At 32.1% G+C, this 56735-nt stretch carries 67 protein-coding genes and 2 tRNA genes (1 of these 69 running past the window's edge); 29 read left to right on the plus strand and 40 right to left on the minus strand.

Annotation, left to right across the window (positions count from 1 at the left end):
* From LY08_RS02635 to LY08_RS02665, 7 genes are all read left to right on the plus strand, one after another.
* Positions 1-1013: gliding motility-associated C-terminal domain-containing protein (locus LY08_RS02635; protein WP_146603192.1), on the plus strand; the 1013-nt coding region annotated here is incomplete at its 5' end.
* Positions 1014-1083: 70 nt separating this feature from the next.
* Complete coding sequence (locus LY08_RS02640) at positions 1084-2016, plus strand: PorP/SprF family type IX secretion system membrane protein (protein WP_111658896.1); 933 nt, start codon at positions 1084-1086, stop codon at positions 2014-2016.
* A gap of 18 nt (positions 2017-2034) precedes the next feature.
* The gene (locus tag LY08_RS02645) at positions 2035-3948 is read left to right on the plus strand and encodes an OmpA family protein (RefSeq protein ID WP_111658897.1); all 1914 of its coding nucleotides are present in this window, start codon (positions 2035-2037) and stop codon (positions 3946-3948) included.
* A gap of 118 nt (positions 3949-4066) precedes the next feature.
* A complete protein-coding gene (idi, locus tag LY08_RS02650) occupies positions 4067-4603 on the plus strand; it encodes an isopentenyl-diphosphate Delta-isomerase (protein WP_111658898.1) in 537 nt (178 codons plus the stop codon).
* Entirely contained in the window at positions 4587-4997 is a 411-nt protein-coding gene (locus tag LY08_RS02655; RefSeq protein ID WP_111658899.1) for a 6-pyruvoyl trahydropterin synthase family protein, read from the plus strand. Before idi ends, LY08_RS02655 begins: the two co-directional genes overlap by 17 nt.
* Positions 4998-5091: 94 nt before the next feature.
* Positions 5092-5361 carry a hypothetical protein gene (locus tag LY08_RS02660; RefSeq protein WP_111658900.1) on the plus strand — a complete coding sequence of 90 codons (270 nt, stop codon included), beginning with the start codon at positions 5092-5094 and terminating at the stop codon, positions 5359-5361.
* A gap of 58 nt (positions 5362-5419) precedes the next feature.
* A tRNA-Thr gene (locus LY08_RS02665) sits at positions 5420-5493 on the plus strand.
* Positions 5494-5823: 330 nt separating this feature from the next.
* On the opposite strand, the gene LY08_RS02670 is transcribed toward LY08_RS02665, so the two are convergent.
* From LY08_RS02670 to LY08_RS02685, 4 genes are all read right to left on the minus strand, one after another.
* Positions 5824-6522, minus strand: coding sequence for a DUF4369 domain-containing protein (locus tag LY08_RS02670; protein ID WP_111658901.1), 699 nt, complete (start codon positions 6520-6522; stop codon positions 5824-5826).
* 52 nt (positions 6523-6574) lie between these two features.
* The gene (locus tag LY08_RS02675; protein ID WP_111658902.1) at positions 6575-7882 is read right to left on the minus strand and encodes a DUF819 family protein; all 1308 of its coding nucleotides are present in this window, start codon (positions 7880-7882) and stop codon (positions 6575-6577) included.
* Positions 7883-8304: 422 nt separating this feature from the next.
* The gene (locus LY08_RS02680) at positions 8305-9231 is read right to left on the minus strand and encodes an alpha/beta hydrolase (RefSeq protein WP_111658903.1); all 927 of its coding nucleotides are present in this window, start codon (positions 9229-9231) and stop codon (positions 8305-8307) included.
* A 493-nt stretch (positions 9232-9724) separates the two neighbouring features.
* Positions 9725-10315 carry an alpha-ketoglutarate-dependent dioxygenase AlkB family protein gene (locus LY08_RS02685; protein WP_111658904.1) on the minus strand — a complete coding sequence of 197 codons (591 nt, stop codon included), beginning with the start codon at positions 10313-10315 and terminating at the stop codon, positions 9725-9727.
* 53 nt (positions 10316-10368) lie between these two features.
* Between LY08_RS02685 and LY08_RS02690 the strand changes: the two genes are divergently transcribed.
* A complete protein-coding gene (locus tag LY08_RS02690) occupies positions 10369-11034 on the plus strand; it encodes a M15 family metallopeptidase (RefSeq protein WP_111658905.1) in 666 nt (221 codons plus the stop codon).
* A 55-nt stretch (positions 11035-11089) separates the two neighbouring features.
* Here LY08_RS02690 and LY08_RS02695 read toward each other — a convergent pair whose 3' ends face one another.
* The 4 genes from LY08_RS02695 to LY08_RS02710 form a co-directional block, all read right to left on the minus strand.
* Positions 11090-11461, minus strand: a complete 372-nt coding sequence (locus LY08_RS02695) for a VOC family protein (protein ID WP_111658906.1) — start codon at positions 11459-11461, stop codon at positions 11090-11092.
* Positions 11462-11659: 198 nt separating this feature from the next.
* On the minus strand, positions 11660-12856 hold the full coding sequence (locus LY08_RS02700) for a peptidylprolyl isomerase (protein ID WP_170120595.1): 1197 nt from the start codon (positions 12854-12856) through the stop codon (positions 11660-11662).
* A 42-nt stretch (positions 12857-12898) separates the two neighbouring features.
* The gene (gene gldI / locus LY08_RS02705; protein ID WP_111658908.1) at positions 12899-13441 is read right to left on the minus strand and encodes a gliding motility-associated peptidyl-prolyl isomerase GldI; all 543 of its coding nucleotides are present in this window, start codon (positions 13439-13441) and stop codon (positions 12899-12901) included.
* Entirely contained in the window at positions 13431-14450 is a 1020-nt protein-coding gene (locus LY08_RS02710; protein ID WP_111658909.1) for a DHH family phosphoesterase, read from the minus strand. Before LY08_RS02710 ends, gldI begins: the two co-directional genes overlap by 11 nt.
* A gap of 144 nt (positions 14451-14594) precedes the next feature.
* Between LY08_RS02710 and LY08_RS02715 the strand changes: the two genes are divergently transcribed.
* Positions 14595-15014 carry a nucleoside-diphosphate kinase gene (locus LY08_RS02715; protein WP_111658910.1) on the plus strand — a complete coding sequence of 140 codons (420 nt, stop codon included), beginning with the start codon at positions 14595-14597 and terminating at the stop codon, positions 15012-15014.
* Positions 15015-15140: 126 nt separating this feature from the next.
* Here the strand turns inward: LY08_RS02715 and LY08_RS02720 are convergent, their stop codons facing one another.
* The 5 genes from LY08_RS02720 to recF form a co-directional block, all read right to left on the minus strand.
* Complete coding sequence (locus tag LY08_RS02720; protein ID WP_111658911.1) at positions 15141-15332, minus strand: cold-shock protein; 192 nt, start codon at positions 15330-15332, stop codon at positions 15141-15143.
* 167 nt (positions 15333-15499) lie between these two features.
* Positions 15500-15691 (minus strand): cold-shock protein, encoded by a 192-nt coding sequence (locus tag LY08_RS02725; protein ID WP_111658912.1) that lies wholly within the window; start codon positions 15689-15691, stop codon positions 15500-15502.
* Positions 15692-15803: 112 nt separating this feature from the next.
* The gene (locus tag LY08_RS02730) at positions 15804-16100 is read right to left on the minus strand and encodes a DUF721 domain-containing protein (protein WP_111658913.1); all 297 of its coding nucleotides are present in this window, start codon (positions 16098-16100) and stop codon (positions 15804-15806) included.
* Positions 16100-16510 (minus strand): lipocalin family protein, encoded by a 411-nt coding sequence (locus LY08_RS02735; RefSeq protein ID WP_111658914.1) that lies wholly within the window; start codon positions 16508-16510, stop codon positions 16100-16102. The genes LY08_RS02730 and LY08_RS02735 overlap by 1 nt, the downstream gene beginning before the upstream one ends.
* Before the next feature lie 147 nt (positions 16511-16657).
* Positions 16658-17737 carry a DNA replication/repair protein RecF gene (gene recF, locus LY08_RS02740; protein ID WP_111658915.1) on the minus strand — a complete coding sequence of 360 codons (1080 nt, stop codon included), beginning with the start codon at positions 17735-17737 and terminating at the stop codon, positions 16658-16660.
* Positions 17738-17870: 133 nt separating this feature from the next.
* Between recF and LY08_RS02745 the strand changes: the two genes are divergently transcribed.
* The 8 genes from LY08_RS02745 to LY08_RS02780 all read left to right on the plus strand — a co-directional run bounded on the left by LY08_RS02745 (position 17871) and on the right by LY08_RS02780 (position 24353).
* The gene (locus LY08_RS02745) at positions 17871-18641 is read left to right on the plus strand and encodes a tetratricopeptide repeat protein (RefSeq protein ID WP_111658916.1); all 771 of its coding nucleotides are present in this window, start codon (positions 17871-17873) and stop codon (positions 18639-18641) included.
* Between the two features lie 3 nt (positions 18642-18644).
* Positions 18645-19124: a 6,7-dimethyl-8-ribityllumazine synthase gene (gene ribH, locus LY08_RS02750; RefSeq protein ID WP_111658917.1), complete on the plus strand. Its 480-nt coding sequence runs from the start codon at positions 18645-18647 to the stop codon at positions 19122-19124.
* A 167-nt stretch (positions 19125-19291) separates the two neighbouring features.
* The gene (locus tag LY08_RS02755; RefSeq protein WP_111658918.1) at positions 19292-19510 is read left to right on the plus strand and encodes a hypothetical protein; all 219 of its coding nucleotides are present in this window, start codon (positions 19292-19294) and stop codon (positions 19508-19510) included.
* A 10-nt stretch (positions 19511-19520) separates the two neighbouring features.
* On the plus strand, positions 19521-19802 hold the full coding sequence (locus LY08_RS02760; RefSeq protein WP_111658919.1) for a riboflavin synthase subunit beta: 282 nt from the start codon (positions 19521-19523) through the stop codon (positions 19800-19802).
* Positions 19803-19806: 4 nt separating this feature from the next.
* The gene (gene mutL, locus LY08_RS02765; protein ID WP_111658920.1) at positions 19807-21648 is read left to right on the plus strand and encodes a DNA mismatch repair endonuclease MutL; all 1842 of its coding nucleotides are present in this window, start codon (positions 19807-19809) and stop codon (positions 21646-21648) included.
* Positions 21649-21651: 3 nt separating this feature from the next.
* Positions 21652-22479, plus strand: a complete 828-nt coding sequence (locus tag LY08_RS02770) for a rhomboid family intramembrane serine protease (RefSeq protein ID WP_111658921.1) — start codon at positions 21652-21654, stop codon at positions 22477-22479.
* Entirely contained in the window at positions 22480-23340 is an 861-nt protein-coding gene (locus tag LY08_RS02775) for a rhomboid family intramembrane serine protease (RefSeq protein WP_111658922.1), read from the plus strand.
* Complete coding sequence (locus LY08_RS02780; RefSeq protein WP_111658923.1) at positions 23337-24353, plus strand: endonuclease/exonuclease/phosphatase family protein; 1017 nt, start codon at positions 23337-23339, stop codon at positions 24351-24353. The genes LY08_RS02775 and LY08_RS02780 overlap by 4 nt, the downstream gene beginning before the upstream one ends.
* Here LY08_RS02780 and LY08_RS02785 read toward each other — a convergent pair.
* The 7 genes from LY08_RS02785 to LY08_RS02815 all read right to left on the minus strand — a co-directional run bounded on the left by LY08_RS02785 (position 24350) and on the right by LY08_RS02815 (position 30233).
* Entirely contained in the window at positions 24350-24664 is a 315-nt protein-coding gene (locus tag LY08_RS02785) for a DUF6122 family protein (protein ID WP_111658924.1), read from the minus strand. The two genes, LY08_RS02780 and LY08_RS02785, sit on opposite strands and share 4 nt — an antisense overlap.
* Positions 24657-25283, minus strand: a complete 627-nt coding sequence (locus LY08_RS02790; RefSeq protein WP_111658925.1) for a WbqC family protein — start codon at positions 25281-25283, stop codon at positions 24657-24659. The genes LY08_RS02785 and LY08_RS02790 overlap by 8 nt, the downstream gene beginning before the upstream one ends.
* 120 nt (positions 25284-25403) lie before the next feature.
* A complete protein-coding gene (gene lepB / locus LY08_RS02795; protein ID WP_111658926.1) occupies positions 25404-27092 on the minus strand; it encodes a signal peptidase I in 1689 nt (562 codons plus the stop codon).
* 121 nt (positions 27093-27213) lie between these two features.
* Positions 27214-27915 (minus strand): 4-hydroxy-tetrahydrodipicolinate reductase, encoded by a 702-nt coding sequence (dapB, locus tag LY08_RS02800; RefSeq protein ID WP_111658927.1) that lies wholly within the window; start codon positions 27913-27915, stop codon positions 27214-27216.
* Between the two features lie 10 nt (positions 27916-27925).
* On the minus strand, positions 27926-28567 hold the full coding sequence (locus LY08_RS02805; protein ID WP_111658928.1) for a DUF5683 domain-containing protein: 642 nt from the start codon (positions 28565-28567) through the stop codon (positions 27926-27928).
* A complete protein-coding gene (locus LY08_RS02810) occupies positions 28557-29465 on the minus strand; it encodes a ParB/RepB/Spo0J family partition protein (protein WP_111658929.1) in 909 nt (302 codons plus the stop codon). The genes LY08_RS02805 and LY08_RS02810 overlap by 11 nt, the downstream gene beginning before the upstream one ends.
* Positions 29466-29468: 3 nt before the next feature.
* Positions 29469-30233 (minus strand): ParA family protein, encoded by a 765-nt coding sequence (locus LY08_RS02815; RefSeq protein WP_111658930.1) that lies wholly within the window; start codon positions 30231-30233, stop codon positions 29469-29471.
* Between the two features lie 198 nt (positions 30234-30431).
* On the opposite strand from LY08_RS02815, the gene LY08_RS02820 reads away from it, so the two are divergent.
* On the plus strand, positions 30432-31871 hold the full coding sequence (locus tag LY08_RS02820; protein WP_111658931.1) for a CotH kinase family protein: 1440 nt from the start codon (positions 30432-30434) through the stop codon (positions 31869-31871).
* A gap of 3 nt (positions 31872-31874) precedes the next feature.
* Here LY08_RS02820 and LY08_RS02825 read toward each other — a convergent pair whose 3' ends face one another.
* From LY08_RS02825 to LY08_RS02875, 11 genes are all read right to left on the minus strand, one after another.
* The gene (locus tag LY08_RS02825; protein WP_111658932.1) at positions 31875-33047 is read right to left on the minus strand and encodes a metallophosphoesterase; all 1173 of its coding nucleotides are present in this window, start codon (positions 33045-33047) and stop codon (positions 31875-31877) included.
* Between the two features lie 263 nt (positions 33048-33310).
* On the minus strand, positions 33311-33823 hold the full coding sequence (locus tag LY08_RS02830) for a hypothetical protein (protein ID WP_146603193.1): 513 nt from the start codon (positions 33821-33823) through the stop codon (positions 33311-33313).
* A 115-nt stretch (positions 33824-33938) separates the two neighbouring features.
* Positions 33939-34997, minus strand: a complete 1059-nt coding sequence (locus LY08_RS02835; RefSeq protein ID WP_111658934.1) for a DUF262 domain-containing protein — start codon at positions 34995-34997, stop codon at positions 33939-33941.
* Between the two features lie 299 nt (positions 34998-35296).
* On the minus strand, positions 35297-37420 hold the full coding sequence (gene scpA, locus LY08_RS02840; RefSeq protein WP_111658935.1) for a methylmalonyl-CoA mutase: 2124 nt from the start codon (positions 37418-37420) through the stop codon (positions 35297-35299).
* Positions 37420-38037, minus strand: coding sequence for a hypothetical protein (locus tag LY08_RS02845; RefSeq protein WP_111658936.1), 618 nt, complete (start codon positions 38035-38037; stop codon positions 37420-37422). The genes scpA and LY08_RS02845 overlap by 1 nt, the downstream gene beginning before the upstream one ends.
* A gap of 13 nt (positions 38038-38050) precedes the next feature.
* Positions 38051-38746 carry a hypothetical protein gene (locus LY08_RS02850; RefSeq protein WP_111658937.1) on the minus strand — a complete coding sequence of 232 codons (696 nt, stop codon included), beginning with the start codon at positions 38744-38746 and terminating at the stop codon, positions 38051-38053.
* A gap of 14 nt (positions 38747-38760) precedes the next feature.
* Positions 38761-40077, minus strand: a complete 1317-nt coding sequence (locus tag LY08_RS02855; protein ID WP_111658938.1) for a methylmalonyl-CoA mutase subunit beta — start codon at positions 40075-40077, stop codon at positions 38761-38763.
* Positions 40070-40375, minus strand: a complete 306-nt coding sequence (locus LY08_RS02860; RefSeq protein ID WP_111658939.1) for an FtsB family cell division protein — start codon at positions 40373-40375, stop codon at positions 40070-40072. Before LY08_RS02860 ends, LY08_RS02855 begins: the two co-directional genes overlap by 8 nt.
* Positions 40375-40983: a uridine kinase gene (udk, locus tag LY08_RS02865; RefSeq protein ID WP_111658940.1), complete on the minus strand. Its 609-nt coding sequence runs from the start codon at positions 40981-40983 to the stop codon at positions 40375-40377. Before udk ends, LY08_RS02860 begins: the two co-directional genes overlap by 1 nt.
* A gap of 45 nt (positions 40984-41028) precedes the next feature.
* The gene (locus tag LY08_RS02870; RefSeq protein ID WP_111658941.1) at positions 41029-41445 is read right to left on the minus strand and encodes a c-type cytochrome; all 417 of its coding nucleotides are present in this window, start codon (positions 41443-41445) and stop codon (positions 41029-41031) included.
* The gene (locus LY08_RS02875) at positions 41435-42550 is read right to left on the minus strand and encodes a PQQ-dependent sugar dehydrogenase (protein ID WP_111658942.1); all 1116 of its coding nucleotides are present in this window, start codon (positions 42548-42550) and stop codon (positions 41435-41437) included. Before LY08_RS02875 ends, LY08_RS02870 begins: the two co-directional genes overlap by 11 nt.
* Positions 42551-42664: 114 nt before the next feature.
* On the opposite strand from LY08_RS02875, the gene LY08_RS02880 reads away from it, so the two are divergent.
* Positions 42665-42739, plus strand: a tRNA-Pro gene (locus tag LY08_RS02880).
* A gap of 33 nt (positions 42740-42772) precedes the next feature.
* On the opposite strand, the gene LY08_RS02885 is transcribed toward LY08_RS02880, so the two are convergent.
* The 3 genes from LY08_RS02885 to LY08_RS02890 form a co-directional block, all read right to left on the minus strand.
* Entirely contained in the window at positions 42773-43255 is a 483-nt protein-coding gene (locus tag LY08_RS02885) for a hypothetical protein (RefSeq protein WP_111658943.1), read from the minus strand.
* A gap of 63 nt (positions 43256-43318) precedes the next feature.
* Complete coding sequence (locus LY08_RS13545) at positions 43319-43471, minus strand: hypothetical protein (RefSeq protein WP_170120596.1); 153 nt, start codon at positions 43469-43471, stop codon at positions 43319-43321.
* 23 nt (positions 43472-43494) lie between these two features.
* Positions 43495-44859: an NAD-dependent succinate-semialdehyde dehydrogenase gene (locus LY08_RS02890; RefSeq protein WP_111658944.1), complete on the minus strand. Its 1365-nt coding sequence runs from the start codon at positions 44857-44859 to the stop codon at positions 43495-43497.
* 208 nt (positions 44860-45067) lie between these two features.
* Here LY08_RS02890 and LY08_RS02895 point away from each other — a divergent pair, with 208 nt between their 5' ends.
* The 6 genes from LY08_RS02895 to trxB all read left to right on the plus strand — a co-directional run bounded on the left by LY08_RS02895 (position 45068) and on the right by trxB (position 48609).
* The gene (locus tag LY08_RS02895) at positions 45068-45394 is read left to right on the plus strand and encodes a YtxH domain-containing protein (RefSeq protein ID WP_111658945.1); all 327 of its coding nucleotides are present in this window, start codon (positions 45068-45070) and stop codon (positions 45392-45394) included.
* 2 nt (positions 45395-45396) lie between these two features.
* Positions 45397-45744 (plus strand): hypothetical protein, encoded by a 348-nt coding sequence (locus LY08_RS02900; protein ID WP_111658946.1) that lies wholly within the window; start codon positions 45397-45399, stop codon positions 45742-45744.
* Between the two features lie 2 nt (positions 45745-45746).
* Positions 45747-45947, plus strand: a complete 201-nt coding sequence (locus LY08_RS02905) for a hypothetical protein (RefSeq protein ID WP_111658947.1) — start codon at positions 45747-45749, stop codon at positions 45945-45947.
* A gap of 25 nt (positions 45948-45972) precedes the next feature.
* Complete coding sequence (locus LY08_RS02910; protein ID WP_111658948.1) at positions 45973-46407, plus strand: hemerythrin domain-containing protein; 435 nt, start codon at positions 45973-45975, stop codon at positions 46405-46407.
* 2 nt (positions 46408-46409) lie between these two features.
* A complete protein-coding gene (locus LY08_RS02915; protein ID WP_245907541.1) occupies positions 46410-47486 on the plus strand; it encodes a DNA topoisomerase IB in 1077 nt (358 codons plus the stop codon).
* Positions 47487-47625: 139 nt separating this feature from the next.
* Positions 47626-48609 (plus strand): thioredoxin-disulfide reductase, encoded by a 984-nt coding sequence (gene trxB, locus LY08_RS02920; protein ID WP_111658949.1) that lies wholly within the window; start codon positions 47626-47628, stop codon positions 48607-48609.
* Between the two features lie 69 nt (positions 48610-48678).
* Here trxB and LY08_RS02925 read toward each other — a convergent pair whose 3' ends face one another.
* From LY08_RS02925 to LY08_RS02940, 4 genes are all read right to left on the minus strand, one after another.
* Entirely contained in the window at positions 48679-49503 is an 825-nt protein-coding gene (locus LY08_RS02925) for a GIN domain-containing protein (RefSeq protein WP_111658950.1), read from the minus strand.
* 197 nt (positions 49504-49700) lie between these two features.
* The gene (locus LY08_RS02930) at positions 49701-51548 is read right to left on the minus strand and encodes a PspC domain-containing protein (RefSeq protein WP_111658951.1); all 1848 of its coding nucleotides are present in this window, start codon (positions 51546-51548) and stop codon (positions 49701-49703) included.
* The gene (locus LY08_RS02935) at positions 51545-51886 is read right to left on the minus strand and encodes a PadR family transcriptional regulator (protein ID WP_111658952.1); all 342 of its coding nucleotides are present in this window, start codon (positions 51884-51886) and stop codon (positions 51545-51547) included. Before LY08_RS02935 ends, LY08_RS02930 begins: the two co-directional genes overlap by 4 nt.
* Before the next feature lie 62 nt (positions 51887-51948).
* Positions 51949-52395: a DUF4870 domain-containing protein gene (locus LY08_RS02940; RefSeq protein ID WP_111658953.1), complete on the minus strand. Its 447-nt coding sequence runs from the start codon at positions 52393-52395 to the stop codon at positions 51949-51951.
* 144 nt (positions 52396-52539) lie between these two features.
* Here LY08_RS02940 and LY08_RS02945 point away from each other — a divergent pair, with 144 nt between their 5' ends.
* The 3 genes from LY08_RS02945 (at position 52540) to LY08_RS02955 (ending at position 54230) form a co-directional block, all read left to right on the plus strand.
* Positions 52540-52995: a DUF4442 domain-containing protein gene (locus LY08_RS02945; protein ID WP_111658954.1), complete on the plus strand. Its 456-nt coding sequence runs from the start codon at positions 52540-52542 to the stop codon at positions 52993-52995.
* 61 nt (positions 52996-53056) lie between these two features.
* Positions 53057-53887 (plus strand): TIGR00266 family protein, encoded by an 831-nt coding sequence (locus tag LY08_RS02950; protein ID WP_111658955.1) that lies wholly within the window; start codon positions 53057-53059, stop codon positions 53885-53887.
* 145 nt (positions 53888-54032) lie between these two features.
* A complete protein-coding gene (locus tag LY08_RS02955) occupies positions 54033-54230 on the plus strand; it encodes a hypothetical protein (protein WP_111658956.1) in 198 nt (65 codons plus the stop codon).
* Between the two features lie 37 nt (positions 54231-54267).
* On the opposite strand, the gene LY08_RS02960 is transcribed toward LY08_RS02955, so the two are convergent.
* Positions 54268-55206, minus strand: a complete 939-nt coding sequence (locus tag LY08_RS02960) for a LysR family transcriptional regulator (RefSeq protein WP_111658957.1) — start codon at positions 55204-55206, stop codon at positions 54268-54270.
* 105 nt (positions 55207-55311) lie between these two features.
* On the opposite strand from LY08_RS02960, the gene LY08_RS02965 reads away from it, so the two are divergent.
* Positions 55312-55791 carry a Dps family protein gene (locus tag LY08_RS02965; RefSeq protein WP_111658958.1) on the plus strand — a complete coding sequence of 160 codons (480 nt, stop codon included), beginning with the start codon at positions 55312-55314 and terminating at the stop codon, positions 55789-55791.
* Between the two features lie 196 nt (positions 55792-55987).
* On the opposite strand, the gene LY08_RS02970 is transcribed toward LY08_RS02965, so the two are convergent.
* On the minus strand, positions 55988-56735 hold the 3' portion of the coding sequence (locus LY08_RS02970; RefSeq protein ID WP_111658959.1) for a T9SS type A sorting domain-containing protein. Its footprint extends 701 nt past the window's final position; the window shows 748 of its 1449 coding nt (coding positions 702-1449); the start codon falls outside the window, past its right edge; its stop codon occupies positions 55988-55990.

A 56735-nucleotide genomic window follows, 5' to 3' on the forward strand; every position in this document is an offset into this window, starting at 1 on the left:
TAGCAAATGGAACAGATCCTAACGATCCATGTGATTTTAACGTAGCAGATATTACAGAGCCATTTGGTAATGACTATTTAATAGAAGATTGTGATGGAGATGGTGTTACTAATGGACAAGAAATAACTGATGGTACAGATCCTAACGATCCTTGTGATTACTTATCATCAAGTCAAGATATTAATGCAGTATCATTAGAATGGGAAGCATTAGATTGTGATGGAGATGGAGTAATTAATGGAACTGAGTTAACAGATGGTACAGACCCATTAGATCCTTGTGATTTTATCACTTCAAGTACAACAGTACCTCAATCTGCTGAATGGTTAGCTGGAGATTGTGATTTTGATAACGTACCAAATGGAGTAGAATTCCCATTCGGAGATACAGATGGAGATGGTAATCCTAACTGGTTGGATCCTGATGATGATGGGGATGGTGTAGATACAATTAATGAAGATTATGGTGATGTTGATGTGTCTGATGGTGAAGTAGATCCAACAGGAGATGACGATCCGACAAATGATGACACAGATGGGGATGGTATTCCAGACTACTTAGATACAGACGATGATAATGATGGTATTTTAACTGAAAACGAGTTTCCTGATCCAAATAATAATGGAATAGGTTTTGGTGACGATGCAGTGGATAGTGATGGTGATGGTTTACCTGATTATTTAGATGTAAATAATGCTTCTCCTTCGGAAGATGATTTAGAAATATTCAATGCGGTAACCCCTAATGGAGATGGTGATAATGATGTTTTTGTGATAAGAAATATAGAATTATATCCAGAAAACACTGTTAAGATTTATAACAGATGGGGAGTAATAGTTTTTGAAACTAAAGGTTATGCTCAAAATGGTAATTTCTTTACAGGAGAATCCAATGGAAGAGTAAACGTTGAAGTTGAAAAACAATTACCAGTAGGTACTTACTTCTATATTGTTGAATACAATAAAAATGGAGAAACTAAATCAAGAGCTGGATATCTATATATTCAACGTTAATAATAATTAAGAAAGAGATAGCCTGAATAGGCTATCTCTAATTAAAAATATAATTTTACCTTTATTTATAATGAGAAATAAAATTTTAATTTTAGTCGTTCTAATAAGTTCTATAAGCTTAGTAGATGTGTCTGCTCAACAAGATGCACAATACACTCAGTACATGTATAATACAATGAGTGTTAACCCAGCTTATGCAGGTCAAAGAGATGGTTTAAGTGCATTACTTTTGTACCGTACACAATGGGTTGGTTTAGATGGTGCACCAGATACAGGTACTTTTAATATTCATTCTCCTTTAGGAGGAGACAATAAAGTAGGTTTAGGCTTATCTGTAATAAATGATAGAATAGGACCAACACAAGAGACTTATGTAGATATTGATTTTTCTTATACAATCCATACGTCTGATGAAGGTAGATTATCATTAGGTTTAAAAGGTGGTGGACATTTATTAGATGTAAGATATTCTGAGCTTAGTCAATACAACAATGGAGACGTATTACTACAATCAGACATAGAAAATAAATTTTCTCCTAATGTTGGAGCTGGTATTTATTATCGTCAGGCTGACAGATGGTATTTAGGGTTATCTGTTCCAAACTTATTAGAAACCACTCATTTTGATGAAGCTTCTTTATCTCAAGCTAAAGAAAGAATGAATGCTTATTTAATGGGAGGTTATGTATTTGATATAAATACTGATGTAAAGCTTAAGCCAGCCTTTTTAGTTAAAGCTGTTTCTGGAGCACCATTACAAGCAGATTTAACATTAAATGCCTTATTTAGTGAAAAATTCACTTTTGGATTAGCTTATCGTTGGGATGCAGCAGTAAGTGGTTTGTTCGGTTATCAAATTTCAGATAGTTTCCTTTTAGGACTTGCTTATGATAGAGAAGTTACAGATTTAGGTCAAACAAAATTTGATGCAGGGTCTTTTGAAGTTTTTCTAAGGTTTGAACCAAGAGATGTTACAAAAATTTTATCACCAAGATTCTTCTAATAATTGACAATAATAATTATGAAAAAAAGACTTTTACTTTCTACTTTAATTACTATACTAACATTTAACGTTTCTTTCTCACAAAAAGATGGTATAAGTAGTAGTGCTGAAAAAAAATATGATAACTTATCGTATGTTGCTACAACCAAAGAATTATTAAAATTGGTTGAAAATGGCAATAAAACACCTGAAGTTTATAAAAAACTGGCTAATGCGTATTATTTTAATACACAGATGGAAGAAGCTTCAAAGTGGTATGGAGAGCTATTTAAGCTAGATGCTGTAGTTGAATATGAATATTACTACAGATATGCTATGAGTTTAAAAGCAATTGGTGATTATGAAAGAGCCAATGCTAATATGAAAAAGTTTGCAGTTTTAAAGCCAGACGATTCTAGAGCAATTTTATTTTCAAAATCGCCAAATTACCTGGAAACTATTGAAGCTCTGTCCGGAGATTTTGAATTAGAAAATTTAGATTTCAACTCACGTTTTTCAGATTTTGGTACTTCTTTTTATAAAGGAGGAATTGTATTTGCTTCATCTAGAGGAGATGGTAAAATTTACAAATGGAACGATCAACCATTCTTAGATTTATATTATATTGGTAGAGATGATAATTCAGCTAAACCTTTTTCATCTACATTAAATACTAAGTATCACGAATCTTCAACAACGTTTACTCAAGATGGTAACACAATATACTTTACCAGAAATAATTATTATAAAGGTAAAGTAAGAAAAAGTGATGAAAAGGTAAACGGACTAAAGATTTTTAGAGCAGAATTTATAGACGGAGAATGGGCAAATATTACTAGTATGCCTTTTAATAATGATGATTATAATGTAGCTCATCCTGCTTTAAGTTTAGATGAATCTAGATTGTACTTTGCTAGTGATATGCCAGGTACACAAGGTAAATCGGATATTTACTATGTAGATATTTTAGAAGACGGAACTTATGGAGATCCAGTTAATTTAGGAAGTAAAATAAACACAGAAGGAAGAGAAAACTTTCCATATATTAGTAATAATGGGACATTGTACTTCTCTTCAGATGGACATGTAGGATTAGGAGGTTTAGATATTTTTATGACTAAATTAGATGATCCAACGCAAACGGTTACAAATCTTGGTAAACCAATTAACAGTTCTAGAGATGATTTTGAATTTATCATTGACGAATTCTCAAATGAAGGATATCTAACATCAAATAGATATAACGGTAAAGGAGATGATGATATTTACAGATTTTCAAGATCATTCTGTACACAGTTAGTTTCTGGTACAACTGTAAATAAAGAAACTAATGCAATAATACCTTATGCAAGTGTTGTTGTGATTAATGAAAAAGGTATCGAAGTACAAAATTTAACTTCAGATCAAAATGGATCATTTAGCTATGAAGGTCCTTGTAACAAACAAAAATATAATATAATTGCATCAAAGGACGGTTATATACAATCGGATCAGACATTTATTGTAGATCCTACTAAGAAAGAAGATGTAGTTTTAAAGTTAAATTTAACTCCAGAAACGACCAAACCAGCAGATGTTGGAAGGGACTTAGTAGAAGTATTAGATTTAAAACCAATTTATTTTGATTTTGATAAGTCTAATATCAGACCGGATGCAGAAGTAGAGTTGTGGAAAGTAATTAATTACATGAAAAAGTACCCAACTTTAAGAATTGAAGTACAATCACATACAGACTCTAGAGCATCTGACGATTACAACATGGCGTTATCTAACAGAAGAAATGTAGCAACTAAGCAATATATAATTAAAAAAGGAGGTATATCTCCAGATAGATTAGAAGGTAGAGGATATGGTGAAACTATGTTAGTAAATAGATGTAGTAATAGTGTAGAATGTACAGAAGACGAACATGACTGGAATAGAAGAAGTAACTTTATAGTTATTAATAGATAATTATAATTAATTCAATAAAAAAAAGCATCTCTGTTAGAGATGCTTTTTTTATTAAAATTAACTTAAAACAAAAATTTCCAAAGGTCTAATCCTTAACTTTGTATATCAATTAAAATTAATGGAAGAAGAAAAAGTAATATTAGTCAATCAATTTGACGAGCAAATCGGGCTAATGCCAAAGATGGAAGCACATGAAAAAGCAGTCTTACACCGTGCTTTTTCTGTGTTTATTTTTAATGACAAAAATGAGTTGATGCTTCAACAAAGAGCATTAAGTAAATATCATTCACCGGGTTTATGGACTAACACTTGTTGTAGTCACCAACGTGATGGAGAATCTAACATAGAAGCTGGTACCAGAAGATTACAAGAAGAAATGGGTTTTGTCACAGAATTAGAAGAGAAGACTTCGTTTATTTACAAAGCCCCTTTTGATAATGGCTTAACAGAGCACGAATTAGATCACATTATGGTTGGTAATTACCAAGAAGACCCAATAATTAATAAAGACGAAGTAGAAGCTTGGAAATGGATGTCTTTAGAGGATGTTAAAAAAGATATAGAAGTTAAACCAGAATTATATACAGCTTGGTTTAAAATTATATTTGATAAATTTTACAATTTTATAAATATCAATCATGAAAGTAACAGTTAGTAGAAAAGCACACTTTAATGCAGCACATAGACTGTACAGAAAAGATTGGTCTTTTGAAAAAAATGATGAAATCTTCGGAAAATGTAATAATCCAAATTATCATGGACATAATTATGAGTTAATTGCAAGTGTTACTGGTGATATAGATAAAGAAACAGGATATGTTATAGATGTTAAGATTTTAAAAGATATTATTAAAACTGAAGTTGAAGACGCTTTTGACCATAAAAACCTAAATGTAGAAGTTGAAGAGTTTAAAAACCTAAATCCTACAGCAGAAAATATTGTAGTTGTTATCTACAACAAAATTAAAGCTAAGTTAAAACCTAACTTAGACCTTGAAGTAACACTTTACGAGACACCTAGAAACTTTGTAAGTTATTCTGGTAAATAACCTCAATCAATTAAATAAAGGCTTTAAAATACGTATAAATAGTTCTAATTTGGAACTTTATATGTAGCTTTGCAGCTAAATAAATTTTAAAATTATGGCAAATAAAAGAGACCTAAAAAAAGACATTAATTACGTTTTAGGAGATATTATTGAAGCAGTATACATTTGGGAGTACTCAAACACAAATAAAGACACTAAAAAAAGTGAAGCTATTATTGATGATGCAATAGATACCTTTGACGATTTGATAGCTAAAACTAATGCTAAAGATGTAGAGAATAAAAAAGCTCATTTTAATGCAATTAAAAAAGAGCTTGAAGATAAAGGTCGTGCATTAATTGACAGAATTAATAAGTTAGGATAATCCAATGAAAAAAAGTTTGCATATTTAATTTTCAGAATTATATTTGCCAACTCTTTTTGCCGATGTAGCTCAGCTGGCTAGAGCAGCTGATTTGTAATCAGCAGGTCGTGGGTTCGAGTCCCTCCATCGGCTCTTTGAAGCTTCTCCATGTTGAGAGGCTTTTTTATTTAAAAAAATTATCATCGATCAAAAATTGAGGGACGAGAAGTTTATACTGAGCGTAGTCGAAGTAAGTCCCTCCATCGACTCTTTGAAGCTTCTCCATGTTGAGAGGCTTATTTTATTTCAAAAAATTAACATTGATCAAAAAATTGAGGGACGAGAAGTTTGTGCTGAGCGTAGTCGAAGTAAGTCCCTCCATCGTCTCATAGTTTATTATCTAAGTAAAGAAAAATATAACAACTAAAAAAAGCCATTTAAAATTTAAATGGCTTTTTTGTTGTTATTGGAATAGTAAATCTACTATTGTTCTTGTTCTTTAATTTTTGAAATATAGGTCTCTAAAGCTTTTCCGTATTTTGAAGCTTTTATTTTTGGTGTCAAAACAGAATTAATAGTATCTAAATATTTAATATTAGCATCATATATTTCTGAAAGTGCTAAATAAGGAGACACCTCACTATCTTTATGGTTAACTGCAAAATTGGCAGTAAATAAATATTTTCGTTTTGTAAAATTGTTTAAGACAGTTTCTGTTTGTTTTAATTTTAAACTATCCTTGTCTCTAGCTGCTTCTAACATTTGTTTAGTAAGTTCTAGGTGTTTATTGTTAAACTTACCTATCATGGCTAAATATTCTTCTAAGGTTTCGTGCTGTTTAGATCCTTTAATTTTAGCATCGTAAGCAAAGTTTTTAAGAGTCGTATTAATTTCTGTTAACCCTTTGTCAGCAAAAAATGAAATACGATCATCCTCTTTAGTGTTTTTGTTTAAATACAAATAAAACATCTCAGGTTCTTCAATGTCAGATTGTAAAGTAAAATCTGGAGAACCGTTAATACTAATAGAATCTACTGTAACTAATAAAGTGTCTTCAATTTTTTTAAGATAAATAGTACCTTTTTTTAATCCTTTAACTGTACCTTTTACTGTCAGTTTATCAGCATCAGTTCCACAAGAGAATAGAGAAACTAAGATTAATAATGCAATAATTTTTTTCATTTAAAACTTGTTTTTAAGCGTGCGCAAATATCAAATAAAATTTACAGAAATACTAACCACCAGAAGCTAATTGCATTAAAATTGTGCAACCTATTGCAGCTAAAGTTCCTACAGCATATCCAACAACTGCTAACAGGACACCAACCGTAGCTAAAGAAGGATGAAATGCAGATGCTACAATTGGCGCAGATGCTGCTCCACCTACATTGGCTTGACTACCTACTGCTAAAAAGAAATAAGGCGCTTTAATAAGTTTAGCAACACCAATAAGCAATAAAGCATGAATAGTCATCCAAACTAAGCCAACAGCTATTAAACCTAAATTGTCAAAAATGGAAGCGATATCAATTTTCATTCCGATAGTTGCAACTAAAATGTATATAAAAACACTGCCAAATTTACTGGCTCCAGCACCTTCATAGTTTCTTGCTTTGGTAAAGGATAGCACTATAGCTAAAACAGTAGCAATACTAATCATCCAGAAAAAAGTACTATCTAGAAAAGTAAGTGTGTTTTTCCAGGTTGGTGACTCAATATTAGAGACAACTTCTCCAAAAAATGGTGCTAAAAAATTAGCACCTAAGTGTGCAATACTCACAGTTCCAAAACCTATTGCACCTAATATCATTAAATCTGTTAGTGACGGATTTCGTTTTACACTTTCAGAAAAAGTAGATACTTTTTCTTTTAGTTCTTCTATAGAAGATGTATCTGCTTTTAACCATTTGTTTATTCTAGCGCGTTTACCAATTCCTATTAATAACAAAGCCATCCAAATGTTAGCTACGACTATGTCTACAAAAACCATTTTTCCGTATTCTGCTTGGTTGTATTCAAATATTTCAAGCATAGCAGTTTGATTGGCACCACCACCAATCCAACTTCCTGCTAGTGTAGATAAACCTCTCCAAACAGCATCTGGACCAGCACCACCAACTGTTTCTGGTGAGAAAATAGAAATTAATAATATAGCAATTGGACCACCAATAACAATACCTATAGTACCTGTAAAAAACATGACTAATGCACGCCAACCTAAATTAAAAACAGCCTTTAGGTCAATACTTAGAGTCATTAATACTAATGCAGCAGGTAGTAAATAACGACTTGCAACATAATATAAATTGGTTTTGTGTTTAATAACATCTCCAGCATCACTTGTGGTTTCCCATTCTGGAGCAATTAATCCGATGGTTGTTAATACTGCAGGTAGCATATATGCCATAAAAAGACCTGGTACAATCTTGTAAAATTTTTCCCAAAAGCCACCTTTTAAAGATTCGGTATAAAAAATCAAACCTAAAGCTAGCATCAATACGCCAAAAATAACGGTGTCGTTGGTAAATAGTGGTTCACTCATAATGTTAGTTTATTTATCGCAAAATAATCAAATAAAATGGTTAACAAAAGGTTTAAAATTAAAGTTTGGCACAACAATTGATTTATATAGAGTGTAATCAATTATGATGACTTTTTATTACAAGGTGTGGTTACCTTAACAAAAACGAGTAATGATTACATTTGGTTGGTTAGTATGGAAAAGCACCCTTTTTAGGGTGCTTTTTCTATTTATAACTTTAGATTTTTTTTAACACTTAAGCGTGTAATTATCTGTGATTTGGCACGACAATTGTAATATAGAAAGTGTAATTACTTATGATGACTTTCTTTCTAGGTGTGGTTACCTAATTGAAACGAGTAGTAATTATCATATTTTTGGTTGGTTAGTATGAAAAAGCATCCTTTTAGGATGCTTTTTCTGTTTTATTAAGTGTAGTTTGATTATTTGTTGATAAACAAAACTATGCTATCAATAAGCTCTGGTGCTAAAGGTCTTTGTGATTCGTTATAAGATTTAGAATTGTCTAAATCGCCACCAATAATTGTTACTAGCACATGATTCATGTTTTCAATAATCTTTAATTCTGCTTTTGGTGATGCTTCTTTTAAAAGCAAAGCTTCAGCTTCACTTACTTGTAAATCTTTGGTTCCGTTAATGATTAATGAAGGCATGTCTAAAGTCTTCATTATTTCAGTTGGATTATAGGTCATCCAATTCATTATAAATTTCTGAACATCTAGATTAAAGATTGAAGATAGTGCCAATGGGTAATCTGTAGTTGTTTTTCCTTCCTTTAAAATTTTAAACACACGTTTAGTGTCTTCTGTAAATTGCGGAGCAGTTTTTTCTACTTGTTCTAAAATAACATTATCTATAGTTTGACCAGCTCCTGCTAAGGATACAAAACCATCTGCTTTACCTTTTGCAGCAAGCATACCAACCAAACTACCTTGACTATGTCCTACGACAAATATTTTATTATACTTGTTTTGCTGTTTAAAGTAGTCAATAACAGAGGACGCATCTGTAACAAAGTCGTCAAACATAATGTCTTTATCCACCTTGTTTTCTCGTATTTGTTTTACAACGCGTTTATCATATCTAAAGGTTGCAATATTATTAGTAGTTAAACCAATTGCTAGTTTTTTTAGGGTATTACTTTTTAAAAAATTCTGATTTCCGTTTCTATCTGTCGGTCCAGATCCAGCAATTATAATAGCTAGATTAGGCTTGTCAGTATTATTTGGAAGTAATAATGTACCTTCTATATGCTTATTTATAACTAGGTCTTGAGAAGAATAATCCTGTTCTTGAGCAATTACTGAAACAGAAAACAAGGTAATAAATACTAGAAAATAGGTTTTCATATAATAAATGTTTTAAATGTTTATTCAAATAAAATGCCAATATGGATTTAATGCTAATCAAATTTACATTAAATTTTTAAGCGAATGGATTAAATTACATTGAATAAAAATGTGTTTTTAAACGATTTTAAGTACAATTTAATCGGTAAATGTTAAAATTTTATGCATTTCATCGATTTTTAATGTTTTTTATCGCAACCAATGAGAATAAGTTTTATGTTTGATATGTACTAAGAATTACATACTTTTTAGTTCAATGGATTAATTAATTAATATTTGCATCCGTTAAGTTGATATAGAGACCCTAAATCTAACCTAATACAAAAGATGCCAAATAGCAAAAAGCCAAGGTTGAGGGACCTTGGCTTTTATGTTTTTAAAACCCAAACTTTTAAAGCACGCAGTGCGCATAAAAGTTTGTTGGTTTTTAAAATCTCGTTTTTGTTTCGGGATTTCATCCACACATTTATGGTTAAAACCTAATGTTTTATTCTTATTTAATGACTCTAAACGTTAAATTAATTCTAGGCTTCACTACCTTTTTTGTTTTTGCAATTTGATGCAACCAATGGTGTTGGGTTTCGCCTTTCATTAACAGTAGACTGCCATGTTCTAGTAATAGTTTATGTTTTAAGTTTTTATTTCTGTGTTTTAAATTAAAGTATCTGGCTTCACCAAAGCTTACCGAAGCGATTGTTGGATTTTTACCCAATTCTTTTTCGTTATCTGCATGCCAACCGTTACTATCTTGTCCATCTCTGTATAAATTTGCAAGACAGGTGGTAAAAGTTTTCTCAACGTGTTGTTCAACTCGTTGTTTAATTTCGCTTAAAGCGGAATTAAATACGTGTGGATGCATTGTTATATTAGAATAGCTATAGGGTTTGTTGTTATCTGCAAACAAAGCAGTTAGTCTAGGCTGTGCGTAGGTTTTTCCAAAAATTGTTATATCATCTTGTTGCCAAGGGATGTCATTTAATAACACTTTATAAAACTGATTTGCTTCTTCTTGATTAAAAAAGTTAGGAAAGTAGCTTATTTCTGCATCTGGTAAATTCAGCTTTATTTCTTCATTAAATAGCATGACAATCTTTAGTTGATTTTTATTTTTTAAATTTAGCCTATAAATAATTAATCATGAAGTTTAGCCTAGCACTTTTACTAACATTTTTTACTACTATTTGTTTTGCACAATTACGTGAAGGATTTGTTTATGCTCAGGATATTATTGAAGATTTAGCAGTAGAATTAAGGTATTGTAACGACAATAATTTTGTTGGACAACAAATAGATGGTTATCATAAAGAAGTGGTTATAATGACCTCTCAAGCAGCTTCTGCTTTACAAAAGGTACAAGACACTTTAAAAAAACAAGGGTTAGGGCTTAAAATTTTTGACGCGTATAGACCGCAACGTGCAGTTAACCACTTTGTGCGATGGGCAAAACAGGTTAATGATACCCTTAAAAAACAAGAGTATTATCCAAATGTAGATAAGCGACATCTGTTTAAAAAGGGCTATATCGCTTCAAAATCTAGACATAGTAGTGGTAGTACTTTAGATATAACTATTATCAATCTTGAAACAGGAGAAGAGTTAGATATGGGCACACCTTATGACTTTTTTGGTCCAGAATCGTGGGTTGAAAATAAAAACTTAACTAAGCAACAACAAGCTAACAGACAATTATTGCAAAAAGTGATGTTGTCTAATGGTTTTAGAAATTATCCGCAAGAATGGTGGCACTTTACATTAAGAGGAGAGCCTTATCGTAATCAATATTTTGATTTTCCAGTAGAGTAGGCTAAAGGCTAATTTGCTACAAAGTAGTACTAAAAGCCAAGAGCTAACAGCTTAACTAGACGTGTTGATCTATTAAAATAGCATTTCCATCTGGATCCAAAACCACAAAACTAGCTGGACCAGAAGTGTTTTCATCAGCTTCTGTAACAAAAGGGACGTTGTGTTGCTTTAAATGTTTTTGGATGCTTCTAACATCGTCAAAATCTTCTAATTTATTAGCACTTTCATCCCAACCAGGATTAAAGGTTAAAATGTTATTGTCAAACATTCCTTGAAATAATCCAACTAAAGCGTTGCCATTTTTCATGATTAAATAATTTTTTTCGGGTTGTCCTGCAAACACACTAAATCCTAAATTTTCGTAAAAAGCTTTAGAGGTATTTAAATCTTTAACTGCAAGACTTATTGAGAAGGCTCCTAATTTCATAAGGTTGTAAATTTTAAGTTAGTTGTCTGGAAAGTTATGAAATTTTTTGGAGTGTACTTTTTAAGTTTTAATAATTTAAACTATAGTGAATGAATTAATTATATAACATACTTTACATATTAGAAATTAAAATTCAGAGTATTTAAATCAAAAAAGCACTCCGAAGAGTGCTTTTCAAAAATTTATATTTTAAGAAATTTATTTTTTCTCTAATCCTACAATTTCTAAATCAAAAATGATATTAGCATTAGGTGGTATTGGTCCATTTCCTGAAGCGCCATAGCCTAAATAACTTGGTACAAATATTCTGGCTTTGTCACCAATATCCATATTTAACATAGCTTCTCTAAATCCTGGGACCAAAGTTGCAGACTCATTATAAGGCATACCAAATGGTTTGTAAGCGCCTTGTTTGTCTGCATCTTCATTATATTGGTTAGCTTTTTTAGCGTCCTCAGCTCTGGTAGTCCAGAAAAAAGTTCCGTTTTCTAAGTAACCTGTACAATCTATCAATACTCTGTCTGATGCTTTTGGTGTCACACCATTAGGTTTAGCATCTAAAATCATCACTAATCCAGTTGAAAACTCTTTAACTTCTCCTTTTTTATCAGCATTGTCTTTAATAAACTTATCTGCTGCTTCTTTAGCTTGAGCTTTCATTTTTTCTTGCATTTCTGCTTTTAGGTCTTCTAATTTTTGTGGTAGTAATGGTTCTTGCTCTGTAAATACTTTTGCTGCATCAAAAGCTTTAGCGTCTTTTCCTTTACGGATAATATTAACTTGTTGCATCACAACGTCGTCAACAGGTGTGGTCCCTCTAGGTCCAGCAACTGGTACATTAGAAATAGTGTCTTGTACATCTAGTCCTAAAACTAATTCTCCAAACACAGGATGACAACTAGTTCTTGGTGCATTACAATTTTTTAAACTTCCATCTGCTAAAAAGGCGTCCAAGTTTGTTCTTGGGACTTCTGTTATAAAAAACTGACTTCCATTAGTATTAACTCCACCTGAATTAGCCATAGATAAAATTCCTGCTTTATTGTGACTTAATGATGGGTCAAACTCGCTATAAAACTTAAATCCTGCGCTTCCCATTCCTGTTCCAGTTGGGTCACCACCTTGTATCATAAATTTGTCCATTACACGATGAAAAATTACTCCATTGTAAAATGGTTTTCCTTTTAATGTGTCTGCTAACTTTGGGTGTGTCCCTTCGGCTAAACCAACAAAATTGGCTACGGTTACTGGTACTTTATCGTAATATAATTTGGCTACCATAGTTCCGTAATTGGTTACAATTTCGGCATATAATCCTTCCTCTAAATCTGGGTATTTATCTTGGCAAGACGTGCTAGATAGGCTTACCATAAGTGCAATAATTATTAATTTCATTGTGTTAAATAAATTATTCATTGTATTAAATTGGGTTTAATTCTAATCTTTTTGGGTTATCGAATGTACAGAAACTTCACAAATTATTGGAATGTTGGTTCCTATTTTATTTTCATCTCCATAATAACCATAAGCTTTTTGAGATGGGAAAATAAACGTAGCAGTTTCACCAGCTTGCATTAATTTTAAACCTTCACGAAGTCCACTAAACAACTCTTGTTGGTCCATTGCATAGTGTTGTGTTTGAAGTTCTTCTTTAGTGTAAATAGTGTTTCCGTTTAGGTCTTTAACGTTGTAGTCAAACTTTACAAGGTCGCCAAACTCTGGAGTAGCTGTACTATCTTCAACTTTAGTATTATAATAATACCAAAATCCGTTACCTGATGTTTGATAATTATTTTCTGGTTGCTTAGCCATAATAGCTTCAATAACCTCTGTTTCTTTTTGGTTTAATGCTTTGTTGCGTTCAACAGATTCATTAATAAAAGACCCGGAATTTACAGAAACAGGTTTACGGGCTTCAGGTGTTTTACAACCTAAAACTGTGCTTAATAATACTATTAAAATAACTAGGTTACGCTTCATGTAATGCAATGTTGTATTGTGGTAATATACTAATAAATTTTTCAACGGTTTTATCTAGAGTCGTGTCACTTTTTCCCCCTGCAGCATTGGTATGTCCTCCTCCTTCAAAGTGCGCTCTAGACATTTCATTTACAGAAAAATCACCTTTAGATCGTAATGAAATTTTAATAATGCCTTGCTGCAAATCTTCAATAAAAATAGCTGCTAAAACAACGTTGTTTAATGATAAGGCGTAATTTACAAATCCTTCTGTATCTCCTTTTTTATAATCAAACTGCTGTAATTCTTGTTGTGATAAAGTAATATATGCAGCTCTAGATTCTGGTACAACTTTTAGATTACTTAGCGCACAACCTAACAGTTGCATACGGTTATAGCTATTAGTGTCATACACTTGATTATGTATCATTGTATTATCTGCACCTTTATCTATTAAACTAGCAATTATCCTATGGGTTGCACTGGTTGTTGATCTAAATCTGAAAGATCCAGTATCTGTCATAATACCAACGTAAATGGCAGTTGCAATATTGCTATCAATGATTTTTAAACCATCTAAATAGTCAATAAAATTATAAATCATCTCACACGTAGAGCTCATACTAACATCACTATAAGTGTATTTGGCAAACCCATCGGGTTGTTGATGGTGATCAATCATTACTTTTAATGCTGTATTATTGGTTAAAACAGTTTCCATGTTTCCCGTTCTGTGAAACGCATTAAAGTCTAAAGCAAAAATAAGATCTGCTTCATCTAATTTTTGATTGCAATCTTCCTGCTGAGATTCATATTTTAATATTAAATCCTGACCTGGTATCCATTTTAGAAAATCTGGATAGTCATTTGGTACAATAACAGTAGCTAAATGGTTAGTTTTTGTTAGGTAATGAAACAACGCTAAACTAGAGCCAATAGCATCTCCATCTGGATTTTTATGACTAACTATTACAATTTTTTTAGGCGAATTAAGTAGCGATTTTAATTCTGAAATTTCTTGTGTATTCATAGCAGACGAATATACAAATTTTTAATAATGGATAATATTGTTTTTCTTAATAAATACCTTACTTTTGCACAAAATTAACAAGCACGTTTTTAAATAGTAATTGGGCTTGTTTTTTAAATGAATTAGATAACATAAAATTAAAAAATGGCAACTAACAGAACATTTACAATGCTTAAGCCTGACTCTGTTGAAAAAGGGCATATTGGCGCAATCTTAGAAAAAATTAACGCTTCAGGTTTTAGAATCGTTGCAATGAAATTAACACAAATGACAAAGCAAGATGCCGAAGCATTTTATGCAATACATAACGAAAGACCATTTTTTGGTGAGTTGGTAGAGTATATGACACGTGGTCCTATTGTTGCAGCAATTTTAGAAAAAGAAAACGCAGTTGAGGATTTTAGAACCTTAATTGGTGCCACTAATCCTGCAGATGCAGCAGAAGGGACTATCCGTAAGTTGTATGCAGCTTCTATCGGAGAAAATGCAGTACACGGAAGTGATAGCGATGAGAATGCAGCTATTGAAGGTGCTTTCCATTTTTCTGGACGCGAGATGTTTTAAGCTTAAAACGATATAGAATTAAAAAATCCAGCGTTTAGCTGGATTTTTTTTGTTTACAAGTGTTATTAAACAATAAAAGCCTCTCCAATTGGAGAGGCTTTTACTTTTAAAGATATATACTAGTCGTTAAACAACTTTAACGTTAACTGCGTTTAATCCTTTTTTACCTTCTTGTAAGTCGAATTCTACATCGTCACCCTCACGGACTTCGTCGATTAATCCTGAAATGTGTACAAAATGGTCTTTGTCTACACCTTCTTCTGTTATGAAACCAAAACCTTTAGCGTCATTGAAGAATTTTACTGTGCCTTTACTCATTGTAATAAAATTTAATATTAATTATTTAATTGGTTGCAAAGATGGTGCCATTAAATTTAATAATCGCTATTTATTTGGTTTATTTTCAATTATTTACGTTTTGACACAAAAAAAGCCTTTCCATATGGAAAGGCTTTTGTGTAAAGATTGAAATAGAAAATATATAATTATACTACTTTTACATTTACTGCGTTCATACCTTTTCTTCCTTCTTGTAAGTCGAATTCTACAGTATCTCCTTCACGAACTTCGTCGATAAGTCCAGAGATGTGTACGAAATGGTCTTTGTCTGATCCTTCTTCAGTTATAAAACCGAATCCTTTTGAATCATTGAAAAATTTTACTGTGCCTTGAGCCATTGTAATAAAAAAATTTGTTAATAATAGTTTCAAAGATAGAATATATAATGTTAATTGAACATTATTTTTAAAATATTTCAAAAAAATATTTGCATTCTTGAATTTTTTTCAATTACCTTAAAACCAGTTTTTTAATAATCTCTTTACCTAACTCTTCATTTAATAATGTTATAATTTTTTGGTTACCATAACTTAACTCTTCCCGTAAAGCGCTAGAACTTAGTTGTATGTAAAGCGTATCTCGTTTTAATTCTATTGCTGTAGTATAGTTATTTATACCATTTCCCATAAGTTTAGCCCAAGCCTCTCTAACATTGACTTTGTCTAATCCTTTCTCTAAATTATTTTCGGTTACAAAATCTTTTAAAGCATCAGAAATATTTAATATGGTGTTATTGCGTTTTGGCATTATTCAAGTGTAATAGGTGTGTAGCGTTGATATAAATATAAGTCTTTATTCTTGTTTATGACTTGTAATTGATTGTTATTAGCATGTAAAATGGTTTCTTTCCAATTAGAAAAAGGTGTTTTATAATACAAGTTTAGACTATCCTTTTCAACTTTTACAGTAAAGCGTTCTAAATTATTTGAGGTTTGAAATGTTCCATCTAAATTAGGTTTCATTTTTTTTCTAAACCCAGTTGTATCATTAATTTCAATATAATCTACAGTATTATTGAAATTGTATTGTTTTTTTGTTCCATCATTTAGTGTCACTTCTTTAATTTCCCAATACCCTGTAACGTGTTGCTTAATATCATCTGGATTTTTAGTACAACTTACTATTAAGATTAGTAGTATGTAGTATAGTTTTTTCATCTTCTGTTTACGTATTTCGACTGCGCTCAATATAAACTCCAGTGATTTTTTTTTAATTATTAATTCTATTTTTAAACAGATTGCTTCGTTTTACTAACAATAACAAGTCCGAGTAAGCAACTTTATAAACTTTAAATACTTTCAACTTTATAATTTAAAAATTTCATAAGATTGATGCACTTGTTTTACTGCATTTTCAGTTCGTTCTGCATGTGTATCACTAATAAAAATTTGTCCAAAATTTTCATCATTTACTAATTTTATAATTTGTGCCACACGGGTTTCGTCTAACTTATCAAAAATATCATCTAAAAGTAAAATAGGATTATCTCCACTAATTGCTTTAATACTGTCAAATTGAGCCAATTTTAAAGCAATTAAAAATGATTTTTGCTGTCCTTGACTTCCAAATTTTTTAATAGGATAATCACCAATATTAAACTCTAAATCGTCTTTATGTATCCCAACACTTGTATACTGTAGGGCTTTGTCCTTATTAATGGATTGATTTAAAAGCGTGTCTAAATTATCTTCAAATAAATCGCTTTTATAATTTAAAAACACATCCTCATTATTATTGCTTATTGCTTTGTAACGTGCTTTAAATAAAGGAATAAAACTGTCTAAAAAGGCTTTGCGTTTTTCAAAAATTTCTGATCCGTATTGTTGTAATTGCTGATTGTATACTTCAATAGTATCCTTATTGTAGGTGTGATTAACAGCGAAATATTTTAATAACGAGTTGCGCTGAGACAGTATTTTGTTGTAATTAATCAAACTGCTTAAGTAGCTTTTGTCACTTTGGCTAATAACACCATCTATAAATTTACGTCTAGTGTCACTACCTTCTGTAATTAAATCTCTATCTGCTGGACTAATAATAACTAATGGTAAAAACCCAATGTGGTCGCTAAATTTATCATAAACCTTACTATTGCGTTTGATAATTTTTTTCTGTCCTTTTTTTAAACTAACTACTATGTTTTCTGTCTTTTGGTCTTTGTCATACTCTCCATTGATAACAAAAAAATCTTGATCGTATTTTATATTTTGTTTAGCTACAGGATTAAAGTAGCTTTTACCAAAGGATAAATGATAAATAGCATCCAGCACATTAGTTTTACCAACACCATTATTACCTACCAAACAATTTATAGTCTCGTTAAACGAAAAGGTTTTGGAGTCAAAATTTTTATAGTTTAAAAGCGATAAAGACTTTAAAATCATAGAATTAGTACTAAAAGAATGTGCTTTATTAAGAATAGCCTGATAAGGATGTGCAAATTATTGAAAATTATCAAATAATAACCTTTTATTTATAAAGAAAAATTATATTTTTGTGCGCATTAATAAAACTAACATGGCGACTTACAAGAAAAGAGGATACAAACCAAAAACAAAAGTAGAAAAGGAAATTGAAGTAGAAGAAAACTCGGCAACTGCAGAAGTTTTTAATACTTTAGATGAATCTGCTAACAAAGCAGAAGAGTTTGTAGAGAAAAATCAAAAAAACATCTTTATAGTTATTGGTGTCGTAGCTGGATTAGCTTTAGCATACTTAGGATATCAACAATTTATAGCGAAGCCTAAACAAAGTGAAGCTATGAATGAAATGTACCAAGCTCAACAATTTTTCAACGAAGCTGTAACTGCAGCTACTGGTCAAGATTCTTTATATAATTTAGCTTTAACAGGAGGTGAAGGTAAATTAGGGATGACAGATATCGCTGATCAATATAGTGGGACTCAAGCTGGAAACCTTGCTAATTACTATGCAGGAATGGCTTACTTAAATATTAAAAATTACGAGCAAGCTATTGCTTATTTAGATAAATTTAAAAGTGATGACGAAGCTTTAGCACCTATGGCTAAAGGCGCAATTGGAGATGCATTTATGCAATTAAACCAAACTGAAGATGCTTTAAAGTATTACACAGAAGCTGCTAACTTACGTCAAAACGACTTTACAGCACCAACCTACTTATTTAAAGCTGGTGTTACCGCTTTAAATTTAGGTCAAGCATCAAAAGCACTAGACTTATTTAATAAAATAAAAGATAACTATCCAAAATCACCAGAAGCTACACAAGTAGAGGTGTTTATTGGAAAAGCACAAGCAATGTCAAACTAGACTATGGCAACAACAAATTTATCTGCATACGATAAAGCATCAATCCCAAACGGAAAGCAATTTCGGTTTGGGATTGTTGTTTCAGAATGGAACGATACTATTACTCAGGGCTTATTAGAAGGCGCAAAAAACACCCTTTTAGAACATGGTGTAAAACCAGAAAATATAGTGGTTTGGGATGTGCCAGGAAGTTACGAGTTGATTTATGGTTGTAAAAAAATGCAGGAGCAAATGGTTAACGCTGTTATTGCAATTGGTAGCGTAATACAGGGCGAAACTAAGCATTTTGATTTTGTTTGTGAGGCTGTAGCACAGGGTATAAAAGATCTAAATATTACTCGTGAAACTCCAGTCATTTTCTGTGTATTAACAGATAACACTATGCAACAAGCAATTGACCGTTCTGGTGGAAAACACGGTAACAAAGGTGTGGAAGCAGCTGTTGCAGCTTTAAAAATGGCTGAGCTACGTAGAAACGCTTAAAAATTAGTGTTCTTTAATTAGTTTATCGTTTTATTCTGCTACTTGTTATTTCAAAACAATAACTTATGGGTCGATACAACTTGTTAACAATTTTTAGCATTCAGAATCTGTGGTTCTGTAGTATTTTCAGTATTTTTGAGTAGATTATACATTAAAACTATTCTAGTTTGTTTACTCAGAAAAAAAATAAAAAGTTTAATTACCAAACACGCTTTTCTAAAGACAACGATTCTGCTACTAAGCTTAAAGAAAGCATGAACTCTAGTTGGAATGATGCCAGAAGAACAAGCTCTAGCAACAGAAAAAATTATACTTTATTTCTGCTTTTAGGCGTGTTAGCATTACTAGCCATTTTAATGTATTACTTAGAAACAAAAATTAAATAGACCATAAGTTATGGGTTTTCTATCTAGAAGAAAAAATAAAAGATTTGATTACACACCTCGTTTTTATAAAGGTGAAGGTAATCCGTTTGAAATCAAGCATAAATTTGATGAACACAGAACCACTGTAGGTGAAAATCCTGGCTTAAAAGGTAAATTTAATAATGCTTTAAACGAACTAAAAAGTAATCCAGATAGAGAGGCCAATCGACGTATTTTATTGATTGTTGCTATATTGGTTTTTTTGTTTTTTTTACTAATAGGTTTCGATTTATCCATATTCTTCCCTAACTAAACGTATGGCAGATATCATTCAATTGTTACCAGATCACGTTGCTAACCAGATTGCTGCAGGAGAGGTCGTGCAACGTCCAGCCTCAGTTGTAAAAGAGCTGTTAGAAAATGCTATTGATGCTGAAGCAACTACTATAAAACTTATAATTAAAGATGCTGGAAAAACCTTAATCCAAGTTATTGATAACGGAAAAGGGATGAGTACTACTGACGCCAGATTAAGCTTTGAGCGTCATGCGACATCTAAAATACGCACAGCAGACGATTTATTTCAATTACACACCAAAGGTTTTAGAGGTGAAGCTTTAGCAAGTATTGCAGCTATTGCACATGTCGAGCTAAAAACAAAACAAGACCAACAAGACTTAGGTACAGAACTAGTTATTGAAGGTAGTGAGGTTAAATCTCAAGAAGTGGTTGTAACACCAAAAGGGACCTCAATTTCTGTTAAACACCTGTTTTTTAATATTCCTGCTAGACGTAATTTTTTAAAGTCTAATTCTGTTGAGTTACGACATATTATTGACGAGTTTCATCGTGTAGCTTTAGCACATCCAAACATTGGATTTTCAATGTTTAGTAACGGTAGCGAAACCTTTAATTTACCAGTTAGTAATTACAGACAACGCATTGTCAATATTTTTGGAACCAAAACCAACGAAAAACTAGTTCCTGTCGAGGAAGAAACCGAAGTCTTAACCATTTCTGGATTTGTAGGTAAACCAGAATTTGCTAAAAAATCTAGAAACGAGCAGTTTTTCTTTGTTAATAACCGTTTTATTAAAAGTGCATATTTAAACCATGCTATTAACTCGGCGTTTGAAGGCTTGTTAAAAGATGGTGCACAACCAAGTTATTATTTAAATTTAACGGTTAATCCACAAAGTATCGATATAAATATTCATCCAACAAAAACAGAAATTAAGTTTGATGACGAGCATACGCTTTATGCCATTCTACGTTCTTCAGTTAAGCATAGTCTAGGACAATTTAATATAGCACCTGTGTTGGATTTTGAGCGTGATGCTAATTTAGATACGCCTTATAGCTATCAACAAAAAGGAACACCAACCATAGAGGTCGATCAAAGTTTTAATCCGTTTAAAGAGGACCAACAAAAAACTAAGGTATCAAATTATAAAAAAGAAGTAGGTGCTAATTGGGAAAGCTTGTATGTTGGTTTAGAATCTAAAGGTACCAAAACACATACAGATTTTAGTGAAGTACACTTTGAAAGCGAACCAGAAAACGAATCTATTTTCAAAAATGAAAAAGATGTCGAGCAAAAGCAAACCACATATCAGCTTAATAACAAATTTATTATTAGTACCATAAAATCTGGTATGCTAGTCATTGACCAACATCGTGCACACCAACGCGTGTTGTATGAAGAATTTTTACAACACATCACTATAAAAGAAGGTGTTAGTCAACAGTTATTATTTCCGTTAGAGCTACATTTTTCTAAACAAGAAATAGCATTAATTAATCAATTAAAAGAAGATTTAGAATCTACTGGATTTATATTTCAATCTGTAAAAAATGAAACCGTTCAAATTACTGGAGTACCAGTAAATGTTCCAGAAAGCGAAGTGTCTATTATTTTAGAGCAATTAATTAGTGATGTAGAAAACGAAGTGCCAGATAGTAATTTTTCAGCAACAGATTTGTTAGCCAAATCTATGGCGAAAAGCTTAGCAATAAAAACAGGACAAACATTAACCAACCCAGAGCAAGAGCATTTAGTAAACCGTTTATTTGCTTGTAAGGAACCTAATGTGTCACCAACTAATAAAACCACATTTATCACCATGACTGTGGATGAGTTAGATAAAAAATTTATGTAAACTATGATGAGAATAACAGATACGGTAAAGCATTTGATTATAATAAATATAATCATGTTTGTGGGTACGCTAACTGTTGGAGATGGACGACTATTTTACGATTTATTTGCGATGCATTTTCCTGCTAGCGATGCTTTTAAACCTTGGCAAGTGGTAACTCACATGTTTATGCATGGTGGATTTACACACTTACTGTTTAATATGTTTGCACTATGGATGTTTGGTACACCTGTAGAGCAACGTTTGGGACGTAATAAATTTTTGTTTATCTATTTTTCTGCAGGAATAGGAGCTGTATTGTTCCAGTTAGCAGGTTATTATTGGGATTATTTTCCAGCAGTTACAAACTTGATGGAATCAGGTTTAAGTAAAACAGCTATAAACGATATTATTAACTTTAATATTTTAGATGGTAATCAATTTACAGGTAAGTTGTTAACAGAGCAATTAGAACCTTATTTATATGAAAACGGAATTCCTGAAAGTATTATTAATCAATCTGTTTATAATAATTTATTTGAAACAAATGTACTAATACACAATAGTACTATGGTTGGAGCTTCAGGTTGTATTATGGGTATTTTAGCTGCTTTTGGTTTAATGAATCCTAATGCTGAATTAATGATGATATTGTTACCAATTCCAATTAAAGCCAAGTACTTTATACCAGGAATTATAATTTTAGATGTTATTTCTGCGTTTACAGGACAGTCGTTTTTTAGTCCAAGCAATACCGCTTATTTGGCTCACGTTGGAGGTGCCATTATAGGCTTTATAGTGATGTGGTACTGGAAAAAAAATAGCATGAATAAATACCGTTGGGACCAATAAATGAATCAAATAGAACAATTAAAATATAAATACGCTAGACTTAATGTCTTAGAAAAAATTATAGCTATTAATAGTGTTATTTTTTTGTTTGCTCTAATTTTTAGACGACTTGTTCCTGGAGTTTTTAAGTGGTTGCATTTACCAAGTGATTTTTACGACTTTTTGTATAAACCTTGGACTATCATTACTTATGGGTTTTTACATTTTGATTTGTTTCATGTCTTATTTAACATGCTTTGGTTGTACTTTTTGGGTAGAATCATGTTAAATTTATTCAACCCAAAAATGGCTTTAAATATCTATCTTATGGGTATTATTGCTGGTGGATTAGCGTTTTTATTTGGGTATAATGTCATACCAAGCGTGTTTGCCTCTTCTGCTTATTTACTTGGTGCTTCTGCTGGTGTAAGAGCTATTCTTATATTTTTATGTGCCTACATGCCAGACAAGGATATTAGATTTTTTACGTTTAATTTAAAGTTATGGTGGATTGGTGCAGTGTTAATTGGTTTTGATGTTTTAAACATCATTGGAGGTAATAATGCAGGTGGCAATTTAGCGCATCTAGGAGGAGCTGCTTTAGGGTTTATATATGCAAAACAACTGGCTAAAGGACACGATATTGGTACTGGTTTTGGTCGGTTTATGGATTGGGTAACTAGTTTGTTTAAAGCTAGTAAAACACCTAAAATGAAAACCGTACACAAACAAAAAGGTAACGTTGCTGGTTATAAAAAAGAAGAGTTTAACCAATTAAATAACCAGAAAAAAATTGATGCTATCTTAGATAAAATAAGTAAAAGTGGGTACGATAGTTTATCTAAAGAAGAAAAAGAATTTTTATTTAAAGCTGGGAAATGAAAAACTTAACGTTTTTTGAAAAAATTATCTTCTTCATAAACTCTATTGTAGCGTTTTTGTTACTACTTTCCTATGTATTACCTAATATACCACCAAAGACTTTTGCTACACTATCTGTTTTAAGTTTAGGAGTGCCATTTTTAATATTACTTAACGTACTGTTTTTTGTGTATTGGTTGTTTAAAATTAAAAAGCAACTCCTACTATCCCTTATTGTGGTTACAATTGGTTATTTTTTATTTGGATCGTTATATAAATTTTCTAACTGGGAGGAAGATGGTACAGAAAGCTTGTCCATTATGAATTATAATGTGCGTTTGTTTAATTTATACGAATGGATTCCTGGAAAAGATATTGACCAAAAATTAGTAGAATTTGTTAAAAAGGAAAACCCAGATATTTTATGTCTACAAGAATATCAAATACAAGATGATGTAGATTTTTCTAATTATAAATACAAATACGAAAAGTTAGAAGGTCAAAAAATTAAAATGGGACAGGCTATTTTTTCTAAATATCCAATAATTCATTCTGGTTCTATAGAGTTTCCAAAAACTGCTAATAATGCCATATTTGCAGATATTGTAAAAGAAAAAGATACCATAAGAGTATATAATTTGCACTTACAATCTTTACGTATTGACCCACGAGTACAAAGTTTAACTACCGAGAATTCTGAAAAGTTAATAAACGGAATAGGAGAGACCTTTAAAATGCAACAAAGTCAGGCAGAATTATTTTTAAAACATAAAACTAATAGTCCTTATAAAGTCATCATTTCTGGTGATTTTAATAACTCTGCGTTTTCCTATGTGTATAAAACCATAAAAGCAGATATGAAAGACGCTTTTAAACAACAAGGAAACGGTTTTGGACGTACCTATAACTTCAAGTTTTTTCCGCTTAGGATTGACTTTTTATTAGTTGATAAATCCTATACTATCAATAGCTTTAAAACTTATGATGTCGAGTACTCGGACCATTATCCAATTATGGCTCGAATTTCTTTTTAACGACTCATTAAATAACAATCTGTAATATCTGCAATAATGTGTATGACTAATCCTAGTCCAATAAGTCTGGTTTTATTAGGAATAAGTAATATTAAATAAACCGCTAAAGCATAATACGTGTGAAGAGGATGGAAGTTTATACTACATCTATTTGGCGCAAACATTGGTGTAGCTAAAAGGTGATCTAGATCTATTGATAGGCCTAAAAGCATGATTAATGCTGCTTTTTTCCATTGTTTTTTAAAAAATAAAAGTGCTATTACAAGAGGTAACCCAAAATGAATTCCGTAATGTATTAAAGGTCTATACATTTGGTAAATGTTGAGATTCTAGATAGGTTAATGCATTTGTACCTTCGTTAAATATCAAATCCAAAACAGTTAGATTATTAATGTAACCATGTTTATCATGAAACACTTGTGTATAAGGGTCTAAAACTATATTTTTTTCTTGTCTGGCATTGGCTAAATACCTGTAATCTTTTAGGTCTGTTGGATTTTTTTCAAATGTAGTTGTAAATTTAGGGCTTAAGTCTAATTGTAAAAAATCAGAAATCACCTCAAAACATTTTAAATTATGGTCAAAAATAAATTCCGATTTTAATTTAAAAAGTGGCTGGAAATCGTCTTCATAAAATTCAAAATAAGGAGATGTTCTGTAAGCAGCTTCAAAACTTTTCCAATGTATTAATTGCCATTTATCTACATCACTAATTTTGACATCTCTATATAACTGTCGCTCTTTATGACTATGTATTATTGGAACACTTAATTGCAATCTTCCATTAGCACCATAAATATACGCTCTGTTTCTATACGTTTGCTTCTGAAAATTATCATGCATCTCAAAAGTTAACTCATCAGCATTAGCAATTGCTACACATTGCGCGATACTAGGGAAGTACGTTGGATGGAGTAGTATGTTTTTCATTTGATAATGCAAAATTCCTGCGTAGGCAGGAATTTTTTTAAAAATAGTAGTTTATTCCTGTTTTATTTACAAGCGTTTTTTAAAGGTAAAGTATTCAATAACCAAATTATATATCAACCCTTAAGCAGCTTTCTTACGTTTTCTAAATTTATTAAAAGCAATAATGGCACCCAATACCACTAAAAACGGTATTAAATAAGATACAGGTTTACCACTACCACCAACAGTTGTAAATACTCTGTCCCAACGTATTTTGTTAATACCTTCACCATTAGTATCCCAACTCATCCAAATAAAAACAGGCTTACCTACAACATGATTAAATGGTACAAAACCCCACATTCTTGCGTCTTGCGAGTTGTGTCTGTTGTCTCCCATCATCCAATAGTAATCTTGAGTAAACGTATACGAGTCTGTAACCTTACCATTTATGATAATTTGATTACCATTAACCTTAAGTGTATTGCCTTCATAAGCAGTAATAATACGCTTGTATAGTGGTAATGTTTCTAAATTAAGTTTTACTGTTTGACCAGCTTCAGGAATGTAAATTGGTCCAAAAAAGTCTCTATTCCAAGTGTAATCTGGAGACTTCGGAAATAGTTGCTCTGTTGTACTTGTCGAGATGTCTTTTTTAACATTAATTACCGATGGATCAGTACGCATGGTTTTAGCTAACTCATCTGTAAGGTTAGCATACAACGCGTTTCTGTCGTAATCCATACCAATAATTTTCATTAGTTTTTCATCAACACTTCCTAAAACAATTGTTTTGATGGAGTCTTGCTTTACAACGTCTAATGCTATGTTATTGGTTCTAATTACATTTTGAACTTTTTCATTGTTCCACTGCTTGGTACTAATGCTTTTAACTTGTCCCCATTCTGTTAACTTATATTGATCTATAAAGCTTTGAGAAAGTGGGTTTTTAGTTTCAACTAAATAAAAATACTGAGGTTTTGCACGATCAGGTAATTGGTTTTTCTTTCCATTAATATATACATAACCATCTTTAATAGACAGCGTATCTCCAGGAATACCTACACAGCGTTTGACATAGTTAGTTTTTTTGTCTACTGGTTTATAACGGACTTCTCCGTAAGGATTATTAATGTCCACCAACGTATCGACTGGCCAGTTAAACACAACTATATCATTGTTTTTTATGGTTTCAAACGCTGGTAACCTAAACATAGGTAATTGCGGTTTTTTTAGATACGATGGTGTTGTTGTTCCAGGAATGGCATCGTGTACCATAGGTACTGCAACTGTGGTTCCAGGTGTACGTGGACCGTAATGCACTTTACTTACTAGTAAAAAATCACCAATTAACAACGTTTTTTCTAAAGAGGATGTTGGGATTACAAAAGGTTGAATAATATACGTATGCACTATTGTTGCTGCAATAACTGCAAATAAAATAGAGCTTACCCAATCTCCAAATTCTGTTCTTGGATGTAAATCTCTGTCTTTGATGTGCTGAATATCTTTAGCGACATAATTTAAATAGAAGCTGTAAAATCCTAATGTAAAAATGGCTAAAAAGGTATCTGTTGCAGAGTTTTTGCCGAAACTTCTAGCTATCTCTACCCAAATAACTGGGAATAAAATTAGGTTTACTATTGGTAAAAACAGAAGGATAGTCCACCACCAAGGTCTGTTAATAATTTTCATTAAAATAACAGCATTATAAACTGGTACAAACGCTTCCCAAGCTTTTCTGTCTGCTTTTACATATAATTTCCAGGTTGCCAATCCATGTAAAAACTGAATAACAATGAAAAAGATAATCCAATTTGTTCCGTTCATAATATATTATTTAATGACTTGTGTCTTTTGTTATATTGATTAATTATCAAATTTGGGGTTTTTCTTGATGAAATAAAAATTCTAATTAATTCATCTTTTACTTTTAACAAAGATTTACGTTTTAATCTAATGCTAGTACATCTTTCATCGTAAAAATTCCTGTTTTACCTACTAACCATTCTGCAGCTATAACAGCTCCTAAAGCAAAACCTTGTCGGTTGTGTGCTTCATGCTCAATTTTTATAGTATCTATTGCACTGTTGTATGTAATGGTGTGTGTGCCAGGAACTTCTGGTATGCGTTTAGCTGTAATAGGAATAGTGTTTTTATCACTAACGTCCAACTTCCAGTCTTGATAGGCTGTATTATTATCTATAATGCCTTCTGCTAAAGTAATAGCAGTTCCACTGGGTGCATCTAGTTTTTGTGTGTGGTGGATTTCTTCAATATCAACATTGTAATCGTCAACTTTTGCCATCATTTTTGCTAATACTTTATTGAGCTCAAAAAAGATATTTACACCTAAACTAAAATTAGAAGCATATATAAAAGCTCCTTTTTGTTTTTCGCAAAGCGAAACAACGTCGTTGTATTGTTCTAACCAACCTGTAGTTCCAGAAATTACAGGAACTTGATTATTAATACAGTTTGAAATATTATTGAAAGCTGCAGAAGGGACGCTAAAATCTATTGCTACATCTGCATCTGTAATGTTATAACCAGATTGCTCTGAAGTTTTTATAACAATGTCATGACCACGTTGTATAGCAATAGCTTCTATTGCTTTTCCCATTTTACCATAGCCTAGTAAAGCGATTTTCATAAAGATATTTTTAAAACTGAAAGTTTAAAGTTAAACCCACGCGACCTAAATTATCAAATTCTTCAATTTTATAATGCGGTTTTAAACTTAAATCGTTACTGATGTTATATTGAAGTAAATGCGCATCGACATTAGCATCAATTATATTTAATGCATAAATTCCAACAGTTATAAGTAAAGAAAGCTCTTTATTACGTCTAAAGGTTTTTTGGGCTTCCCGTAAAGCGTCATCTGTAAATTTATTCTGAAACTCGTCATCTTCAAAACCTGCTAATCGTCTTTTGTAAGCATCTCTAGCTCTGTTGTACTGCTTATTGTTTTCAATATAAAAATAAATACTTGTACCTAACGCTGCATATACAATTGGTATTTTCCAGTATTTTCTATTGTATGCTTGACCTAAACCAGGTAAAACAGCAGAATAAAATGCAGCACGAGAAGGCGATAAGGGATTGTAAATTCTGGATTCTTTTAAAACGGTTGAGTCAATAATAACAGGCTTGTCACTAATTTTTTGTTGTCTCTGTTTTAAAACCTTCGGAATCTCTTGTGTTGTAGTATCTGTGTCTTTAACAGGTTCTGTTTCTTGAGCGATACAAAATGCACTTAAAAAACAACATATTAAAGTAAAAATGGAGGCTTTATTTAGCACCTTGAACTAGCTTTTTAATTCTATTAAAATCTTCTTCAGAATGAAACGGAATGGTTATTTTTCCTTTACCATTGCTGGATACTTTAACGTCAATTTTATGTCCAAAGTATTCTGAAAACGCAGTGATACCTTTTTTAACATATTTTGGCAATTCTTCGGTTTCTTTTTTAGTTGGCACCTTTACCTCACTGGTAGAGTTGTAGTGACGTACTAAGTTTTCGGTTGCTCTAACAGATAGTTTTTCGCTTAAAATTTTCTCGTAAATCTCTAATTGAGTGGTTTGGTCTTCAATATTAATAATCGCACGACCATGACCCATCGTTAAAAACCCATCACGTATACCTGTTTGGATAATTGGGTCCAGCTTTAATAAACGTAAATAGTTTGCAATGGTGCTACGTTTTTTACCAACACGATCGCTCATTTGCTCTTGTGTTAATTGTATCTCGTCAATTAATCGTTGGTACGATAATGCAATTTCTATAGGATCTAAGTCTTGACGTTGGATGTTTTCTACCAAAGCCATCTCTAAGCTTTCTTGGTCGTTAGCAATCCTGATATATGCAGGAATAGTTTCTAAACCTATTAATTTAGAAGCTCTAAAACGACGCTCTCCAGAGACTAATTGATACTTTTCAAAGCCTAATTTACGGACGGTTATAGGTTGTATTACTCCTAATTCTTTTATAGACGATGCTAATTCGCGAAGGGTTTCTTCGTTAAAATTAGTACGTGGTTGGAATGGATTCATCTCTATCGAATTTAAATCTAACTCGACAATGTTTCCTATCACTTGATCTGCGTTTTTATCTTTAGCAGATTGTATGTCGTTATCTGGATCTTTTAATAATGCTGAAAGTCCACGTCCTAAAGCCTGTTTCTTAGTTGCTTTCGCCATAATTTAGGAGTTTTTTGTAATAATTTCTTTAGCTAAACTTAGGTAATTACTAGCACCTTTACTAGACGCATCATAATTTATAATGCTTTCGCCATAACTTGGTGCTTCACTTAGTTTAACGTTACGTTGTATAATGGTTTTAAAAACCATATCGTTAAAATGCTTTTGTACCTCTTCTACCACTTGGTTAGAAAGGCGTAAACGCGAATCGTACATAGTCAGTAACAACCCTTCAATATCTAATTCAGAATTGTGTACTTTTTGTACGCTTTTTACAGTGTTTAATAGCTTGCCTAAACCTTCTAATGCAAAATACTCGCATTGGATTGGGATGATAACAGCATCTGCAGCAGTTAACGCATTAAGTGTTAACAATCCTAAGGATGGTGCGCAATCTATTAGTATAAAATCGTAATCGTCTTTTATCTCTTGTAATGCTTTTTTAAGCATATACTCGCGTTGATCTTTATCTACCAATTCTATCTCAATAGCAACTAGGTCTATATGTGCAGGTATGATATCTAGGTTAGGCGTTTCGGTTTTAACAATTGCTTGTTTAGCGCTATTGGTATGCTCTAATAATTGATAGGTACCAATTTCTACCGACTCTACATCGATGCCTAAACCAGACGTTGCATTGGCTTGAGGGTCTGCATCAATTAGCAACACTTTTTTCTCTAAAACACCCAGTGAAGCAGCTAAGTTTACTGAGGTTGTTGTTTTTCCTACACCACCTTTTTGATTGGCAATTGCAATGATTTTACCCATTAATTTGATTTGGTTTTTGTTTAAAACTTTGCTGTAAATGACAGCTTAAAGTCAAGCGTAAAAATACAATTATTTATGAGGAATAAAAACCTTAGTTGTTAACAGTGCTCTAATCTTAAAATTAGCAAAATTTAACATCTGTAACAGAATGCAAAATATATTCATTATTTTACCAAAAGAATCCAAATATACTCTAACATGAAACACATTATTCAGGTACTATTTTTTGTTTGCTTTGTTCCTACTTTTGCTCAAGATATTGTTGCAGAAGAAGGTAGTTATGGTGTGGATGATACAAACAAAGTTATTGTTTGGCACACTTCTAATTTAGATTCTGTGGTTACTGCACATAAAACAATAACCAGTTTAAAATTTGACAAGATTTATACACTTGAAGACGCTTCTTCAAACTTATCTTATACCAATCAATACAAGGTGTCAAATAGCGACAGTTATACCTTGTTTATTACAAAATTGCCATTAATTCATATCACTATTAATACCGCTAAAATAGACCGGTTTTCTAAAATCCCTGGATATTTTACGTATTATAATAAAGGTGAATATAAAAAAAGCCTAATGGGAGTAAGGCACAGAGGTAATTTATCGCTAACCTTTCCTAAAAAGTCTTATGATATCGAGTTTTGGACAGATAGTATTTCCAAAAACAGCAAAGACCTAAAATTTAAAGGAATGCGATCTGACGACGATTGGATTTTGGATGGCATGTTTAACGAGCCCTTACGTTTGCGCTCTCATATCTCTACAAAATTATGGACCAAAGTCCATAAACCGTATTACGCAGATAAAGAACCTAAAGCCAAAAGTGGATTTGAAGTCAAGTATGTTGAGGTTTTTAAAAATAACCAGTATTATGGGTTGTATCAGTTTTCAGAATCTGTAGATAGAAAACAGTTACAGGTTAAAAAACACGACAAAAAAACTATTTATGGCGAGTTGTATAAAGCCAATTCTTACGATGGTGGACCAGATTTTACTAAAGCACCCAAGTATAACAACCTGTTTCCGCATTGGGCTGGTTTTAGGGTAGAATACCCTTTAATAGATTATGAAGCCGATTGGAAAAACCTTTCAGACTTTGTTAATCTAGTGGTTAATGGATCTGATAACGACTTTATTAATAACATAGAAAAGCATGTGCATATAGATAATGTCATTGATTATTACCTTTTTATAAATGTGGTAAGAGCAACCGATAATTTGGGTAAAAACTATTATTTAGGAAAGTACACTACTGGCGAACCGTACTTTTTTGTGGCTTGGGATTTAGATGGTGTTATGGGAATTATTCAGGATGGAAAACGTGAAAATTACACCAACGATATTTTAGGAAATGGTTTGTTTAATAGATTAATACAATTAAACCCTAATAATTATAACCAAAAGCTTAAAGAGCGATGGACCGCGTTAAGAGCTAATCAGTTTAGTAACGATAATTTGTTGTCTAAAATTGAAACCATTTATAACAGATTTACCACAGAAAACATCTATAAACGCGAACAATTAGTCTGGATCAATAAGCTAAACGACACCTCTAATCAAGACCATTTCACCTACTTAAACACTTGGATTAATAAACGTATGAGTCATTTAGATACTTATTTTAATTCGTTATAATAGTTACTGCAACACCATTTTTGTTGCTGTCGCATCAATAACAAATTCTTGGTTATTTTCTATCAATAATCCTTTGGTTTTATTGGTGAATTTAACCGTGTCATGTAACACGTCTGTTCTAATAATTTTACCTTCAAAACCAGTTGAAACATCTGCAACAGGTGTGTGACCAATCACTATTTTTGTAGCTTCATAGTAGTTTAAAATAGCATCAAGGTCTTGACTTGTTATCTTGTTGTATTTAGAGCGTTCTACCACCAAACCTCTGTACCAAAACGGACCTTTAGGACCATATAAAAAGTTTAGGGTCTTGTCCTTAGGATATTTTTTGTTGTGATATCTTAAACGCGATAATTTATTAATGTCCTCTAAGCTTAATTGATAGTCTAATAACTCTGGACTTAATCCACCATGTACAAAAATATAGTTCCCAATTTTTTCAATTACGTTTTTAGAGGCTAACCATTTACCTAATTCTGAAGCTTCAGAATAGAGGTATTTAACAGCCTCTTTTTTGCTTTTTATTTGGCTAATCTCTTGGGCAACTTTTATGTATTTACCATGATTGTATTTGTAGTTGCCATAAAAATTTAATATTTCATGATTACCTAAAATAAAATGAAGTTGTCCATTATGCTGTCTAGCCTGATAGTCTAATTTATAAATTAGCCACAGGACTTGTGTCACGTTTTTGCCTCTATCTACAAAGTCGCCAACCAAAACCAGATGCCCATTACCATAACTCCAATTGTAATTGTTGTCTATAATATTGTTAGCCATTAAAAAGCTAGAAAACGCATTAAAGTTACCTTCAATATCAGAGATTACTATTGTTTTTTCAGGTTGAGCGTAACTGGTTTCTGGGAATGCATAATCGGACTGTAACGATACATAAAATGCATCTTTATCCTTGTTGTTAACTTCAACAAGAATTGAATCTTTATCAATAGTAGAAGTAACTACTTGGTTAGTCGCAGTCACTCTGTAGAGTTTGTCATTAATTATATAAGGACCATCAACACCATCTAAAGCAATCTTTTTTTTGGTGGTAGCACTATCTAACGTTGAGGTGTTAAATGAGGTAGATTTTTGTGCTACACTAAACGACTGTACACCCAAAACAACACACAGCAACGTAAGTGCTGAGTAATGCTTAAAAGGTTTTACAGTTATCATAATAATAGTGTGTTTTAAAGAATTTAATATAACATATTTATATGATATAAGTCGTGTTTTGTTGAATGGGATTACAATCTTGCACAAAAAAAAATCAGTAGTTGGATTACTGATTTTTGGTTTTTGTTTAACGGTTTTGTGTATGGTTAGTTGCGTGTTTCAGCACTAAATTTAGCAAATAAATCACAGATAGAAAGTCCGCGAGGATTTTCGTAAGTAGGCGAGTACTAGCAATGAATTATACACGTTGTTGTAGGCAGTTTTTATCCGTTAGCTATTTCTTCAGCTGCTACGTCAAGTATTTGCAAATATCTATCTAAAACAGTCGTATTTGGTATGGTCGAACGTGGGTCAATCGAAAACAAAAGTTTATATGCAGTATAGTTGGAAACTGTCGTGCCAAGAATACGAGTACTTAAACCATCTAATTTACTTGTAGTTGTTGACGATATATGTGCTGCAGAATTTCTAATAGTTTTCAAATCCATTAAGTCATTATTTATAGCACTTAATGAAGTGTTGAAAACATAACCTTGATGAAAGAATATTTTACTAATGTTTCTTATTTTTTCTGGATTAGACCAATCCATATGACGTTGATTTCCGATAATAATTTTTTGTGCGTGTTCAGCGTCTATTGGGTTTACCCATTTAGCAGGTCTATTATTAAGTATTGAAGGTTCATTAAGCAAATAATCAACAAACGAATTTTCTACAAATGTTTCCCAACCAATATATATTCTCAAGAATGCGGATTCGCTTATAAATTCTCTCATATCTCTAGCAATCTTGTATGAACCACTTGCATATTTTTGATGAGCAAATGTAATATGCGAGACAAGACTAGCAGTTGTGGCTCTAAAATCAATCAAATTTTGTGCTAAAGCCATATTATATTGAATTTACTATGTCAAGTATAAACTTGGTTCTTCTAACTCTAACTTTCGTATCAGTTGTAGCTCGTCTACTATCTTCTAAAAACTGTATTTGTGGAACTGACATATTTTGAAAAGGTACTGTGCCAAAAAGAACGTTTAAGTCTGTTAGAGCAATTTTAGTTCTCTCGTATTTATTGGTCTCAATTTCTTGTCTTACTACATCTAAATTTTTCAAACCTACTTTAGTATGGTAAAAGCTAGTAAATAGAGTGTAAAATAGATGTATTCTTTTGAATTGAGTGCCTTTTAATGTTTCGTCAAAAACACTTTTAATAAGTTCTATGGTTTCATCAAAATCTCGTTCTAAAGCGTCAGTATCGTAATCAAATTCCTTTTCGTATTTAGTATAGAAAGATTTGATTTGTTTTTTTGATTGAATTCCCTCTATCATTGCTATTACTAAATCAGCAACTAATGTGGCATCAGCCATTCGCAGAATATTTTGATTTGTTAGAATTTTATTTTCCGACCAAAAATCATTGTGTTTATGGGATAGTCTATCAACTAATATTTTAAATTCACTAAAGTGATTTGCGTTAATTTTTTCTTGCTGATTAAGTACAACAGAATAAGAGTTTAATCTGGCGAAAATGTCTAAAATTTCATTGTCTGGTAGATTAACAAGTAAATCAACTGAAATCTCATAATTCAGAATTGTTGATTGAATATCAGGGTCAATATTACTTAATTGGCTGAAAAAAAATCCACCATATTTTTGATTGTGCTTTTTCTTTATTGCAAATCCATCATTGATATAAGACAAAATGGTTCGAAGTCTTTGTTGTCCATCTACAACTTCGCGTATTGACTGTCTATTCTCAATGTTTAATGTTTGTCTAATGAAAATTTTTGGAATTGGTTTTCCTCGAATGATGGTATCCATTAAGTAAGACTTGGCATCATCTGACCAAATTGCTTTTCTTTGAAATTTTGGTGAAAGTACTAGTTGTTTCTTATCATTCCATTCAAGAAAATCATTTATACTATAAGCTCTACTGTCAAAATTTTTCATTTTATCTATATTTTATTTCTTGAACGTACTTTTTTTAAATTGCCTACAACTTACATGATATGAAAACGTTTCAATACTTCGACAAGCTCAGTACAAGTTTTTTATATATGTCGTCAAACGAAATTAGTAGTTTCTTGTAAGAAAACAAATACGTAGAACTACGTATTTTATTTAGTTGTTTTAATGTAAAGCGGTAATTTTTAATTGCTTGTATTTGAGGTTTTTAGCGCAGGTGGTTTATAAAAAAATCGCCTTTAAAGGCGATTTTTAATAATGTGTAATTATAAGATTTAAGTTGTCTAATCAATCAAAATCTCCAAAATCTTAATAGCAGCATCGCTAATTTTGGTTCCAGGTCCGAAGACAGCAACTGCGCCTGCATCAAATAAATATTGGTAATCTTGTTTTGGGATGACACCACCAACAATAACCATGATATCTTCACGTCCATACTTTTTAAGCTCTTCAATAACTTGTGGGACTAAGGTTTTGTGTCCTGCTGCCAAACTAGAGACGCCTAAAATATGCACGTCGTTTTCTACAGCTTGCTTGGCTGCTTCTTGTGGAGTTTGGAACAATGGTCCAATGTCGACATCAAAACCGACGTCTGCATAACCAGTAGCGACTACTTTGGCACCTCTGTCGTGACCATCTTGTCCCATTTTGGCAATCATAATACGTGGTCTACGACCGTCTTGCTCTGCAAATTGGTCTGCTAGCTCTTTGGCTTTTGCAAACGATTTATCGTTTTTAATTTCTTTACTATACACGCCAGAAAAAGATTTGATTTGTGCTTTATAACGTCCAAAAACAGCTTCTAAAGCGTCACTAATTTCGCCTAATGTAGCGCGTTCTCTTGCTGCTACTACTGCTAAAGATAATAGATTCTCTTGACCTGTCTTAGCAGCTTCGGTTAAATTAGTTAAGGCTTGGTTAACTTTATTAGAGTTGCGTTGGGCTTTTATTTTTGTTAACCCTTCTATTTGTTGTAAACGTACGGTTTGGTTATCGACTTCTAAAGTAGAGATAGCCTCTTCCTCTTCCAATACGTATTTGTTAACTCCAACAATAATGTCTTGTCCAGAGTCGATACGTGCTTGTTTTCGGGCTGCTGCTTCTTCAATACGTAGTTTTGGGATACCTGCTTCAATAGCTTTGGTCATGCCTCCTAATGCTTCAACTTCTTCAATTAAAGACCAGGCTTTTTGTGCAATATCATGGGTTAGTTTTTCCACATAATAACTGCCTGCCCAAGGGTCTACCGTTTTTGTAATATGGGTTTCTTCTTGTAAAAATATTTGTGTGTTACGTGCAATACGTGCCGAAAAATCTGTTGGTAGTGCGATAGCTTCGTCTAACGCATTGGTATGTAAACTTTGTGTGCCACCAAACGCTGCTGCTGCAGCTTCAATAGTGGTACGTGCTACATTGTTAAATGGGTCTTGCTCTGTTAAGCTCCATCCACTAGTTTGGCAATGTGTACGTAAGGCTAAACTTTTTTGGTTTTTTGGATTAAACTGACGGACTAGTTTTGCCCACAGCATACGTGCTGCTCGCATTTTTGCGATTTCCATAAAATGGTTCATTCCAATTGCCCAGAAAAACGATAATCTTGGTGCAAAAGTGTCTATATCCATGCCTGCATCTAGTCCTTTTCTAATATATTCTAAACCATCTGCAAGCGTATAAGCCAACTCGATATCGCAAGTCGCACCAGCTTCTTGCATATGGTATCCCGAAATACTAATACTATTAAATTTTGGCATGTTCTTACTAGTATATTCAAAAATATCAGAGATAATTTTCATGGATGGTGTAGGCGGATAGATGTAGGTATTACGTACCATAAACTCCTTTAAAATATCATTTTGAATAGTACCTGCTAGCTGTTCTGGTTGCACACCTTGTTCTTCTGCAGCAACAATGTAAAATGCCATAATGGGTAATACAGCACCATTCATAGTCATAGACACCGACATTTTATCTAACGGAATCTGGTCGAAGAGCACTTTCATGTCTTCAACACTATCTATAGCAACTCCAGCTTTTCCAACATCGCCAACCACACGTTCGTGATCGGAATCATAACCTCTGTGTGTGGCTAAATCGAAAGCAACCGATAATCCTTTTTGTCCTGCAGCAAGGTTACGTCTGTAAAAGGCATTACTTTCTTCCGCAGTACTAAATCCTGCATATTGACGAATAGTCCATGGTCTTCTAACATACATGGTACTATAAGGACCACGAAGATTTGGAGCGATTCCTGCAACAAAATCTAGATGCTCAACGTCTTTTAAATCTGCTTTAGAATAGTTAGATGAAACAGGAATGTCTTCTGCAGTTAAGAAAGAGCTGTTAGCTTTTGGCTTTTGGCTTTTAGATGAAGCGTTTAAGGTGATATGTTGAAGGTTTTTTCTAGTCATTATTTGACGATAGTTTTTTCAATAAATTTATTATAATTTCTGTTTAATAACGAACGAAATGTGATTATAAAAGATTTATAATTAGAACTCACAGCATAGATTGTTGCAAAACTTGAAGGCTCTTTATCTGAATCTATCTTAAATTTAGCCATAAATGCTTTGGTCTGTGGTGTGCCAGAATATCCAGACCTTAATTTTGTACATGTACTATTAGCTACATCTGCCGACTCTCTGCACGATTGTGATAACAATGCTGACAGGTATTTTGAATCTTGTTTGGTAAAAGGGTAGTAGTCCATCATTTTAACCGTTACATCTGTTGTGTGATTTGGTGTTCTGAAAAAGTACACGTTCTTTTTTGAAAATTTCAAAATATTAAAGCGTAGTAGTTCAGATTGTCTTGCTATTGAATCTTCAATTGATGCTAATACACTTTCATATTGATCTACACTATACTGTTGTAATGTATTTGGTAAGTAAATATCTATGTTGTCCTTAGATAAATTATAATGTTTACCAAAAAGATTGTTTTTTACAATGTTATGTTCGACTTTCTTTTCATCCTTACAAGAATGTAAAAGTAAAATTATAGCTATTAGATAAATTTTAATTTTCAAATCACATCAATTATTAGTCATGATTATGTCCAGTATGGTCAATCTCTTGTTGTGGTTGTTGTGGTTGTAATACAGGAGTTTGTGCTGGTTTTTTATTAAAATCTATAGGTTGTTCTTTAGGTTCGTTTGCAGTTAAATCTACTGTTGTAAAATCAACACTATTAAATTTAGAATAATATAAATCTAAAGCTATAAAGGTGGCTAAGTACGTGTCTCTAGAGTATGAGGTGTTGCTCATTAATGGAGCAGAAAATAACTCTGAGCTCATGCTATTAGTACTAATTAATGCATTAAGGGTTTGTTTTAACGACGTGTCTTTTAGGTTTTCTGAAATACAACTTACCAATGGACTATTATAATTTAATTGGTTTCCATCCCATAATTCAGGCTTAGTTTTTAGCACATCATAAATTGCTTTACTATGTGCTGTAATGGTTTGCTCTAAATTAGTTCTGTTAGAAATAACATTGCTAATATAGGCTCTGTAAGCTCTAAGTTTGTTTTTGCTTTTTGGGTCGTATTTATTAACTATATCATTTTCAAAAGCATATAATGCTTCGTTTAATACATCGTCGTAACCCGTTTTACAATCTACAGCTTTAGGTTGATCTGCGAATTTAAAGTCTGGTAATTTCGCTTCATTTTTATTACAACTAAAGGTTATTGTTAAAACAACTACTAATACAATTTTAAAAATACGTGTGTTCATAATTTGCTAAATATTTATTCGGTTTTTAATCTATCTTGTTCTACTGTTTCGGCTAATCGTTTTTCAATAATAGGTTGAATAAGGGTTTTTCTTGGGTTTATCTTAACAAACGGAAACAGTTCTAGCTCGTGTTTCATCTTATCATTTTTATTTGGGTGTTTGTTAGTCCCTAAAAGCGTAAGCTTACCATTATCAAATAACTCTTGTTCTTTATTGGCGCTTTCTTTTATTTTTTTCTGAATGGTTCCCGCTTTTAATTGTGCAATAAAACCTCCGTTAGCTTCTATATCTTTAAAAAGAGTTAATGCTTTTTCTGACAATTGCGTAGTTAAGGTTTCTATATAATAACTTCCGTCTGATGCATTATGGACTGCGTCAAAATAGCTTTCGTGTTTTAAGATTAATAACTGGTTTCTGGCAATACGCTCTCCAAACTCATTGTCTTTATGATAAATGGCGTCGTATGGTAAATTAAAAACAGTATTGGCACCACCTAAAATAGCGCTCATACATTCTGTGGTGGTACGCAACATATTAGTATTATAATCGTAAATAGTTTTGTTGCGTTTGGTTGGAATGGCATGAATATGCAATTGCGCTTCACATTGGTATTCTGAAGCTAAGGTGTTGTATAGCAAGCGCAACGCTCTGAGTTTTGCAATTTCAAAAAAGTAATTTGTCCCAACAGAGACGTTAAAATGAATAGTCTTTAAAGGCTTACCTTCTACGCGATTTAGATACTCGTTTAAATGGGCTAAACCATAAGCTAATTGTTGTACGTTAGTTGCGCCTGCGTTTTGGTAAGTCGTTGTGTTAATGGTTAACGACTCTCCAAAAACTAGTGTGTGTGCTTCGTTTTTAAACCAGTTTCCTGTAGCTGCTAATTGACCTATTGGGTCTACTATAAGTTGTGCTTTCGCAGAAATTTGAGCCACTTGGTCAATAAATTGTGGGTCAAAAAATTGTAGTTCTAACTGAATGTTTGTGGTGTTAGAATCTATAGCTTCTAACGTTTTTTCAATAGAAATATTTGGGTTAGGAATTATAAATTTAATGGTTTCTGCACCTCTTTGAATGGCATCAATTGCTTTTTGGTTTGCAGCAGTTTCGTTTTGAACAAATATAATTTGCCCAACCGACCATTGTTGAGGTTGTATCTTAAAGGTGTTGTCCATCTCATCTTGATGATAAAATGGTCTAACGTCTATACCTTCGGTGGTTTTCCAAATTAGGGTGTCGTTATAATCAGCACCTTTTAAATCGACTTGAATTTTTTGTTTCCAAGCTTTAGACGATACGTTTTCAAATGCAGAAAAAAGTGATTTACTCATTGTTGTTAGTCTTTAGGCTGTCTTCATATTCGATGATGTAAATATCCTCGTTTTCTTTTTTCATGTAATATTTTTCTCTTGCAAAGGTTTCTAGTCCTTCATCGCTATTTAGCTTTTCATAAGCTTCCCTGTCTTTTAAGATTTGGGTTTTGTAGTATTCTTTTTGCTCTTCAAGCTTATTTTTTTCTTGATTAACATCGTGGTGGTTGATTAAAGAATTGGTATCAAAAAATATCATCCAAATACCAAAAATGATAAGGATAATGATGTAAATATTTTTGTACCACTTAGTTTTCATTATTGCAACTTCTCGTTAATTATAGTTTTAACAATATCAACTGCTACAGTATTGTATTTGTTATTTGGTATTATGATGTCTGCATACTCTTTCATAGGTTCTATAAACTGTTGATGCATAGGTTTTAACGTGTTTTGATAACGTGATAACACTTCGTCTATATCTCTACCACGTTCTGTAATATCTCGTTTTAAACGTCTTATTAATCGCTCGTCACTATCCGCATGTACAAATATTTTAATATCAAACATATCTCTTAATTCTGGATGTGTTAGTATTAAAATACCCTCTACAATCATCACTTTTCTTGGGATGGTCTTAATGGTGTCACCTGTTCTGTTATGCTTTACAAACGAATATACAGGTTGTTCTATAGTTTGACCATTTTTTAAGTCTTTTAAATGCTGTTCTAATAACTCAAAATCTATAGATCGTGGATGGTCAAAATTAATTTTAACACGCTCGTCATAAGATAGATGAGTGGTGTCTTTGTAATATGAATCTTGAGAAATGACACCAACTTCTCCTTCAGGTAATTGATTTAAAATTTGATTAACAACAGTTGTTTTTCCGCAACCTGTACCTCCAGCTATTCCTATAATAAGCATATGTAATGTTTAGATTTTGCTCCAAATTTAAGAATTTAAGCGGTATTATTTAGGTTGAATTTTTGAAACTTGTTCAGGAGTTATTAGTGTGTTATTTTTATTGTTCCAACTGTTTGAAATATAGTTCATAACATCTGCAACTTCTTGATCGCTTAATCCCATTGGTGCCATAACATTGTTGTACACTTTGCCATTTACTATTATTTTTCCTTTTAAGCCATATTTAGTGGCTCTGATACTAGCTTCTAAATTATTCTTTAGATAATCTGAATTTGCTAATGGAGGATATACTTTTTCTATGCCTTCTCCATTTGCCATATGACAGTTTAAGCAAAAGTTTTGGTATACGGTTTGTCCAGCGTCTATTGATGCAGATAGCTCTTTTGAAACTTCCTTTTTATCTAACGAATTGCAGCTGAGAAATAATAGGACTACTATTGCAATTAAAAAATTAATTTTCATTTTTCTGACCTCTAATTAGTTTAACAATACCTAAATTTTCTATGCCTACATAAATATAGCCATCAGGACCTTGCTCGACAGAACGAACACGACCCAATCCATCTAATAAGCGTTGTTCTTTAACGACTTTTCCGTCTTTTAAAGTGCACAAATCTAAATATTGAAATTTAAGCGAACCAACTAATATACTACCTTTCCAATCGCCATATGTATCGCTTGAAATAAACGCCATTCCTGAAGGTGCAATAGAGGGATCCCAATAATGTAGCGGTTGTTCCATACCTTCTTTTTCTGTTTGATCTGTAATGGTTGTTCCAGAATAGTTTTTACCATAAGTAATAATTGGCCAACCATAATTGGCACCTTTTTTAATAATGTTAATTTCGTCACCACCACGTGGACCATGCTCATGCGTCCAAATATCTCCAGTAAATGGATTAATTTTCATCCCTTGTGGATTGCGGTGACCGTAAGACCAAATAGCTGTTTTTGCATTTTTAGTGTTAACAAACGGATTGTCTTCTGGAATGCGTCCATCATCATGCAATCGGTAAACTTTACCACCATCTCTGGTTAAGTCTTGTGGGTTTTCATCTCTATTTCCACGCTCACCAATGGTAAAAAATAAATAACCATCTTTAAATACAATCCTAGATCCAAAATGCTGACCTCTAGTGGTGTTTGGTGTTGCTTTGTATAAAACTTGTTTGTCTACTAATGCATAGTCTTTTAGTTTGGCTCTCATGATAGCAGTGTTACCACCATCACCAGTCCCTGTTGAGGATGCATACGAAAAATAAATCCAACCATTAGTTTTATAATCTGGATGTAGCTCGATATCTAATAATCCGCCTTGACCTCTTAGGTATATGTCTGGAGGATTAGCAATTTCTGTTTTTTTGTTGTCTTTAAAATGAATGATACGTCCATCTTTTTCATTAATTAGCATTGAGCCATCCGGAAGAAAGGTAAATCCCCAAGGATTATTTAATTCTGAAACTATAACTTCGTAGTGATGGTTATTGTTTACTGGATTTTTATCTTGAGCACAAGCTAAAAAAGAAACGATTATGAGAATTAAAAATTGAATGTTTTTAGGCGTCATTGTATGCAAATTAATTAAACATACAATTTACTAATAATTTTTATTCTAATTTAAAGAAAAGGTATATATTTGCACCTCCAAAAACAGGATGTTTGAGGAAAAGATAACCAGTTTCGGGGTGTAGCGTAGCCCGGTTATCGCGCCGCGTTTGGGACGCGGAGGTCGCAGGTTCGAATCCTGCCACCCCGACTTTAAAAAGCTTCAGTTTTACTGAGGCTTTTTTTATTCTAGTCTTTTGTAGTTTTCCGAATAAATTCTAGAACCATTTTCGTCAAGTTCTACTTGGCTAAAGCTTTTTTCAAAAATAATTAACTCATAATCAAAAGAGGAGCGTTGTTTCATGATGTTGTCCATGGTTAAAGAGCCATATTCAACATGTTCTATTAACATATTATTTTCAACTTTATAATTTCCGTAAGCAAACCACTCTGTGGAATCTGCTGGTCTTTTTTTACTCCACATAAATTTTTCTTTGGTGTAGAGCTTTATTTGTCTTTGATTTGGATCTGTAAAGGACGAGTCTTTAACTTTATCATCTACATAATTATAAAAACTCACCAATTCCCAAGCACCTTCTAATGGATAGCTTTTAGTGATTTTGTCTTCAGTGTGTACGTTTTCCTTTTCTTCTAAATGGTTTTCTTTTTTGTTATTACATGAAACACATAAAAACAAGGTTAGTAAAAGTATAATTTGTGCTTTCATAATAATATGTTTTTAGTTAAAAAGTTACCATACAATTTACAAAAAAGATTGTTTTAAATAAAATTAAAACCATTTAAATACCAATCCAGAAATTATAACTGCTGATGTAAGTAAAATTAACATGACAGCTACAAAACCGCCAGTACGTTTTGTTGTTTTGTCTTTTTGTAGAATATAATCTCTTCTTTTTTCGTCTTCGTCTTTAATTAAACTCATAGTTTTAAGTGTTTAAGGTTAATTTATTTATTAATGTATACTGTTTTAGTGTTTACAAATTCTAAGATACCTTCTTTAGATAATTCTCGACCGTAACCAGATGCTTTAGTGCCTCCAAATGGTAATCTAGGGTCGGATTTTACCATTTCGTTTATAAAAAATGCACCATCTGGAATATTACTTATCTCCTTGTAAACCTCTTTAATATTTTCTGTAAATACCATAGTACCTAATCCAAATCTAGAATTAGCTGCAGTTTTAAACGCTTCTTGTTTGTTTTTAACTTTAATCACAGCAGCTACAGGACCAAAGGTTTCTTCCTTAAATATAGGCATATTAGAGGATACATTGGTTATGATTGTGGGTTGGTAGTAAGCATTTTTTCTTTCGTTTCCGTAGTGGATTGTAGCTCCTTTTTCTAATGATTTTTCAACCTGATTTTCTAGTTCTTCCGCCAAACTCTCTTTAGCCATTACACTAATATAGGTGTCCTTACTATCTGGATTGCCTATTGTAAGATTTTTAATTTTTTTAGTAAACAATTCTAAGAATTGGTCATAGATATTTTCAGTTACAATAAATCGTTTTGCAGCAATACAACTTTGCCCATTATTTTGCATTCTTGCTTTTACAATTGTATCTATATATTTATCAAGATTAGCATCATCTAAAATAATGCATGCATTATTCCCGCCTAATTCCAGAACTGTTTTTTTTAGGTTTTTACCTGCGACTTCAGCAATGCTTCTTCCTGCTTTTTCACTACCTGTAAGCGTTACCGCCTTAATTGTTTTATTACCAATGATAGATTCTATAGTATCATGATTGGTTAATAAGGTTTGAAAACAGCCTTTGGGATAACCAGCTTCAATAAAAATGTTTTCAATTTTTAATGCGGAACCTGTGGTGTTTGAAGCATGTTTAAGAAGTCCTACATTTCCAGCAGTTAAAGTTGGTACTGCAAACCTAAACACTTGCCAAAATGGGTAATTCCAAGGCATTATGGATAATATGACACCAAGCGGATCGTAACTTATAAAACTCTCTTTAGCTTCAGTTTCAATGATTTGATCTGCTAAAAAATGATCTGCATTAGCAATGTAAAAATCACAAAGTTTAGCACATTTTTCAACTTCGGCTATACCTTGATTTAATGGTTTACCCATTTCTTCCATCATTAGTTTAGCATACTTTTCTTTATGCTGCTCTAATAGATTGGCTAAATTTTGTAACAAATCGGTACGATGTTTTATGTCTGTTGTTCTCCACTTTTCAAATGTTTTGTCTGCAGAATTCAAGATGTTTTCAATGTCATTTTCTGAATGATATTGATAGTCTTTTAAAACTTGTCCAGTGTACGGATTTTTGGTGGTTATTGATTTTTTCATTGCAAGTGTTTTTGTTAAATTTATAAATAATCAATAATATTATATTAAAATATAAAGGCTTTAACAAATATTTATCAATTAATTTAGATTTTTATTAAGAATAATTAAATTGAAGTTTTTTATCTTTGAGTATAAACCAAAATTGAGCTTTCAACACTACAATGAAAGCTTATTTAGTTAATTATTAACCATAAAAAAAAATTGAAAAATGAGTAAAAGCACAAACACAGCATTAGGATTATTATTAGGAGGAGCAATAGGAGCAACTTTAGGTATATTATTTGCACCAGATAAAGGGAGCAATACTAGAAAAAAATTAACCGAAGATGCTATTGCTACTAAAGACAGATTAGCTGATAGCGCTTTACAATTAAAAGACCAAGTTGCTAGTACATTAACCAATCAAAAAAGTAATTTAGATTCTCAACTAGAAACTATTGTGTCTAACGCTAGTTATAAAGCTGATGATGTCATTACAACTCTTGAAAAAAAGCTAAAAGATTTAAAAGCTAGAAACAAAAAATTACAAAAATAATAATGAGCGTTTTTGAATCATTAAACGACACCTCTAATCAAGCAGTTGATAAGGGCGAAGCGTACTTACAAAAATCGCAAGAGTATTATAAGCTAAAAATATTTCAGCAGTTAACAAGCTCTTTAAGTTTAGTGCTTAAAGCGCTTTTAATTGGTGGATTATTGCTTATTGGATTAGTGTTTTTAGCTGTTTCTTCTGCAATTGCTATAGGGAATGCTTTAGATAGTATAGCTCTTGGTTTTGTCATTGTAGGCGCTCTATTTTTAGTGCTTTCTGGCATTATCTATCTATTAAGAAAGCACATAAATAACACTGTAATTAAAACCATTTCTAAATCCTTTTTTGACTAACCATGAAGTATTATAACACAGAAGAAGACATACAAAGAGACCTTAAAAGGTTGAGTTTAGAAAAGCAAATTGCTTGGGAGGAATTAAAGATAATTAAAGAAGATTTTAAAGAAGCTTTACAACCCTCACATTGGTTGCAAACCGGATTTAAGTTATTTTCTAAACTAGGCTTGATGATGCTTGTTAAAAAAATTATCAAGTAATATTAATTAACCAAATTTTATAACCATGACTATTTTTGAATCTATTAGAAAAGACCACGATACCCAAAGAGAATTATTAGATCAACTCATAAAAACTTCGGGAGATAGTAGCGATAGAGATATTTTGTATAAAAAGTTGAAAAACCAACTAGATATTCATGCTCAAGCAGAAGAACGTCACTTTTATAAGCCATTAATTAGTAACGACATGATGCAGGAAAAAGCAAGACATGGTATTGCAGAGCATCATGAAATTGACGAATTAATAGAACAATTAGATAATACAGATTACAGCTCTTCAGCTTGGTTAAAAACAGCTAAAGATTTAAAAGAAAAAGTAGAGCATCATTTAGAAGATGAAGAACATACATTTTTTCAATTAGCTGGAAAAGTGTTTACTGACAAACAAAAAGAAGATTTAGCTGAAGCTTATAAATCGTACATGCACAAAAACTTATAACTTTGGCAGCTTTAAATACATCTATTTACAATCAAATTCTTTTACAACCAGAACAGGTTATAGAAGAATTTGATTTGGTTTATACCAATCCATCACATCTTAAAATTATAAGAGAAAAAAACGATGATAACTTTGTTTTTAAACTAAAAAACAAAATCATAAAAGAACCAAGTCAGTTAGATCGTCTAGAAAAATTAGTGATTCCACCAGCTTGGAATGAAGTTAAAATATCACAGCTTCCTAATGGACACCTACAAGTTGTTGGACGCGATAAAAAAAAGCGTAAACAATACAGATATCACCCAAAATGGAATAAGATTAGAAACCAAACAAAATTTTATAAAATGTATTTGTTTGGTCAACAACTACCTAATATTAGAGCGCAAGTAGAAGCTGATTTAGATCAAAAAGAATGGACACAAACCAAAGTGTTGGCATTAATAGTCCGTTTAATGGAAGAAACCCATATTAGAATAGGAAACCATCAATATGCTAAACGTAACGAAACTTATGGTTTAACTACTTTAAGAACAAAACATGTAAATACCTTTAAAGATAAAATTCAGTTTGAGTTTGTAGGTAAAAAGGGTAAAGCCTATAAAGTGTCTGTTAGAAATAAAAAACTAATACGTTTGGTCAATAAATGTGAAGAAATTCCAGGATGGGAACTCTTTCAGTATTATGATCAATTTGGTGTGAAACAAAAAGTAGACAGTACCATGCTAAATGAGTATTTGCAAAATTTAAGTGGGACACTATTTACAGCGAAAGATTTTAGGACTTGGGCAGCCACAATTATTTGTTTTGAAACCTTAAAAAATTTAGGGTTTACTGAAGACGAAAAGCAAAACAAAAAAAACATACTAACAGCTATAGACACAGCTGCTAAAGAACTTGGTAACACCAGAAACGTGTGTAGAAAATATTACGTTCATCCTTTGGTTATTGATGCATATGAAGATGGAAGCATCGTCCCTTATTTTACTAATTCTTCCAGCAAATCTGAGGGAAATGAGCACTTTACACCAATGGAAACTAATTTGATGCGACTTCTTAAATCTTTTCAACCAGAATTTTAAAAAATAGATAAACAATACGACAAAAGTCTTTTACAAAACGCTATAAGATATGTTTATGATTTTATAATAACTTTTAATAAATCTTAGGTAAGGTTTTGACTTAAAATTCTACTTTTGTCATAGAAAAATTATAAATAATATGTCTGATACAATAGAAAGAGTAAAATGCTTAATTATAGGGTCTGGTCCTGCAGGATATACTGCAGCAATATATGCAGCCAGAGCTAACATGAAACCAGTTTTGTACCAAGGATCTCAACCAGGTGGACAATTAACTACTACAAACGAAGTAGAAAATTTTCCAGGTTATCCAGATGGTGTAACAGGTCCAGAAATGATGATGCAACTTCAAAAGCAAGCTGAGCGTTTTGAAACAGATGTTAGAAACGGTTGGATTACTAAAGTAGATTTTTCTGGAGACATCCATAAAGTATGGGTTAACGATGAAAAAGAAATACACTGTGATACAGTTATTATTTCTACTGGTGCTTCTGCTAAATATTTAGGTCTAGACTCTGAGCAAAAATATTTAAAACTTGGTGGAGGTGTTTCTGCTTGTGCAGTTTGCGATGGATTTTTCTACAGAAATCAAGAAGTTGTAATAGTTGGAGCAGGAGATAGCGCTTGCGAAGAGGCACACTATTTATCAAAACTTTGTAAAAAGGTGACTATGTTAGTAAGACGTGACGAGTTTAGAGCGTCTAAAATCATGGCAGAGCGTGTAAAGAATACAGAAAATATTGAAATACTTTATAACACTGAAACCGATGAGGTATTAGGTGATGGACAGGTAGTTACTGGTGTAAGAGTATTTAATAATCAGACCAATGAGAAGCATGAGATACCAGCTACTGGATTTTTTGTAGCGATTGGACACAAACCAAATACAGATATTTTTAAAGACTATTTAGATCTAGATGAAACAGGTTACATTATTAATGCAAAACCAGGTACTTCAAAAACTAACGTAGAAGGTGTTTTTGTAAGTGGAGATGCAGCAGACCATGTATACAGACAAGCTATTACAGCTGCTGGAACAGGATGTATGGCAGCTTTAGATGCAGAGCGTTATTTAGCAGCAAAAGATGCTAATTTTGAAGTAAGTACGTCTACTTACAACTAACATATTAATAGTTCTCAATAAAAAAAGCCGAAGCATTTGCTTCGGCTTTTTTTATATTATAGATGGAGGTTATTTACGTCTTAAAATGGCGTTGTCCTCAAACGACTCTAAAGTTATTTTTGGACTTCCGTAAATACTAATTTCTGAAGTTCCGGATGCGTTAATTAATAAATTACCTGAAACATCTATACTAGTCCTTGCTCTGTTTTCTGTTTTTACATTAGCGTCTTTGGCAGTTAATTTTTCGCCTCTAAAATCTGAAGAATTGTCTGCTACTAAAAGTAAATTTTCTGTATCACCTTCAATTTTTGCATCAGCACTTTCTAACAGGTCTGCTACTATTTTAGAAGCGTTAATTAGTGCTATTAGTCGGCTATTATCATTTAGTTCTAAATTAACAGCATTTGCTGTTAAGTTAAGCTCTACTTTAGCTCTGTTATTATTTATAATTTTAAATAAATCACATTCTATTGTTAAAAAAGCTTTTGAACTTTCTGAAGCTGTTAAGGTTAAATCATTAAATTTCAAGGTGTTTTCAGAGCTTATTTCGGCATCTTCGTTAAGCTCTATAGTATTTAAAAGATCATTGTAAAAAATGGTGATTTCTAGTTTTTTTTCCTGAAGTCTTGCAGTTGTTTTTAAACTTAAAGTACTGTCTTGAGAGACTATGGTTATATATTCGTGTAGGTTGTCGTCTGTCATAATTTGTACAGACGTTGAGTCTGCTTTAACTAACTTGACTTCAAAATCTTCATTTAAAACTAAACGCTGAAACCCGTAAACAGGAGTAGTTTCTGTTGATAATATTCGACTACCCTTTACTTTTTCTTTTTTTTGTGCAAAAGCAGTAATAGTAATCAATATAAAAAATAAGGATAGTAATTGTTTAATCATTTGTATAAATAGTTTAGTTACATACAAATATAAACAAAAACCATCCCAAACTTTTTTAAAGCTTGAGATGGCTGGTTTTTTTGATTGATTATGGTTTTAATTTTTGGTGTTTTCTATAAAAAAATAGATGAAATTGAGGTGACTAAGTACTCGATTAATGCGATCATAATGTTTGTTTTTAGTGTGATTGATGATTGTTATTTGTCATTTTTATTGGTAATTTTTACGCCATCTTCTTCATTAATAGTGACTTTTACATTTTTGGTGCTAGCTTTAGCACCTTCGTCATTAATAATCACGTCCATAGTTTCATTTTTAGCGACTAATCCATCTTCATTAAGTACAAGTATTGATACTTCATCTTCGTCAGAGTATGATTGCTCATCTTCATAGTCATCACAATCTAAACATTCTAATTTAGCACGTTTAACCAGTAAATAGTGTCCTTCCATACCATTATTTAGTATATCGTTATAATAGTGACTATTATTTCTGTGGTAATTATAAGTACTTTCTTCTGCAAATAAGACGCTACCTTCTGGTAAATACAAGGTAAGTTCTACTTCTTGATCTCTGGATATGGCATTATTAGGGACCGTAAAATAGTTGTCTAAAATTAAATTATTACCATTTAATGTATAGTTGTAATTTATATTTTTAGCTCTGTTTTTAGCTGTGTTAAAGTTGCTGCCTCTTGCAGATTTATCGACTCTAAGTTTAGCAACGCTATCTTTAGTTGATTTTACAATTAATCTAATACCTTGAGAGAATAGTACTTGGTTACCATCATCGTCATTGGCACTTTGTAAACCGTAGTTTCTATTAAAATTTTCTGCAAATGTATCGTTGTAATTCATACTAACAATTAACGTGTCGTTAGTTTTAATGTTTACTAATGGTTGTGTTTTAATATCTGCAGCTTTTTCTTTATAACTTAACCCTTGTTTTGTGGCAACAATAGCTAAACCAATTATTGCTAAAATCCATAAACCAATCAAGCTGTATTTAGCAACGCTACCCATTGGTTTTAAGTTGTTAATTAGAATTTTTAAACCTAAATAAATAAAGAAAATAATAGGTATTACTGCCACAACAAATATTAGAACAGGAAACACCCAAAACGATCCATCTATAGCTTCATGAGATCTTACAAATTCGGCATTAAAAAATCTAAAGTCGGCATCAAAAAAAGTTCCAAAAATTAATCCAATACCCAAAGCAACTATTCCTGCAACACAAGAAACCACTAATGCAATACCTATAAATTTTGAAATTATTTTAAAAAATGAGGCAAATACACCTCCAATACTATCAAAAAACGATTTACTACTAGATTTAATCTTGTTGGTATCTATGCGTTTAACGGTTTCAGAGATACTATCTGTTGCTTGTTCTAATTCTACTTTTAATTTGTCTGCGTGTTTTTGAAAATCGATATTTTTTACATTTTCAGACACACTTTCAAATCCGTCTTTAATTTTTTTTTCAATATTTGTTATGGTAACTTCTTCACCAGTCATGGTTAGTTTGTCTGATGTAGTTGTAGCTTCTGGAATAAAAATCCATAGTAAAATGTATAAGAAAATACCAGTTCCTGCTCCAAAAACAAGAAGTATCCAAACTAATCTAACCCAAATAACATCTATACTAAAGTAATGTGCTAATCCAGCACAGACTCCACCTACATAGCTGTTTTCTGTGTCTCTAAATAATTTTTTTGTACTGCTTTTTTTAGTGTTAGTATAGCTTTTATGGTTAGGCTCGTCTTCAAAAATCTCGTCATCAACAAGATAATCTTCAGGTTGCCCCATAATAGCAATAACGTCTTCTACTTCTTTATTACCAATAACCTGACGGTCTGTTTTCATGCGTTCAGAGAATAGTTCTGCTATTCTAGCTTCTATATCTGCTATAATTTCTGAACGACCTTGAGAGTCTGTAAATGAACGTTTTATAGCCTCAAGATAGCGCTGTAATTTTAAGTATGCATCTTCATCGATATGAAAAAATATACCTGCTAAATTTATGTTGACTGTTTTATTCATTTTTTAGTTGATTTAATTGATGTTACTATGTTTACTGCGTTTTGTAATTCGTCCCAAGTCGTGGTTAATTCTTTTAAAAAGAGGTGACCTGTTTCTGTTAATCCGTAATATTTACGTGGTGGTCCAGAAGTAGATTCTTCCCAACGGTAGTTGAGTAATCCAGCATTTTTAAGTCGTGTTAGTAAAGGATAAATAGTCCCTTCTACTACTAACAGCTTTGCATCTTTTAGCGTACCTAAAATTTCTGCAACGTAAGCGTCTTCGTCTTTTAAGACAGACAAGATGCAGTATTCTAAAACGCCTTTACGCATTTGTGCTTTTGTGTTTTCTATCTTCATAAGTCTTTAAAGTGTTTCATAATTAAACTGTTCGTTTTTTGATGATTTGATTGATTGATGTCTTATTTTATAAAATGTATGGTTAATGGATAGTTGTAATTTTCACCATCTTTAGCTTTTAAGCTTGCATTGATAATAAAAATAATTTCTAATATAAATCCGATAACTGCTAGAAGTCCTAAACTACCTCCTATGTAAAATAGAGGAGAGGGTTTGCTAATATTAATTCTAATACCTTCAAAAGCCTGAATATCTAAAACATCAAAATGATTAAATACACTAAAGGCAAAAAACGGTATACAAGCTGCACCTATAATTAAAGCATACAGTAATACACTAAACTGAAAATTAATGGCTTGCTTACCATGTGCATCTATAAAATCTGATTTATCTTTATTAGTTATCCATAGTACTATGGGAGCAATGATGTTTCCAAATGGAAAAATAAACCGAGAAAATGTCGATAAATGTATAAATGTGGCTAGGTTTTTATGATGATTGGTAACCATGTTTAAAAAGTATATAATAGTTTCTTATGCAAATATATATCTAAAAGAAGGTATTATGCAATACAAAGTACTAAAAATTAACATTTTTTTAACATAGTAGAATGTCAATTATTTTCAATAATTTAGCTGAAAATAGACCAATACATGAACATATCTCCCAGTAAACTCAATGCATTTACCATGATTAAATTACCATCTGCTTACTTTTGTGGTGTACGTACTAAAGTACTAAACGACCAGCAGTGTATAACTACCGTTAAACATAGATGGATAAACCAAAACCCTTTTAATTCTATGTTTTGGGCAGTTCAAGGGATGGCAGCAGAGTTTGCTACTGGTGCAATGATGATGATGAAAATTAAAGCATCTGGAAAAAAAGTATCTATGTTAGTCACCTCTAACAATGCTACGTTTACTAAAAAAGCAACTGGAAGAATCACTTTTATGTGTAATGATGGTCACAAAGTAGATCAAGCACTAGCTGAAGCTATTAAAACAGGTGAAGGACAGACTATAACCATGCAATCTATTGGTACCAACCAAGAAGGATTAGTGGTCTCTACATTTAATTTTGAATGGTCTATTAAAGTCAAAGGTTAGATTTTAATTTGTAACAAATTACTTAAAGAAGCAACATATAATAAATTAAAACTTTAAAGATATGTACCGTAAAGACCAATTACCAGAACATAACAAAAATGCTCACGAGATAGATTTTGAGATTTTTGGAGAAGAAATGCAATATGTAGAAATAGAATTAGATCCGCAAGAAGGTGTTATTGCTGAAGCAGGAAGCTTTATGATGATGGATGATGGCATCAAAATGGAAACTATTTTTGGAGATGGCTCTAAAAATGATACTGGTTTTTTAGGTAAAATATTTGGCGCAGGAAAACGATTGCTAACTGGCGAGAGTTTATTTATGACAGCCTTTTATAATAACCTTACAGGAAAACGTAAAGTTAGTTTTGCATCGCCTTATCCAGGAAAAATTGTTGCTATCGATTTATTAGAGTATGGCGGAAAATTTATTTGTCAAAAAGATGCCTTTTTATGTGCAGCTAAAGGTGTTAGTGTAGGAATTGAATTTAGTAAAAAATTAGGTCGAGGCTTGTTTGGAGGAGAAGGGTTTATCATGCAAAAACTTGAAGGCGATGGTATGGCATTTGTACATGCTGGCGGAACATTGGCTAGAAAAGTATTGCAAGCAGGTGAAACATTACGAGTAGATACTGGTTGTATAGTTGGGTTTACACAAGACGTTAATTATGATATCGAGTTTGTTGGTGGTATAAAAAACACTGTTTTTGGTGGCGAAGGATTGTTTTTCGCAAAATTAGAAGGTCCAGGAGTGGTTTATGTACAATCCTTACCATTTAGTAGATTAGCTGGACGTGTTTTACAAAGTGTGCCAAGAGGAGGAAAAAGTAAAGGAGAGGGAAGTATTTTAGGTGGACTAGGTGATTTATTGGATGGAGATAACAGATTTTAGTATCAATGAGTTACTATTTTTTTACTGTTAAATTTCAAAAATTTTAACGTTTAAAAGTATTTTTTTATTACCTTTAATCGAAACAAATAAACCGTTTGCCTATTCTACAACACTACTTATATTTAACTAAACCCTTTAATTAATTATGGCAAGAGCAATGTTTGAGTACACCAAAACTGTACTTCAAAAAGTTAGTTTTGATACCACGTTGTTTTGCAAAGAAGTACAAAAAGCTCTGGAGAGGTTATTACCCTACGAGATAGAAGAGCTTAAGGTGTATATACAATCCTTAGTACAGCAAAACCCAAAACTAAATCAATGTTTAATTTATTTAAATCCTTAACAAGATAAACTCAAAAGCGACCAACAGGTCGCTTTTTTTATTTGCTAATTGGGCTAATTATTTGCACGTTCTGAAAAGCAATTGCACCTCTTACCACACCAGCAATAACATCTTGTAAAGCTTCAATGATTTGCATTTTAAGCTCACTTTTATGATAAATTAAACTCACTTCTCTTGCTGGAGAAGGTTCTGTAAAATAATGCAAGTTATTTTTTGCTTTGTCGTTTAAATCTAAAGTATGTAAATAGGGTAATAAGGTCATGCCTAAGCCTTCATTAGATAATTTAACTAAGGTTTCTATGCTTCCGCTTTCTAACTGGAACTTATCATCACTATGATGTTTAAACGCTTTACACAAGTTAATCACACCATCTCTAAAACAGTGACCATCTTCTAATAATAACATGTCATCAATATCCAAATCGGAGACTTCTAACATTTTTTTATCCCTTAGTCTATGGTTTTGCGGGACGTAAGCCACAAAAGGTTCAAAGTACAAGACACGTTCTTTAATGGTTTCGTTTTCTAAAGGGGTTGCAGCAATAGCAGCATCTAAATGTCCATCGTTTATTCTAGAAATAATTTCCTCAGTGGTTAACTCTTCTATTTTAAGCTTAACTTTTGGATATTTTTTTACAAAGTTGTTTAAAAACATTGGGAGTAAGGTTGGCATAACGGTTGGGATAATCCCAAGTTTAAATTCGCCACCTATGTATCCTTTTTCTTGGTCTACAATGTCTTGTATTCTGTACGATTCGTTAACTATATTTCTAGCTTGTGTCACAATTTTTTTACCAACCTCTGTCAGTTCAATAGGTTTTTTACTTCGGTCAAAAATTAAAATATCTAATTGATCTTCTAATTTTTGTATTTGCATACTTAGTGTAGGTTGCGTCACAAAGCATTTTTGTGCAGCTTTAGTAAAATTCTGGTTTTCTGCAACAGCAAGGACGTATGATAGTTGAGTAATAGTCATAATAATAGTTTAAGACTATAAAAATATAAAATCTATCAATAAAATTTATAATAAATCGAAATTATTTCGCTGTAAATTTATATTAAATAAAAAAACAATACCATTATGACATTAAATAGTCTTGGATTAGACACCAAAAAAACAAAAGAATTAGCAAATCAGTTAAACCATTTATTAGCTAATTTTCAAATATATTATCAGAATTTAAGAGGTATCCATTGGAATATTAAAGGGAAAAACTTTTTTGACTTACATGTAAAGTTTGAAGAGTTGTATACAGACGCTAATATGAAAGTAGATTTAATTGCAGAGCGTGTGTTAACTTTAGGCGAAACCCCTTTACATACCTTTGAAGATTACATTAAACAAGCCAAAGTGCCTGTTGGACATAACGTGTCTAAAGACGAAAACGCTGTTGCTTTAATTGTAACCTCGTTAACCGAATTATTAAAAATAGAACGACACATTTTAAACGCATCTGACGATGCTAATGATGAAGGTACCAATTCTATGATGAGCGATTTTATTACCGAACAAGAAAAAACGGTGTGGATGATGAATGCTTGGTTGGGTAAAAGTCTTTAATTAGAATTAATTAATAGCAAAAAAAAGAGCAACGTATGTTGCTCTTTTTTTGTTTTTTACTTTAACGGTCTAATAGAACCGTCAGTCACGGGATTAAAGTTAATAATTTTCGGTTAAGAAATAACTTTGGCAATTCCGAGTGGATTTGACTACGTCCGAATCCGACGTAATTGCTGTTATACAATGTTAGCAAACGTTATTTTTTCACAATTTTTCTATTAAAAATACCCTTTTCAGTTTCTATTTTTAGAATGTAAATTCCACTTGATAAAAGCGAAACATCAATAGAGTTATTTTGAGATGCAAGAATAAACTTTCCTTTTAAATCATAAACCTTTAAACTGCTTATAGACTTTGAAGCACTCACATTTAAAACATCTAATACAGGATTAGGGTATATTGAAAAATCAAATTCATACTCATGCTCATCTATACTGAGCGTATAACCACAGTCTGTACTAAAACTGTTTGCAGCATCTCTGTTAATCCAATTGGCATTAGAATACGCAACATCATCTACTTGAATACAATTAAGGTTCGGGGTAAAAATACTTATAAATTGAGTTATGTTAGTATTAGTGCCATTTTGCACATTTAATTCTGTCAGATTACTATTATCAGAAACAAATAGATTTGTAAGATTGGTGTGAAGACTTATATCTAACCCAGTTATACCTGTTCCGTTAACTCTCAGAGTTGATAGATTGGTGTTTGAAAGATTAAGGTTCGATAAGTTTGATGCTCCAGACGCAATTAAAATTGATAGATTTGAGTTAGTACTTACATCAAGCGTTGAAAGATTTGTACTACTTACATCAAGCGTTGAAAGATTTGTACTACTTACATCAAGCGATGAAAGATTGGTATTACTTGCATTAAGCGTTGAAAGATTTGGGTTTGAACTTACATCAAGCGTTAAAAGATTTGGGATTGAACTTACATCA

Source organism: Olleya aquimaris (genome assembly GCF_003259525.1).
Lineage (GTDB): Bacteria > Bacteroidota > Bacteroidia > Flavobacteriales > Flavobacteriaceae > Olleya > Olleya aquimaris.

Coding starts and splice junctions, on each gene's coding strand:
- LY08_RS02640 (WP_111658896.1), top strand. CDS start 1,084: ATGAGAAATAAAATTTTAATTTTAGTCGTTCTAATAAGTTCTATAAGC.
- LY08_RS02645 (WP_111658897.1), top strand. CDS start 2,035: ATGAAAAAAAGACTTTTACTTTCTACTTTAATTACTATACTAACATTT.
- idi (WP_111658898.1), top strand. CDS start 4,067: ATGGAAGAAGAAAAAGTAATATTAGTCAATCAATTTGACGAGCAAATC.
- LY08_RS02655 (WP_111658899.1), top strand. CDS start 4,587: ATGAAAGTAACAGTTAGTAGAAAAGCACACTTTAATGCAGCACATAGA.
- LY08_RS02660 (WP_111658900.1), top strand. CDS start 5,092: ATGGCAAATAAAAGAGACCTAAAAAAAGACATTAATTACGTTTTAGGA.
- LY08_RS02670 (WP_111658901.1), bottom strand. CDS start 6,522: ATGAAAAAAATTATTGCATTATTAATCTTAGTTTCTCTATTCTCTTGT.
- LY08_RS02675 (WP_111658902.1), bottom strand. CDS start 7,882: ATGAGTGAACCACTATTTACCAACGACACCGTTATTTTTGGCGTATTG.
- LY08_RS02680 (WP_111658903.1), bottom strand. CDS start 9,231: ATGAAAACCTATTTTCTAGTATTTATTACCTTGTTTTCTGTTTCAGTA.
- LY08_RS02685 (WP_111658904.1), bottom strand. CDS start 10,315: ATGCTATTTAATGAAGAAATAAAGCTGAATTTACCAGATGCAGAAATA.
- LY08_RS02690 (WP_111658905.1), top strand. CDS start 10,369: ATGAAGTTTAGCCTAGCACTTTTACTAACATTTTTTACTACTATTTGT.
- LY08_RS02695 (WP_111658906.1), bottom strand. CDS start 11,461: ATGAAATTAGGAGCCTTCTCAATAAGTCTTGCAGTTAAAGATTTAAAT.
- LY08_RS02700 (WP_170120595.1), bottom strand. CDS start 12,856: ATGAAATTAATAATTATTGCACTTATGGTAAGCCTATCTAGCACGTCT.
- gldI (WP_111658908.1), bottom strand. CDS start 13,441: ATGAAGCGTAACCTAGTTATTTTAATAGTATTATTAAGCACAGTTTTA.
- LY08_RS02710 (WP_111658909.1), bottom strand. CDS start 14,450: ATGAATACACAAGAAATTTCAGAATTAAAATCGCTACTTAATTCGCCT.
- LY08_RS02715 (WP_111658910.1), top strand. CDS start 14,595: ATGGCAACTAACAGAACATTTACAATGCTTAAGCCTGACTCTGTTGAA.
- LY08_RS02720 (WP_111658911.1), bottom strand. CDS start 15,332: ATGAGTAAAGGCACAGTAAAATTCTTCAATGACGCTAAAGGTTTTGGT.
- LY08_RS02725 (WP_111658912.1), bottom strand. CDS start 15,691: ATGGCTCAAGGCACAGTAAAATTTTTCAATGATTCAAAAGGATTCGGT.
- LY08_RS02730 (WP_111658913.1), bottom strand. CDS start 16,100: ATGCCAAAACGCAATAACACCATATTAAATATTTCTGATGCTTTAAAA.
- LY08_RS02735 (WP_111658914.1), bottom strand. CDS start 16,510: ATGAAAAAACTATACTACATACTACTAATCTTAATAGTAAGTTGTACT.
- recF (WP_111658915.1), bottom strand. CDS start 17,737: ATGATTTTAAAGTCTTTATCGCTTTTAAACTATAAAAATTTTGACTCC.
- LY08_RS02745 (WP_111658916.1), top strand. CDS start 17,871: ATGGCGACTTACAAGAAAAGAGGATACAAACCAAAAACAAAAGTAGAA.
- ribH (WP_111658917.1), top strand. CDS start 18,645: ATGGCAACAACAAATTTATCTGCATACGATAAAGCATCAATCCCAAAC.
- LY08_RS02760 (WP_111658919.1), top strand. CDS start 19,521: ATGGGTTTTCTATCTAGAAGAAAAAATAAAAGATTTGATTACACACCT.
- mutL (WP_111658920.1), top strand. CDS start 19,807: ATGGCAGATATCATTCAATTGTTACCAGATCACGTTGCTAACCAGATT.
- LY08_RS02770 (WP_111658921.1), top strand. CDS start 21,652: ATGATGAGAATAACAGATACGGTAAAGCATTTGATTATAATAAATATA.
- LY08_RS02775 (WP_111658922.1), top strand. CDS start 22,480: ATGAATCAAATAGAACAATTAAAATATAAATACGCTAGACTTAATGTC.
- LY08_RS02780 (WP_111658923.1), top strand. CDS start 23,337: ATGAAAAACTTAACGTTTTTTGAAAAAATTATCTTCTTCATAAACTCT.
- LY08_RS02785 (WP_111658924.1), bottom strand. CDS start 24,664: ATGTATAGACCTTTAATACATTACGGAATTCATTTTGGGTTACCTCTT.
- LY08_RS02790 (WP_111658925.1), bottom strand. CDS start 25,283: ATGAAAAACATACTACTCCATCCAACGTACTTCCCTAGTATCGCGCAA.
- lepB (WP_111658926.1), bottom strand. CDS start 27,092: ATGAACGGAACAAATTGGATTATCTTTTTCATTGTTATTCAGTTTTTA.
- dapB (WP_111658927.1), bottom strand. CDS start 27,915: ATGAAAATCGCTTTACTAGGCTATGGTAAAATGGGAAAAGCAATAGAA.
- LY08_RS02810 (WP_111658929.1), bottom strand. CDS start 29,465: ATGGCGAAAGCAACTAAGAAACAGGCTTTAGGACGTGGACTTTCAGCA.
- LY08_RS02815 (WP_111658930.1), bottom strand. CDS start 30,233: ATGGGTAAAATCATTGCAATTGCCAATCAAAAAGGTGGTGTAGGAAAA.
- LY08_RS02820 (WP_111658931.1), top strand. CDS start 30,432: ATGAAACACATTATTCAGGTACTATTTTTTGTTTGCTTTGTTCCTACT.
- LY08_RS02825 (WP_111658932.1), bottom strand. CDS start 33,047: ATGATAACTGTAAAACCTTTTAAGCATTACTCAGCACTTACGTTGCTG.
- LY08_RS02830 (WP_146603193.1), bottom strand. CDS start 33,823: ATGAGAGAATTTATAAGCGAATCCGCATTCTTGAGAATATATATTGGT.
- LY08_RS02835 (WP_111658934.1), bottom strand. CDS start 34,997: ATGAAAAATTTTGACAGTAGAGCTTATAGTATAAATGATTTTCTTGAA.
- scpA (WP_111658935.1), bottom strand. CDS start 37,420: ATGACTAGAAAAAACCTTCAACATATCACCTTAAACGCTTCATCTAAA.
- LY08_RS02850 (WP_111658937.1), bottom strand. CDS start 38,746: ATGAACACACGTATTTTTAAAATTGTATTAGTAGTTGTTTTAACAATA.
- LY08_RS02855 (WP_111658938.1), bottom strand. CDS start 40,077: ATGAGTAAATCACTTTTTTCTGCATTTGAAAACGTATCGTCTAAAGCT.
- LY08_RS02860 (WP_111658939.1), bottom strand. CDS start 40,375: ATGAAAACTAAGTGGTACAAAAATATTTACATCATTATCCTTATCATT.
- udk (WP_111658940.1), bottom strand. CDS start 40,983: ATGCTTATTATAGGAATAGCTGGAGGTACAGGTTGCGGAAAAACAACT.
- LY08_RS02870 (WP_111658941.1), bottom strand. CDS start 41,445: ATGAAAATTAATTTTTTAATTGCAATAGTAGTCCTATTATTTCTCAGC.
- LY08_RS02875 (WP_111658942.1), bottom strand. CDS start 42,550: ATGACGCCTAAAAACATTCAATTTTTAATTCTCATAATCGTTTCTTTT.
- LY08_RS02885 (WP_111658943.1), bottom strand. CDS start 43,255: ATGAAAGCACAAATTATACTTTTACTAACCTTGTTTTTATGTGTTTCA.
- LY08_RS13545 (WP_170120596.1), bottom strand. CDS start 43,471: ATGAGTTTAATTAAAGACGAAGACGAAAAAAGAAGAGATTATATTCTA.
- LY08_RS02890 (WP_111658944.1), bottom strand. CDS start 44,859: ATGAAAAAATCAATAACCACCAAAAATCCGTACACTGGACAAGTTTTA.
- LY08_RS02895 (WP_111658945.1), top strand. CDS start 45,068: ATGAGTAAAAGCACAAACACAGCATTAGGATTATTATTAGGAGGAGCA.
- LY08_RS02900 (WP_111658946.1), top strand. CDS start 45,397: ATGAGCGTTTTTGAATCATTAAACGACACCTCTAATCAAGCAGTTGAT.
- LY08_RS02905 (WP_111658947.1), top strand. CDS start 45,747: ATGAAGTATTATAACACAGAAGAAGACATACAAAGAGACCTTAAAAGG.
- LY08_RS02910 (WP_111658948.1), top strand. CDS start 45,973: ATGACTATTTTTGAATCTATTAGAAAAGACCACGATACCCAAAGAGAA.
- trxB (WP_111658949.1), top strand. CDS start 47,626: ATGTCTGATACAATAGAAAGAGTAAAATGCTTAATTATAGGGTCTGGT.
- LY08_RS02925 (WP_111658950.1), bottom strand. CDS start 49,503: ATGATTAAACAATTACTATCCTTATTTTTTATATTGATTACTATTACT.
- LY08_RS02930 (WP_111658951.1), bottom strand. CDS start 51,548: ATGAATAAAACAGTCAACATAAATTTAGCAGGTATATTTTTTCATATC.
- LY08_RS02935 (WP_111658952.1), bottom strand. CDS start 51,886: ATGAAGATAGAAAACACAAAAGCACAAATGCGTAAAGGCGTTTTAGAA.
- LY08_RS02940 (WP_111658953.1), bottom strand. CDS start 52,395: ATGGTTACCAATCATCATAAAAACCTAGCCACATTTATACATTTATCG.
- LY08_RS02945 (WP_111658954.1), top strand. CDS start 52,540: ATGAACATATCTCCCAGTAAACTCAATGCATTTACCATGATTAAATTA.
- LY08_RS02950 (WP_111658955.1), top strand. CDS start 53,057: ATGTACCGTAAAGACCAATTACCAGAACATAACAAAAATGCTCACGAG.
- LY08_RS02955 (WP_111658956.1), top strand. CDS start 54,033: ATGGCAAGAGCAATGTTTGAGTACACCAAAACTGTACTTCAAAAAGTT.
- LY08_RS02960 (WP_111658957.1), bottom strand. CDS start 55,206: ATGACTATTACTCAACTATCATACGTCCTTGCTGTTGCAGAAAACCAG.
- LY08_RS02965 (WP_111658958.1), top strand. CDS start 55,312: ATGACATTAAATAGTCTTGGATTAGACACCAAAAAAACAAAAGAATTA.